At 71.9% G+C, this 54,846-nt stretch carries 57 protein-coding genes and 1 tRNA gene (1 of these 58 cut by a window edge); 21 read left to right on the top strand and 37 right to left on the bottom strand.

Annotation, left to right across the window (positions count from 1 at the left end; all coding sequences use genetic code 11):
- Positions 1-468 carry the 5' end (the start) of an alpha/beta fold hydrolase gene (locus ACFY7C_RS22360; RefSeq protein ID WP_389653377.1) on the bottom strand. It extends 519 nt beyond the left edge of the window, so 468 of the gene's 987 nt are visible here — the first part of the coding sequence; the start codon lies at positions 466-468; its stop codon lies beyond the left edge, outside the window.
- A gap of 144 nt (positions 469-612) precedes the next feature.
- Here ACFY7C_RS22360 and ACFY7C_RS22355 point away from each other — a divergent pair, with 144 nt between their 5' ends.
- From ACFY7C_RS22355 to ACFY7C_RS22340, 4 genes are all read left to right on the top strand, one after another.
- Positions 613-831, top strand: coding sequence for a hypothetical protein (locus ACFY7C_RS22355; protein ID WP_389653374.1), 219 nt, complete (start codon positions 613-615; stop codon positions 829-831).
- A gap of 319 nt (positions 832-1,150) precedes the next feature.
- Positions 1,151-1,810, top strand: a complete 660-nt coding sequence (locus ACFY7C_RS22350) for a TetR/AcrR family transcriptional regulator (protein ID WP_389653371.1) — start codon at positions 1,151-1,153, stop codon at positions 1,808-1,810.
- Positions 1,811-1,948: 138 nt separating this feature from the next.
- On the top strand, positions 1,949-2,176 hold the full coding sequence (locus ACFY7C_RS22345; RefSeq protein WP_389653369.1) for a DUF3107 domain-containing protein: 228 nt from the start codon (positions 1,949-1,951) through the stop codon (positions 2,174-2,176).
- 203 nt (positions 2,177-2,379) lie between these two features.
- Positions 2,380-2,649 carry a hypothetical protein gene (locus ACFY7C_RS22340; RefSeq protein ID WP_389653366.1) on the top strand — a complete coding sequence of 90 codons (270 nt, stop codon included), beginning with the start codon at positions 2,380-2,382 and terminating at the stop codon, positions 2,647-2,649.
- A 52-nt stretch (positions 2,650-2,701) separates the two neighbouring features.
- On the opposite strand, the gene ACFY7C_RS22335 is transcribed toward ACFY7C_RS22340, so the two are convergent.
- The gene (locus ACFY7C_RS22335) at positions 2,702-3,433 is read right to left on the bottom strand and encodes a ferritin-like fold-containing protein (protein ID WP_356691930.1); all 732 of its coding nucleotides are present in this window, start codon (positions 3,431-3,433) and stop codon (positions 2,702-2,704) included.
- Positions 3,434-3,914: 481 nt separating this feature from the next.
- Here ACFY7C_RS22335 and ACFY7C_RS22330 point away from each other — a divergent pair, with 481 nt between their 5' ends.
- Positions 3,915-6,722, top strand: a complete 2,808-nt coding sequence (locus ACFY7C_RS22330) for a DEAD/DEAH box helicase (protein ID WP_389653364.1) — start codon at positions 3,915-3,917, stop codon at positions 6,720-6,722.
- Between the two features lie 538 nt (positions 6,723-7,260).
- Positions 7,261-8,220, top strand: a complete 960-nt coding sequence (locus ACFY7C_RS22325; protein WP_389653361.1) for an alpha/beta fold hydrolase — start codon at positions 7,261-7,263, stop codon at positions 8,218-8,220.
- Here the strand turns inward: ACFY7C_RS22325 and ACFY7C_RS22320 are convergent.
- The gene (locus ACFY7C_RS22320) at positions 8,138-9,064 is read right to left on the bottom strand and encodes an NYN domain-containing protein (RefSeq protein ID WP_389653358.1); all 927 of its coding nucleotides are present in this window, start codon (positions 9,062-9,064) and stop codon (positions 8,138-8,140) included. The two genes, ACFY7C_RS22325 and ACFY7C_RS22320, sit on opposite strands and share 83 nt — an antisense overlap.
- A 108-nt stretch (positions 9,065-9,172) precedes the next feature.
- Here ACFY7C_RS22320 and ACFY7C_RS22315 point away from each other — a divergent pair, with 108 nt between their 5' ends.
- Positions 9,173-9,325 (top strand): hypothetical protein, encoded by a 153-nt coding sequence (locus ACFY7C_RS22315; protein WP_352078533.1) that lies wholly within the window; start codon positions 9,173-9,175, stop codon positions 9,323-9,325.
- Between the two features lie 82 nt (positions 9,326-9,407).
- On the opposite strand, the gene ACFY7C_RS22310 is transcribed toward ACFY7C_RS22315, so the two are convergent.
- The 4 genes from ACFY7C_RS22310 to ACFY7C_RS22295 all read right to left on the bottom strand — a co-directional run bounded on the left by ACFY7C_RS22310 (position 9,408) and on the right by ACFY7C_RS22295 (position 12,650).
- Positions 9,408-10,013 (bottom strand): MarC family protein, encoded by a 606-nt coding sequence (locus ACFY7C_RS22310; protein WP_345485798.1) that lies wholly within the window; start codon positions 10,011-10,013, stop codon positions 9,408-9,410.
- Between the two features lie 198 nt (positions 10,014-10,211).
- A complete protein-coding gene (locus ACFY7C_RS22305; RefSeq protein WP_389653354.1) occupies positions 10,212-11,072 on the bottom strand; it encodes a PHP domain-containing protein in 861 nt (286 codons plus the stop codon).
- 106 nt (positions 11,073-11,178) lie between these two features.
- Positions 11,179-11,817, bottom strand: a complete 639-nt coding sequence (locus ACFY7C_RS22300; RefSeq protein WP_389653351.1) for a DUF6758 family protein — start codon at positions 11,815-11,817, stop codon at positions 11,179-11,181.
- Positions 11,818-12,008: 191 nt separating this feature from the next.
- Entirely contained in the window at positions 12,009-12,650 is a 642-nt protein-coding gene (locus tag ACFY7C_RS22295; RefSeq protein WP_389653348.1) for a suppressor of fused domain protein, read from the bottom strand.
- Positions 12,651-13,078: 428 nt separating this feature from the next.
- Between ACFY7C_RS22295 and ACFY7C_RS22290 the strand changes: the two genes are divergently transcribed.
- Together ACFY7C_RS22290 and ACFY7C_RS22285 are read left to right on the top strand one after the other, a co-directional pair.
- Positions 13,079-14,221 carry a magnesium and cobalt transport protein CorA gene (locus ACFY7C_RS22290; protein WP_389653345.1) on the top strand — a complete coding sequence of 381 codons (1,143 nt, stop codon included), beginning with the start codon at positions 13,079-13,081 and terminating at the stop codon, positions 14,219-14,221.
- Positions 14,222-14,249: 28 nt separating this feature from the next.
- A complete protein-coding gene (locus tag ACFY7C_RS22285; protein ID WP_389653342.1) occupies positions 14,250-14,762 on the top strand; it encodes a hypothetical protein in 513 nt (170 codons plus the stop codon).
- A gap of 30 nt (positions 14,763-14,792) precedes the next feature.
- Here ACFY7C_RS22285 and ACFY7C_RS22280 read toward each other — a convergent pair whose 3' ends face one another.
- Positions 14,793-15,560, bottom strand: a complete 768-nt coding sequence (locus ACFY7C_RS22280) for a hypothetical protein (RefSeq protein ID WP_389653340.1) — start codon at positions 15,558-15,560, stop codon at positions 14,793-14,795.
- Positions 15,561-15,779: 219 nt separating this feature from the next.
- Here ACFY7C_RS22280 and ACFY7C_RS22275 point away from each other — a divergent pair, with 219 nt between their 5' ends.
- Genes ACFY7C_RS22275 through ACFY7C_RS22265 form a run of 3 tightly spaced genes read left to right on the top strand, consistent with a single transcriptional unit; the run spans position 15,780 to position 18,815 of the window.
- Complete coding sequence (locus tag ACFY7C_RS22275) at positions 15,780-17,060, top strand: magnesium transporter MgtE N-terminal domain-containing protein (RefSeq protein ID WP_389653337.1); 1,281 nt, start codon at positions 15,780-15,782, stop codon at positions 17,058-17,060.
- Positions 17,053-17,637 (top strand): DUF1003 domain-containing protein, encoded by a 585-nt coding sequence (locus ACFY7C_RS22270; protein ID WP_389653335.1) that lies wholly within the window; start codon positions 17,053-17,055, stop codon positions 17,635-17,637. Before ACFY7C_RS22275 ends, ACFY7C_RS22270 begins: the two co-directional genes overlap by 8 nt.
- Positions 17,638-17,681: 44 nt before the next feature.
- A complete protein-coding gene (locus ACFY7C_RS22265) occupies positions 17,682-18,815 on the top strand; it encodes an Mrp/NBP35 family ATP-binding protein (RefSeq protein ID WP_389653332.1) in 1,134 nt (377 codons plus the stop codon).
- An 85-nt stretch (positions 18,816-18,900) separates the two neighbouring features.
- Here the strand turns inward: ACFY7C_RS22265 and ACFY7C_RS22260 are convergent, their stop codons facing one another.
- The 5 genes from ACFY7C_RS22260 to sigE all read right to left on the bottom strand — a co-directional run bounded on the left by ACFY7C_RS22260 (position 18,901) and on the right by sigE (position 23,322).
- Positions 18,901-19,503: a hypothetical protein gene (locus ACFY7C_RS22260; protein ID WP_389653330.1), complete on the bottom strand. Its 603-nt coding sequence runs from the start codon at positions 19,501-19,503 to the stop codon at positions 18,901-18,903.
- 74 nt (positions 19,504-19,577) lie between these two features.
- Complete coding sequence (locus ACFY7C_RS22255; RefSeq protein WP_389653327.1) at positions 19,578-20,021, bottom strand: sec-independent translocase; 444 nt, start codon at positions 20,019-20,021, stop codon at positions 19,578-19,580.
- Positions 20,022-20,112: 91 nt separating this feature from the next.
- Positions 20,113-21,774 carry a S1C family serine protease gene (locus tag ACFY7C_RS22250; RefSeq protein WP_389653324.1) on the bottom strand — a complete coding sequence of 554 codons (1,662 nt, stop codon included), beginning with the start codon at positions 21,772-21,774 and terminating at the stop codon, positions 20,113-20,115.
- Between the two features lie 85 nt (positions 21,775-21,859).
- Positions 21,860-22,567, bottom strand: coding sequence for an anti-sigma factor family protein (locus ACFY7C_RS22245; RefSeq protein ID WP_389653321.1), 708 nt, complete (start codon positions 22,565-22,567; stop codon positions 21,860-21,862).
- A complete protein-coding gene (gene sigE, locus ACFY7C_RS22240) occupies positions 22,564-23,322 on the bottom strand; it encodes an RNA polymerase sigma factor SigE (protein ID WP_389653318.1) in 759 nt (252 codons plus the stop codon). The genes ACFY7C_RS22245 and sigE overlap by 4 nt, the downstream gene beginning before the upstream one ends.
- Positions 23,323-23,410: 88 nt before the next feature.
- Between sigE and ACFY7C_RS22235 the strand changes: the two genes are divergently transcribed.
- Positions 23,411-24,145, top strand: a complete 735-nt coding sequence (locus ACFY7C_RS22235; protein ID WP_389653315.1) for an O-methyltransferase — start codon at positions 23,411-23,413, stop codon at positions 24,143-24,145.
- A gap of 92 nt (positions 24,146-24,237) precedes the next feature.
- Here ACFY7C_RS22235 and ACFY7C_RS22230 read toward each other — a convergent pair whose 3' ends face one another.
- Together ACFY7C_RS22230 and ACFY7C_RS22225 are read right to left on the bottom strand one after the other, a co-directional pair.
- Positions 24,238-24,405, bottom strand: a complete 168-nt coding sequence (locus tag ACFY7C_RS22230; protein WP_006346801.1) for a DUF3117 domain-containing protein — start codon at positions 24,403-24,405, stop codon at positions 24,238-24,240.
- Positions 24,406-24,498: 93 nt separating this feature from the next.
- A complete protein-coding gene (locus tag ACFY7C_RS22225) occupies positions 24,499-24,642 on the bottom strand; it encodes a hypothetical protein (RefSeq protein WP_389653312.1) in 144 nt (47 codons plus the stop codon).
- Positions 24,643-24,685: 43 nt separating this feature from the next.
- Here ACFY7C_RS22225 and ACFY7C_RS22220 point away from each other — a divergent pair, with 43 nt between their 5' ends.
- Positions 24,686-25,489 carry an enoyl-CoA hydratase/isomerase family protein gene (locus ACFY7C_RS22220; protein ID WP_389653309.1) on the top strand — a complete coding sequence of 268 codons (804 nt, stop codon included), beginning with the start codon at positions 24,686-24,688 and terminating at the stop codon, positions 25,487-25,489.
- A 43-nt stretch (positions 25,490-25,532) separates the two neighbouring features.
- Here ACFY7C_RS22220 and ACFY7C_RS22215 read toward each other — a convergent pair whose 3' ends face one another.
- Positions 25,533-26,123 carry a DNA-3-methyladenine glycosylase I gene (locus ACFY7C_RS22215; RefSeq protein ID WP_389653307.1) on the bottom strand — a complete coding sequence of 197 codons (591 nt, stop codon included), beginning with the start codon at positions 26,121-26,123 and terminating at the stop codon, positions 25,533-25,535.
- Entirely contained in the window at positions 26,120-26,440 is a 321-nt protein-coding gene (locus ACFY7C_RS22210; RefSeq protein WP_389653304.1) for a hypothetical protein, read from the bottom strand. Before ACFY7C_RS22210 ends, ACFY7C_RS22215 begins: the two co-directional genes overlap by 4 nt.
- Before the next feature lie 113 nt (positions 26,441-26,553).
- Between ACFY7C_RS22210 and folP the strand changes: the two genes are divergently transcribed.
- On the top strand, positions 26,554-27,414 hold the full coding sequence (folP, locus tag ACFY7C_RS22205) for a dihydropteroate synthase (RefSeq protein WP_389653302.1): 861 nt from the start codon (positions 26,554-26,556) through the stop codon (positions 27,412-27,414).
- 80 nt (positions 27,415-27,494) lie between these two features.
- Here the strand turns inward: folP and ACFY7C_RS22200 are convergent, their stop codons facing one another.
- Entirely contained in the window at positions 27,495-28,244 is a 750-nt protein-coding gene (locus tag ACFY7C_RS22200) for a TIGR00730 family Rossman fold protein (protein WP_389653299.1), read from the bottom strand.
- An 84-nt stretch (positions 28,245-28,328) separates the two neighbouring features.
- Positions 28,329-29,435 (bottom strand): succinyl-diaminopimelate desuccinylase, encoded by a 1,107-nt coding sequence (gene dapE, locus ACFY7C_RS22195; RefSeq protein ID WP_389653296.1) that lies wholly within the window; start codon positions 29,433-29,435, stop codon positions 28,329-28,331.
- A gap of 38 nt (positions 29,436-29,473) precedes the next feature.
- On the opposite strand from dapE, the gene ACFY7C_RS22190 reads away from it, so the two are divergent.
- Positions 29,474-30,403, top strand: a complete 930-nt coding sequence (locus ACFY7C_RS22190; RefSeq protein WP_389653293.1) for a hypothetical protein — start codon at positions 29,474-29,476, stop codon at positions 30,401-30,403.
- A gap of 319 nt (positions 30,404-30,722) precedes the next feature.
- Positions 30,723-31,118 carry an ATP-binding protein gene (locus ACFY7C_RS22185; protein ID WP_389653290.1) on the top strand — a complete coding sequence of 132 codons (396 nt, stop codon included), beginning with the start codon at positions 30,723-30,725 and terminating at the stop codon, positions 31,116-31,118.
- A 122-nt stretch (positions 31,119-31,240) separates the two neighbouring features.
- Here the strand turns inward: ACFY7C_RS22185 and dapC are convergent, their stop codons facing one another.
- The gene (gene dapC, locus ACFY7C_RS22180) at positions 31,241-32,335 is read right to left on the bottom strand and encodes a succinyldiaminopimelate transaminase (RefSeq protein ID WP_389653287.1); all 1,095 of its coding nucleotides are present in this window, start codon (positions 32,333-32,335) and stop codon (positions 31,241-31,243) included.
- Positions 32,336-32,417: 82 nt separating this feature from the next.
- A complete protein-coding gene (gene fdxA / locus ACFY7C_RS22175; RefSeq protein ID WP_010474859.1) occupies positions 32,418-32,738 on the bottom strand; it encodes a ferredoxin in 321 nt (106 codons plus the stop codon).
- Between the two features lie 112 nt (positions 32,739-32,850).
- On the opposite strand from fdxA, the gene ACFY7C_RS22170 reads away from it, so the two are divergent.
- Positions 32,851-33,852, top strand: a complete 1,002-nt coding sequence (locus tag ACFY7C_RS22170; RefSeq protein ID WP_389653284.1) for a GNAT family N-acetyltransferase — start codon at positions 32,851-32,853, stop codon at positions 33,850-33,852.
- Positions 33,849-34,688 (top strand): tetratricopeptide repeat protein, encoded by an 840-nt coding sequence (locus ACFY7C_RS22165; RefSeq protein WP_389653281.1) that lies wholly within the window; start codon positions 33,849-33,851, stop codon positions 34,686-34,688. The genes ACFY7C_RS22170 and ACFY7C_RS22165 overlap by 4 nt, the downstream gene beginning before the upstream one ends.
- Positions 34,689-34,754: 66 nt before the next feature.
- Here the strand turns inward: ACFY7C_RS22165 and ACFY7C_RS22160 are convergent.
- A tRNA-Trp gene (locus tag ACFY7C_RS22160) sits at positions 34,755-34,830 on the bottom strand.
- Positions 34,831-34,944: 114 nt separating this feature from the next.
- Between ACFY7C_RS22160 and ACFY7C_RS22155 the strand changes: the two genes are divergently transcribed.
- Positions 34,945-35,169 carry a hypothetical protein gene (locus ACFY7C_RS22155; RefSeq protein ID WP_389653279.1) on the top strand — a complete coding sequence of 75 codons (225 nt, stop codon included), beginning with the start codon at positions 34,945-34,947 and terminating at the stop codon, positions 35,167-35,169.
- A gap of 117 nt (positions 35,170-35,286) precedes the next feature.
- Here the strand turns inward: ACFY7C_RS22155 and ACFY7C_RS22150 are convergent, their stop codons facing one another.
- The 4 genes from ACFY7C_RS22150 to ACFY7C_RS22135 form a co-directional block, all read right to left on the bottom strand.
- Positions 35,287-37,386 (bottom strand): hypothetical protein, encoded by a 2,100-nt coding sequence (locus ACFY7C_RS22150; protein WP_389653277.1) that lies wholly within the window; start codon positions 37,384-37,386, stop codon positions 35,287-35,289.
- A 174-nt stretch (positions 37,387-37,560) separates the two neighbouring features.
- Positions 37,561-37,914, bottom strand: a complete 354-nt coding sequence (locus tag ACFY7C_RS22145) for a DUF6113 family protein (protein WP_389654456.1) — start codon at positions 37,912-37,914, stop codon at positions 37,561-37,563.
- A gap of 23 nt (positions 37,915-37,937) precedes the next feature.
- Positions 37,938-38,858 (bottom strand): N-acetyl-1-D-myo-inositol-2-amino-2-deoxy-alpha-D-glucopyranoside deacetylase, encoded by a 921-nt coding sequence (mshB, locus tag ACFY7C_RS22140; RefSeq protein ID WP_389653274.1) that lies wholly within the window; start codon positions 38,856-38,858, stop codon positions 37,938-37,940.
- Positions 38,859-38,899: 41 nt separating this feature from the next.
- Positions 38,900-39,094, bottom strand: a complete 195-nt coding sequence (locus tag ACFY7C_RS22135; RefSeq protein WP_345485825.1) for a hypothetical protein — start codon at positions 39,092-39,094, stop codon at positions 38,900-38,902.
- Positions 39,095-39,263: 169 nt separating this feature from the next.
- Here ACFY7C_RS22135 and ACFY7C_RS22130 point away from each other — a divergent pair, with 169 nt between their 5' ends.
- The gene (locus ACFY7C_RS22130; protein WP_389653271.1) at positions 39,264-41,489 is read left to right on the top strand and encodes an alpha/beta fold hydrolase; all 2,226 of its coding nucleotides are present in this window, start codon (positions 39,264-39,266) and stop codon (positions 41,487-41,489) included.
- 14 nt (positions 41,490-41,503) lie between these two features.
- Here the strand turns inward: ACFY7C_RS22130 and ACFY7C_RS22125 are convergent, their stop codons facing one another.
- From ACFY7C_RS22125 to ACFY7C_RS22075, 11 genes are all read right to left on the bottom strand, one after another.
- Positions 41,504-42,478 (bottom strand): hypothetical protein, encoded by a 975-nt coding sequence (locus tag ACFY7C_RS22125; RefSeq protein ID WP_389653268.1) that lies wholly within the window; start codon positions 42,476-42,478, stop codon positions 41,504-41,506.
- A gap of 200 nt (positions 42,479-42,678) precedes the next feature.
- Positions 42,679-43,833, bottom strand: coding sequence for an ABC transporter ATP-binding protein (locus ACFY7C_RS22120; protein ID WP_389653265.1), 1,155 nt, complete (start codon positions 43,831-43,833; stop codon positions 42,679-42,681).
- The gene (locus tag ACFY7C_RS22115; RefSeq protein ID WP_389653262.1) at positions 43,826-44,809 is read right to left on the bottom strand and encodes an ABC transporter ATP-binding protein; all 984 of its coding nucleotides are present in this window, start codon (positions 44,807-44,809) and stop codon (positions 43,826-43,828) included. The genes ACFY7C_RS22120 and ACFY7C_RS22115 overlap by 8 nt, the downstream gene beginning before the upstream one ends.
- 4 nt (positions 44,810-44,813) lie before the next feature.
- The gene (locus ACFY7C_RS22110) at positions 44,814-45,806 is read right to left on the bottom strand and encodes an ABC transporter permease (protein WP_389653259.1); all 993 of its coding nucleotides are present in this window, start codon (positions 45,804-45,806) and stop codon (positions 44,814-44,816) included.
- Entirely contained in the window at positions 45,799-46,722 is a 924-nt protein-coding gene (locus ACFY7C_RS22105) for an ABC transporter permease (RefSeq protein ID WP_389653256.1), read from the bottom strand. The genes ACFY7C_RS22110 and ACFY7C_RS22105 overlap by 8 nt, the downstream gene beginning before the upstream one ends.
- Before the next feature lie 90 nt (positions 46,723-46,812).
- The gene (locus ACFY7C_RS22100; RefSeq protein ID WP_389653253.1) at positions 46,813-48,441 is read right to left on the bottom strand and encodes an ABC transporter substrate-binding protein; all 1,629 of its coding nucleotides are present in this window, start codon (positions 48,439-48,441) and stop codon (positions 46,813-46,815) included.
- Between the two features lie 143 nt (positions 48,442-48,584).
- A complete protein-coding gene (locus ACFY7C_RS22095) occupies positions 48,585-49,691 on the bottom strand; it encodes an ABC transporter ATP-binding protein (RefSeq protein WP_389653250.1) in 1,107 nt (368 codons plus the stop codon).
- Positions 49,684-50,742: an ABC transporter ATP-binding protein gene (locus tag ACFY7C_RS22090; RefSeq protein WP_389653247.1), complete on the bottom strand. Its 1,059-nt coding sequence runs from the start codon at positions 50,740-50,742 to the stop codon at positions 49,684-49,686. The genes ACFY7C_RS22095 and ACFY7C_RS22090 overlap by 8 nt, the downstream gene beginning before the upstream one ends.
- Before the next feature lie 14 nt (positions 50,743-50,756).
- Entirely contained in the window at positions 50,757-51,710 is a 954-nt protein-coding gene (locus ACFY7C_RS22085) for an ABC transporter permease (protein WP_389653244.1), read from the bottom strand.
- Positions 51,703-52,635: an ABC transporter permease gene (locus ACFY7C_RS22080; RefSeq protein ID WP_389654454.1), complete on the bottom strand. Its 933-nt coding sequence runs from the start codon at positions 52,633-52,635 to the stop codon at positions 51,703-51,705. The genes ACFY7C_RS22085 and ACFY7C_RS22080 overlap by 8 nt, the downstream gene beginning before the upstream one ends.
- A 172-nt stretch (positions 52,636-52,807) precedes the next feature.
- Positions 52,808-54,445, bottom strand: coding sequence for an ABC transporter substrate-binding protein (locus tag ACFY7C_RS22075; RefSeq protein ID WP_389653242.1), 1,638 nt, complete (start codon positions 54,443-54,445; stop codon positions 52,808-52,810).
- Between the last annotated feature and the right edge of the window lie 401 nt (positions 54,446-54,846).

Raw genomic sequence — 54,846 nt, 5'->3', positions numbered from 1 at the left:
CGGCAGGGCCGGGGAGACCAGGGTGAGGGTGCGGACCAGGTCGGGCCGCACGGCGGCGACCCGGGTCGCGACCGCGCCGCCCAGCGAGTTGCCGAACAGGTGCACCGGGCCGCGGCCGGCCGCGTCGAGCAGCCGGATGACCGCGCGGGCGTGTCCCGTGACGGAATAGTTGCCGTCGTCCGGCGGCGGCGAGTCGCCGAAGCCGGGCAGGTCGACCGCCTCGCCGTCGACGACATCGGCGAGCAGCGGCATCAGGCTCGACCAGTTCTGCGAGGAGCCGCCGAGCCCGTGCACGTACAGCGCGGGCGGGAGTCCCGGCCGGTCGCCGGGACGGCACCGCACGTTCAGGGTGAGCCCGGGCAGCGCGACGGAACGCAGCCGCTCGCCGTCGGCGACGCGCACGGTGCGGGACCGGGTCGCGGGCGGCGCGGTGGCGGTCCGGGTTTCCGGCAGCTCGGTCGAGGACATGGCAGCGATATTACGAGACGATCACGCCCGGGCGCGTGTGGGTGGCGTCACAGGATCGGGTGCGCCGCGGCGGGGGAACTCCTACGCTCGGAGGTGAGGGTCCTCGGACAGGACCCGCGGACCCCGCTCGCCGGAAGGAAACGCATGACCGCCGACCCGACCGAGCCGGACACATTCGCCGAGGAAGAGGACGACCAGGTGCTCGACGAGGAGATCCCCGAGGCCGACGCGGCCGAGCAGCACACCGAGGTGCAGCAGCGCGAGGACGAGCCGCTCAGCCGGCTCCCGCACGAGTCGGCGAACGACGCGGACGCGGTGGAACAGGCACGGGTGGTCGCACTCGACGAGGACGACTACCGCTGACGCGAGTGTGCCGCGAGGCCCACCCGGGTGCCGGGGCCCCTCGAGGGCCACCCGGAGGTTCGTTCGAAGGGCTGGGGGAGAAACCGGGAAAGAACCAGGGGAAGAGGCGAGGCAAGGCCACGGAAAGGGCTACCGCCGAGTAGGCCTCCCGGCCCTTGTCGTCCTGTCCGCTTGCATGACCATCTTGTTGCCCGTCGCCTCTCGCCCCGGGCGTCCGGTCCGTGAAATTCTGCGGTCGCACCGCGCACAGCCGGGTTACCCAAAAGTACGATGGCGGCGCGACGCCAATGCGCGCATGGATCGATCTTTGGGAGGCGGCGTGAGCGCCATCGAGCAGACAGAGGCAGCACGCCCTCGGGGCACGCGCCTGCCGCGCCGTGCCCGACGCAACCAGCTCCTCGGCGCCGCCCAGGAGGTGTTCGTCGCCCAGGGCTATCACTCGGCCGCCATGGATGACATCGCCGAGCGGGCCGGGGTCAGCAAGCCGGTTCTCTACCAGCACTTCCCGGGGAAGCTCGAGCTCTACCTCGCCCTGCTCGACCAGCACTGCGAGGCCCTGCTCCAGTCGGTGCGCACCGCCCTGGCGTCCACCACCGACAACAAGCTCCGGGTCGCGGCGACCATGGACGCCTACTTCGCGTACGTGGAGGACGAGGGCGGCGCCTTCCGCCTGGTCTTCGAGTCCGACCTGACCAACGAGCCGGCCGTGCGCGAGCGCGTGGACCGGGTCTCGCTGCAGTGCGCGGAGGCGATCTCCGACGTGATCGCCGAGGACACCGGCCTGTCGAAGGACGAGTCGATGCTCCTCGCGGTGGCGCTCGGCGGCGTCTCCCAGGTCGTCGCCCGCTACTGGCTGTCCAGCGAGTCCCCGGTGCCCCGCGACAAGGCGGTGGCCCTGCTGACCTCGCTCGCCTGGCGCGGCATCGCCGGCTTCCCGCTGCACCCGACGGACGGGCAGCTCAGCGCCGAGGGCCACTGACCCGCCGCTCTTGACTCGCCCCCGCTGTTCGCTCTTGGCGTTCCGTGAGCGCGCCGTGTCCGTCCCCTCACCGGGCTAATGTGTGCCAGTAAGGCGCGGGACCCACGCGCACAGCTGACCGTTCGGAGGGACATAGCCGTGGAGGTCAAGATCGGCGTGCAGCACGCACCCCGGGAGATCGTGCTGGAGAGCGGGCAGTCCGCCGAGGAGGTGGAGCGCGCCGTGTCCGACGCGCTGGCCGGCAAGGCGCAGCTGCTCAGCCTGTCGGACGAGAAGGGCCGCAAGGTCCTCGTGCCGGCCGACAAGATCGCGTACATCGAGATCGGTGAGCCGGCGGTGCGCCGGGTGGGCTTCGGCGCGCTCTGAGCGGCATCCGCAGACGGTGAAGGCCCGGTGGACTCGGTCCACCGGGCCTTCGCCGTGTCTCGCCGCCCGTGACGGCGTTCCCCTCGTCCGTCCAGGTCGTCTGCGCACGTCAGGGGGTATGGGGAGGATTGTCATCACGAGTGACCGGGTAGGACGGGTGTGACCGAACTGCCCGCCCCGCACCGCACGCGAGGTGATCGCCCGTGTTCCTGGAAGCCCTCGGTTCCGCTCTGCTCGGTTTCGCCCTGGCCTGGGCAGCCGTGCACCGGCTCTCCGGCCGCCTCCCCGCACGAGGGCGGGTCCTGGTCACGGGCTCGCTCGGCGCGGTCTTCGGCGCCCTCGTGACCCATGGAGCCCTGGGACCCGGGCACTTCCTCGCCACCCTGACCGGCGCGGTGGCGGTGGCGGCCGTGCTGCTGTCGCTGCTGCTCCGTCCGGCCTCGCGCCGACTGCGCCGATCAGCGGCGGTGTGACACCGCCCGGTCCAGCCAGGTCTGCCCGGACCGCCCGGACCGCGCGGAGTCGTTACGCGGCGAGGCCGAGCGCGGCCATCCGCTTGGTGTGCGCCTCGGTGATACGGGAGAACATCCGGCCGACCTCGGCGAGGTCGAAGCCCGCGGCCATCCCGTCCACGCCGCCGACCAGCATCGTCGACAGCGCGTCGCGCTCGGCGACCACGCGCTGCGCCTGCGACAGCGCCTCACCCATCAGCCGGCGGGCCCACAGCGCGAGGCGACCGCCCACCCGCGGGTCGGCGTCGATCGCCGCGCGGACCTTCTCGACGGCGAAGTTGCCGTGGCCGGTGTCGTCGAGGACGGAGAGCACCAGCGCGCGGGTGTCGGCGTCGAGCCGGACCGCGACCTCGCGGTAGAAGTCACTGGCGATCGAGTCGCCCACGTACGCCTTGACCAGGCCCTCCAGCCAGTCGGACGGCGCGGTCTGGCGGTGGAAGTCGTCCAGCGCCCTGGCGAACGGCTCCATCGCGGTCGTCGGCTCGGCGTCCACGGCCGCGAGCCGGTCGCGCAGCCGCTCGAAGTGGTGGAACTCGGCGGAGGCCATCTTCGCCAGCTCCGCCTTGTCCGCGAGAGTCGGCGCCAGCTTGGCGTCCTCAGCGAGCCGCTCGAAGGCCGCGAGCTCGCCGTAGGCCAGCGCGCCGAGCAGGTCGATCACGGCGGCGCGGTACTGCGGCACGGCGGAGGCCGTGGCCCAGTCCTGGGCGGCGATACCGGTGGGTGTGGCGTTGTCAGGCGTCTCCATGAAGCGCACAATAGCCCGCTCGGCGGACCGCCCCGGGTGCCGGTCGGCCACTGTGACGGTGGCCTCGTCGCGAATTCTCCCGACACACATGCACGATTCCGGGGTACAGTGGTAATGCGCCTGCTGAGTATGCGGACATGCTTTCGCACGTTCGGACGTACTCCGTGGGCCGACTCATGAATGAGGATGCCCGGTCGGTGGCCCGATCGGCTCCGGCCCGACAGCCCTTACGGCGGCCCGCCGAAGGGTCCCTCAGCGGCACGACGCTCGAGCGGCGGCAGTGGTCCCGCGCCACCCGGTGGAGATCTTTCCCGATCCCGTCGGAGGTTCCCGGCACGGTGAGACCCCCTTCGTTCGCCTCGCGGCCGCGTCTCACAGAAGAGGCAGCACCCTGACTACGTTCCGAGACCTCGGGATTCTTCCCGAGACGGCCGAGGCCCTGGAAGCCGTCGGCATCGTTTCCCCCTTTCCCATCCAGGAGATGACGCTTCCGGTCGCCCTTTCCGGCACCGACATCATCGGCCAGGCGAAGACCGGCACGGGCAAGACCCTCGGTTTCGGCCTCCCCCTCCTGGAGCGCGTCACCGTCCCGGCGGACGTCGAGGCCGGCCGGGCGCAGCCCGAGAAGCTGACCGACGCCCCGCAGGCGCTCGTCGTCGTCCCCACCCGCGAGCTGTGCCAGCAGGTCACCAACGACCTCCTGACCGCCGGCAAGGTGCGCAACGTGCGCGTCCTCGCCATCTACGGCGGCCGCGCCTACGAGCCGCAGGTCGAGGCCCTGAAGAAGGGCGTCGACATCGTCGTCGGCACCCCCGGCCGCCTGCTCGACCTGGCCGGCCAGCGCAAGCTCGACCTCTCCCACGTCAAGGCCCTGGTCCTGGACGAGGCGGACGAGATGCTCGACCTCGGCTTCCTGCCCGACGTCGAGAAGATCATGGGCATGCTCCCGGCGAAGCGCCAGAGCATGCTGTTCTCGGCGACCATGCCGGGCGCCGTCATCGGCCTGGCCCGTCGCTACATGTCGCAGCCGACGCACATCCGCGCCACCTCGCCGGACGGCGAGGGCGCGACCGTCGCGAACATCACGCAGCGCGTCTACCGCGCGCACTCCATGGACAAGCCGGAGATGGTCTCCCGCATCCTGCAGGCCCGTGGCCGCGGTCTCGCGATGATCTTCTGCCGTACGAAGCGCACGGCGGCCGACATCGCCGAGCAGCTGGAGCGCCGCGGCTTCGCCTCCGGCGCGGTCCACGGCGACCTCGGCCAGGGCGCCCGCGAGCAGGCGCTGCGCGCCTTCCGCAACGGCAAGGTCGACGTGCTCGTCTGCACCGACGTCGCCGCGCGCGGCATCGACGTCGAGGGCGTCACCCACGTCATCAACTACCAGTCCCCCGAGGACGAGAAGACCTATCTGCACCGCATCGGCCGCACCGGCCGCGCGGGCGCGAGCGGTACGGCGATCACGCTGGTCGACTGGGACGACATCCCGCGCTGGCAGCTGATCAACAAGGCGCTCGACCTGGACTTCAACGACCCGGTCGAGACGTACTCCAGCTCGCCGCACCTCTACAGCGAGCTCGACATCCCCGAGGGCACCAAGGGCATCCTGCCGCGCGCCGAGCGGACCCGTGCGGGTCTGGGCGCGGAGGAGCTCGAGGACCTGGGCGAGCCGGGCGGCCGCCGCGGCCGTGGCCCGCGACAGGAGAAGCAGGAGAAGACCGAGGAGCGCCCGGCGCGCACCCGCGCCCCGCGCCAGCGTCGCCGCACCCGTGGCGGCGAGACCCTCACGGACGCCGTCGAGCAGACCACCGCGCCGGCCCCGGCCGCCGGCCCGGACTCCGACGAGGGTTCCGCGTCCCCGCGCCGCCCGCGCCGCCGCCGTACCCGCGGCAGCGGTACGGGTCAGGGCATCCCGGTGGCGGGCGCGCAGCCGACCGCCGTCGAGCCCGCGGCCGACGCGCCGGCCCCCGAGCAGGAGACCGAGACCGGCACGCGGCGCACCCGCACGCGTACCCGTACCGGTTCCGGTTCCGGTTCCGGCGAAGCCCGCGCGGCCGAGACCCCGGCGGTCGAGGCTTCGGCCGTCGAGACCCCGGCCGTCGAGACCCCGGCCGTCGAGGCTCCGGCCGCCGAGGTCGCCCCCTCGGACGAGCCGCGTGCCCGGCGTACGCGGAAGCGGACCACCGCCGTCGCCGAGTCCCCGGCCCAGCCGGCCGAGGCTCCGGCCCCGGCCCCGGCCGCCGAGACGTCCGCCCGGCCGACCGAGGCTCCGGCCCCGGCCGCCGCGGAGGGCGCACCGCGCCGTCGCCGTGGCCGCGGACCGCGCTCGGAGGCGGCCGAGGCCGTGGTGTCGGGCTCCGGCTCCGGCTCCGTCGCCGTCGCCGCGCCGGTCGAGACGCCGGCCCCGCGCCGCCGTCGGGTGCGTACGCGTCCGGTCGAGGACACCGTGACCTTCCAGACGGTCGAGACGGCCGCCGCCGCGCTGGCCGCCACCAAGCTGCCGGTCCAGGCCGTCGAGGAGCCGAAGGCGGTCCCCGCGGCGACCGTCGCCGCCGTGCCCGCACAGGCCGCCGAGGCGGTCGTGCCGGCCGCCGCGGCATCCCGTCAGCGTCGCCGCGTCACGCGTCCGGCCACCACGGCGACCGCTCCCGCGCCCGCCGAGGCTCCGCAGGAGCCGGAGGCCCCGGCCGCGCCGGCCGCCCCGGTCGAGGAGCCGAAGCCGGTCCGTCGCCGGGCCACCCGTCGGGCGTCGAGCCCGGTCACGTCGACCCCGGCCGCCGAGGCCGTGGTGATCGTCGAGGCCGCGACGCCGGCCGCCGCGCCCGTCGAGGCCGAGGAGCCGAAGAAGGCCGCCCCGCGCAAGCGGGTCGCCAAGAAGGCCGTCGCCGAACCGGTCGCCGAGGCGACCACCGAGGCCGCGCCCAAGGCGCCGCGCAAGCGGACCGTCAAGAAGGCCGTCGCCGAGCCTGCCGCCGACACGGCGCAGGTGCCGGTCGAGGCCGAGGAGCCGAAGAAGGCGGCCCCGCGCAAGCGGACCGTCAAGAAGGCCGTCGCCGAACCGGTCGCCGAGGCGACCACCGAGGCCGCGCCCAAGGCGCCGCGCAAGCGCGCCGCCAAGAAGGCGGTCGTGGCCGAGGCACCGGACGCGTCGGAGCCGAAGACGACGACCCGTCGCCGTACGACGAAGAAGGCCGTCGCGGAGACGGCCCCCGAGGCCGCCCCGAAGGCGCCGCGCAAGCGGGCCGCCAAGAAGGCCGTCGCCCAGCCGGAGGCCCCGGCCGAGGCGTAAGCCTCGAACGTCACCGCGGCCCGGCCCCTCTCCTGAGGGGCCGGGCCGCGGCGCGTACGCCTCCGATGCCGGCGCCACCAGAGGCAGCCGTACGCGCGCACTCGACGCAGTGCCGCACCGCCGTCGGACCGCACCGGCTCACACGCCAGGCCCCGGCCCGGCCCACCACACCCGCGCGCCGTACCTCGCGCACCCGACGCAGTGCCGCGCCACCGTCGGACCACACCGGCTCACACGCCGAGCCCCGCACCCGGCCCACCACACCCGCGCGCCGCACCCCGCCGCACCGACGCAGAGCCGCGCCGCCGTCGGACCACACGCCGAGCCCCGCACCCGGCCCACCACACCCCCCGCGCCGCGCCGACGGAATGTCATGCCGAGCGCGCCGCCTGCCCCCCGAGGAATCCGGAGCCCCGGGCAGGCAGTCCGGCAGCGCGCCCACCCCGGCGACCGTCCCGCCACACCCGCGCCCGCCTCCGCCCGGCGTGCGCTTCCAGGCGCCCCGCCCGGTGGGGGTGGATCCGGTTACAGTCCCTGTATGAGCAAGCCCCGGTCCCTGGCGTTGCCGCCGCGTACCCGTGCCTATCGGCTCGTGACCGCGCGGGGCGGGTTCGCCGTGCTCGACGCGGACGCGGTGGGGGCGGCGCGCGGGACCGTGCTGTTGTTGCCGGGGTACACGGGCAGCAAGGAGGACTTCCTCGCGCTGCTCGGGCCGCTCGGCGAGGCGGGGTACCGGGCGGTCGCGGTCGACGGGCGGGGGCAGCACGAGACGCCGGGGCCGCGCGGCCGGGCCGCGTACCGGCGCAGGGCGCTCGCGCTCGACGTGGTGGCGCAGGCGGCGGCGCTCGGTGACGGGCCGGTGCACCTGCTGGGCCACTCGTTCGGCGGTCTGGTCGCCCGGGCGGCGGCGGAGCTCGCGCCGGGCGCCTTCGCCTCGCTGACGCTGCTGTCCTCCGGCCCGGGGCGGGTCGCCCGCCCGCAGCGGGTGCGGGTGCGGGCGCTGCGGGGCGCCCTGGCGCTGCTGCCGAAGGAGCGGGTGTGGCGGGCGACCCGCTGGCTGGACAGCCGCGGCGAGGAGCCGGGGGTGACGGACCCGCCGGAGATCGTGACGTTCCTGCGCCGCCGGTGGATGACCACCCGGATCGCCCAGCTGTCGGGTGCGGGACGGCTGTTGCTGGGCGATCCGGACGGCACGGCGGCGCTCGCGTCGCTCCGGCTGCCGCTGCACATCGCGTACGGCGACGAGGAGATGGTCTGGCCGACGGCGGCCCTCGCGGCGGCGGCCGCCCTCACCGGCGCGCACCACACGGTGGTGGCGGGCGCCGGTCACTCCCCCAACGTGTCCCACCCGGAGGAGCTGGCCGCCCGGCTCACCGCGTTCTGGGACCTGGCGGCCCAGGTCACTCCGTCCCAGGTCAGTACTGCGTCTTCAGGTGCTGCCAGAAGCCGTCCCGCAGCGCCCGGCGCAGCGGGGCGTGGCCTCGCAGGGACCGGCTGAGGAGCCGTTCCGCCTCGACGAGCAGGTCCTGGTCGACGGACCCCGGCAGATAGGGCGCGCCGGGCAGGAGGTCGGCGAGCCGGTCGCGCCCGCGTTCGGCGAGCCAGGTGGCGGCGATCTGCGCGCCGATGAAGCGGACCTCGTCGCGCGAGGGCGGCGGCTCGCCCTCGTTCTCGTACAGCGTGACGGGTTTGCGCGTCACGTACGGGCGGCAGAAGTCGAGGTCGAAGACGCGCCGGCTGTCGACCTCCCAGAGCAGGGGCTCGGCCTGGTTGCTGCCCTCGGCGGCCTCGATGCCCCACAGGTGGACGCGGGCGCCGTAGCCCTGGGCGGCCTCGACGGCCGAGACGAGGTCCTCGTCGCCGCCGACGAGGGCGGCGTCGCTGATGGCGCGGTGCCGGGCGAGGGACTCCAGGTCGGTGCGGATGAGGGAGTCGACGCCCTTCTGCTGGTTGTTGGCGTTGAGGTTGCCGAGGCGGACCTTGACGTCGGGCAGGTCGGCCACGGCCTGCTGTTCGGCGGTGTGGATACGGCGCCGGGCTCCGTCGTACCAGTAGACGCGCAGCAGCCTGCTGTCGGCGAAGATCGTGCGGGCGGTGTCGATGAAGGCGTCGATGAGGCCCTCGGCGTCGAGGTCGAAGTTGCGCCGGTCCTCGGTGCCCGCGACCAGCAATCCGGCGGAAGCATAGACGTAACCGGCGTCGACGAAGATGGCGTGGGTAGAAGGGGTCTTGGCCACCTCGGCCAGCATCCGCTGCAGGAGCTCGTTGGTGCGCTCCAGACGAGCCAGGATCTCCCCCTGCCCGTCGTTCCCTACCGGCTCTACCGGCGAGTAGTTAGTCATCCAAAAAATTTCCTTAGCGTAGGGAATGTTTGCAGGATGCATCTCGTTGGACCCATACGTAACGCAGTTCTCCACCAGGAGGATCAACTCAGACGAAGGGAGAAGCCCATGCGCTTCGAAATCCTGCGACTCGACGACATCGACGGTACGCCCGTCGACCGGACCGTCGTGGACGCCGCCTCCGTCAACGGGATCGTGCAGCAGGCCGCATCGATCGGTCAGCGCATCTGGATCCGTCCGGCCGACACCACGGCCTCGTAACGCTCAGACGCACCGCGCCCCCGCATGGACTCCGCTCAGCGGAATCCGTACGGGGGCGCAGTGGTGCCTCCGGGCCCGGCCCTCAGGAGCCCTGGATCACCTGGGTCACGCCGTTGATGATCTGCTGCACGGCGATCGCGGAGAGCATCATGCCGGCCAGGCGCGTCACCAGGACGACACCGCCGTCCTTGATGACCCGGATGATCACCAGCGAGTAGCGCATGGTCAGCCACAGCACCACGTGCATCGCGGCGATGGCGGTCCACACGGACACCTGCGAGGCGACGCTGTCGGCGTGCTGCACGGCGAGGATGACGGACACGATGGCGCCGGGGCCGGCGAGCAGCGGCATGCCCAGCGGGACGAGGGCGACGTTGACGTCCTTGGTCTGCTTCGGCTCGTCGGTCTTGCCGGTGAGCAGGTCGAGCGCGATGAGCAGCAGGAGCAGACCGCCCGCGATCATCAGGGCGGGCACCGAGACGTGCAGATACGCGAGGATCTGCTGGCCCAGGATGCCGAAGACGGTGATCACGCCGAAGGCGACGGCGACGGCCTGCCAGGCCATGCGGCGCTGCACCTTGGCGGCACGGCCGGACGTGAGGGCCAGGAAGATCGGGGTGATCCCGGGGGGATCCATGATCACGAAGAGGGTCAGGAACAGCGAGCCGAAGACGGCGACGTCGAACACGGTGAAGGGCCTTGCGGGAAAGGGGCGTACAAGAACATCCGGAACTGGGGATTCCGGGAGGAGGGCAGGGCGGGGCCCGGCACAGGGAGAAGGTGCGCCGATCACGCGCGGGCCGGTCACCCGAGGGCGGGCGACCGGACGGACGGAGCGGCGGTGAGCCGGCGGAACCGGCGGCGAACCGGACGGACCGGCGCCTGGCTAGGCGCGTCCGCCGGCGCCCGGCACCGGGAAGGCGCCCGTGGCACGGCGGGTGATCTCGCCGTAGATCTCGGGGTCGGTGGTGAAGTCGCCGAGCTCGCAGGTCTTGCGGCTGCCGTGGTAGTCGCTGGAGCCGGTGGTCAGCAGCCCCAGCTCCTTCGCCAGGCCGCGCAGCCGCGCCCGGGTCGGCTCGTCGTGGTCCATGTGGTCCACCTCGATGCCGTCGAGACCGGCCTCGGCCAGCTCGGCTATCGCGGACTCCGGCACGCACTCGCCGCGCTTGACGGCCAGCGGGTGGGCGAAGACGGTGACCCCGCCGGCGGCCTTGACCAGGCGGATCGCGTCCACCGGGTCCAGCTCGTGCTTCTCCACGTAGGCGCGACCGCCGTCGGCGAGCCACTCGGCCGTGAAGGCGCCGGAGACGTCCGGCACGACGCCGAGCTCGACGAGGGCCTCCGCGACGTGCGGGCGGCCCACGGAGCCGTCGCCGGCGATCCGGGCGACCTGCTCCCAGGTGACGGGCACGCCCAGCTCCTGGAGCTTGCCGACCATCGCGCGCGCCCGGGGCACCCGGTCGTCCCTGACCAGCTCGCGCTCGGCGATCAGGGCGGGCTCCTCGGGGTCGAAGAGGTACGCCAGCATGTGCAGGCTCACGCCGTCCAGGCGGCAGGACAGCTCGGCCCCGGTGACCAGGGTGAGGCCCTCGGGCAGGGCGGCGACCGCCTCCGCGTGCCCGCGCGTGGTGTCGTGGTCGGTCAGCGCGACCACGTCGAGCCCGGCGGCGGCAGCCTTGCGCACCAGCTCGGCCGGGGTGTCCGTACCGTCGGAGGCCGTGGAGTGGGTGTGCAGATCGATGCGCACGACGCGGACTCCAGGGTTCGGGGCGGACGGTGGGGACGCTCCAGCATAACGGGCGAATCGAACACGCTCGTACGGTCTCGGCGAACCGGTCGCCCCTTACCATCCCTTATGTCAGGAGCCTCGGCGTCAGCGCCCCGCAGGGCAGCAGTTCGACCTCCGCGCCCGCGTCCCGCAGGTCGGTCAGGACCAGCTCGTCGTACATCAGCAGACCGGACTGCTCGGGCCAGACGATCGCCCACAGCCACAGCCCGCGGGCCTCGCCCGCGAAGACCGCGCGGTCCTGCGGGGCGCCGTTGACGTGCCAGAGCGGGGTCGGCCGGCCGGCGGCGAGCACCTTGACCTGCGGCGGCTTGTCGATCGACATGCCGGGTCCGGGATCGGGTCCGTCGATGCCCGCGTACCGGGCGCCGAGGCCGACGCCGAGCTCCTCGGCGACGAGCAGCAGTTCTCCGATGCCGCCGAGCGGACCGGGTCCCGAGCAGGCGACGGCGGTCGCGCGACCGCCGCTGCGGTCGTCACCGGCGTACGCAACCCCGGTGAAGAGCCATCCGACGGGTAGGGGCCACGGCATCCACACCGGCACGTGGGCCCGGTGCACCACGACACCGAGGGCCTCGACGCTGGGCGGGATCACGGGCTGCAGCGGGTGCACCGAGCCATGCACGTCGCACTGCCACGAGTCGGCAAAGAGACCGGGCGCCCTGACCCGGCCACCGCACTTCGGGCAACTGGGTTCGCCCCTCATAGGGCTCAACGGTCCTACCACCGGAGCCCCGCGTCAAGGACGATCACCGATGATCACCCGTCCGGCCGGAGCCGTTCACCCTCGGTCCGCCGCCGGTCTCGAACAGCGAGGCGCCCGGGTCCGGCCCCGGGGCGGGCGGGGCCCCGACGCCCGGCTCGGCCCGATGGGCCCGGTCCCGGGGCCGGACCCGGTCAGTCCAGCGTCACGGACCGGCGCAGCGGGTCGCGCAGGTCGGTCCCGTTCGCCAGCCAGCGCTCCTCCAGGGCCTGCGCGCCGTGCACCCGCTTCCACGCGGCCTCGTTCGACGTCATCGGCAGCAGCGGCAGGAAGCGCACCGGGTCCATCGTCCCGCCCGCCGCCCGACCACCACCCCTCACGGAGTCGCTTCGCGACATCGCCTCATTCAGATCCAGGTCCTCGACCAGGCCGCCGGACTCGGCGACGAGCACCGAGCTGAACGGGGCGCCGGGCCACAGCGGCTCACCCACGTCGAGCGAGGCGCCGGGAGCCACGACCACGCCCTCCACCTGAGGGGTGGCGGCGAGCACCGCGAGCGGCCGCAGCACCTTGTCGGTGTCGGCGAGCCCGGCCCGTACGGAGAGCACCAGCTCGGCGCGCGGTCCCTTCACCGGGTCGGCGAGCACGGCGGTGGGGTCGGCCATCGGCTGCGCGGACATGCCGAGGGTCGCGTAGCGCACGAGACCGGCGTCGGTGTCGACGAAGCGGAGCACCTCGATGCGGTCGGTGCCGAGGAAGGTGACCGCGGCCCGTGCGTCCGGCTCGCCGAAGGCCGTACGGAGCCGGGCCTCGACCAGCGCAAGAATTTCTCCCATGCGGCGAGCATAAAGCGCGTATGGAACGGGCAAAGGAAGGGATTGACCCTCAGTCGGCTGATAGTCTTGGCCACTGGTCGGGATTCCCGACTGCTCGTCACACGTCATCCCTCACGAGGGACCGGCCGGAGGAGGTGGGACTGCGATGGATCGAAGTCGATCGGGCAGTACCAGCCGCTCTTCCGCCGCACCGCACCCGAGCCCGGTGCGTTCCTCCCTCCGGTGATCCAGGACCTGGCAGCTTTTTAAGCCCTCTCCTCTCCGGCATCGCGCACGACGGAAGAGCACACCTCTTTTTGCCTGTCTGTAGCGAACGCCGTCACCGCGATCCTCCGGTGCCGCCCGCTTTGTGGACGTCGTGGCCCCACGTCCCCATTCCGGGCTGTGCCACGCTCGCCGACGGCCTCTCCGTGAAGGAGCAGCACGCCATGTCGATGATCCGCGACCTCCGCGCCGCCGTCCGCCCCTCCCTGCGGCACCCCCTGCGCAAGACCGGAGTCGGCGCCGGCTCCTCGCCGTACGCCAACTACGACGCCACCCGCGACCCCACGGCCGCCACCGCGGTCGTGGACTGCGCCGTCTACCGCGACGGGCGCCGCGTCGACGACCGGGCGTGCCTCACGCCGCGCGGCGCGATGCGCCAGGTGCGCGAGAGCGGGGGCTTCGCGTGGATCGGCCTGCACGAGCCGACCGAGGCCGAATTCGCCGGTATCGCGGCGGAGTTCGGGCTGCACCCGCTCGCCGTCGAGGACGCCGTCCACGCCCACCAGCGGCCGAAGCTGGAGCGGTACGACGACACCCTCTTCACCGTCTTCAAGACGATCCACTACGTCGAGCACACCGAACTCACCGCCACCAGCGAGGTCGTGGAGACCGGCGAGGTGATGGTCTTCACCGGCCCCGACTTCGTCATCACCGTCCGGCACGGCGGCCAGGGCTCGTTGCGCAACCTCCGCCACCGCCTCCAGGGCGAGCCGGAGCTCCTCGCCAAAGGCCCCTCCGCGGTCCTGCACGCCATCGCCGACCATGTCGTCGACGGCTACATCGCGGTCGCCGACGCCGTCGAACTCGACATCGACCAGATCGAGATCGACGTCTTCTCGCCGCCCGCGAAGGGCTCCACGCGCGGCGCCGACACCGGCCGGATCTACCAGCTCAAGCGCGAGGTCCTGGAGTTCAAGCGGGCGGTCACCCCGCTGCTGCGCCCGATGCAGCTGCTGAGCGAGCGGCCGATGCGGCTGGTCGACCCCGACATCCAGAAGTACTTCCGTGACGTCGCTGACCACCTCGCCCGCGTCCAGGAGCAGGTCGTCGGCTTCGACGAGCTGCTCAACTCGATCCTCCAGGCCAATCTGGCGCAGGCGACCGTCGCGCAGAACGAGGACATGCGCAAGATCACCTCGTGGGCGGCGATCGTCGCCGTCCCGACGGCGGTCTGCGGTGTGTACGGCATGAACTTCGACCACATGCCGGAGCTGCACTGGAAGTACGGCTATCCGATGGTGCTCGGCGGCATCGCCGTCATCTGCTTCGCCATCCACCGCACCCTCAAGCGCAACGGCTGGCTGTAGCGCCGACGGCTGTCGATAGGCTTCGGCCATGACCGATCAGTCGCTCGGGCCCGCCCTCGTCGAGGAGGCCACCAAGAAGTCCGGCCTCATCTGGGTACGGGGCCAGGCTCCGGCCGCCCGGGCGCTGTGGCACGTCTGGCACGACGGCGCCGCGCATGTCGTCGGCGACGGCCCGGGCGAGCAACCGCTGCCGGGCCTGGTGGACGGCGGTACCGCCGAGATCACCGTCCGCAGCAAGGACAAGGGCGGCCGGATCGTCGCCTGGACGGCCGCCGTGCGCGAGGTGCCACCCGGCACCGAGGAGTGGGACGCGGCGGTCGCCGAGCTGAAGGGCAAGCGGCTCAACGCCTCCGACGGCGAGGCGATGCCCGGGCGCTGGGCCCGCGAGTGCCGGGTGGTGCGCCTGGACCCGCGCTCGTCGACCACCGACCTGCCGGACGGTTCGCTGGCCGCGGCACCGCTGCCCTCCCCGGGCATCACCCGCCGCCCGATGCCGGCCGGCCTGCCGAAGCTGCTCCTGAAGAAGCGCCGCAAGCGCTAGGGAGCGTCCCGCTGCCTTCGTACGGGCTGCCTACGTACGGGGCAGCTGCTTGCCGTAGTCCAGGGTCTGGCCCTTCGACGGCTCGGCCAGCGGGAAGTCCTTGTCCCACTCGGACAGGATCACCACACCGGCGCCGCCGCCGCGGGCGAAGCGCAGCGGGAACGGGGTGCCCTGGAGGGAGACGTCGAGGGAGCCGCCCTCGCCGTCCTCGCCGCCCTTGACGTTGACCGTGCGGATCCCGCCGATCTTGTCGTAGTCGCCCTTCACGACGTCACCGTGCAGCCCGATCAGCCCGTCGAGCAGCAGGTCCATGTCGGTGAAGCCGCGCAGCTGCTTGTACGCGGGGTCGTCCTGAGGCACCTTCACGTACTTGTCGTCGAGCTTGTCGGCGGCCTCGGAGCCGGCGTCCCCCGACTCGGCGGGCGTGTTCGTCGACGTGTCCTCGTGCTCCCAGAAGGCCGCGTCGGCCTTCAGATAGAGCGCTTCGCCGACCCGCAGCAGCTCGAAGGTGCTGTTCTTCGTGGTCACCGAGCCCAGGGCGCCGTCCTGCTTGAGCCGCATGTTCAGCTTGTACGTGCCGCCCTTGCTGACCAGCGTGCCGGAAAGCCGTACCGCCTTCGCCGCGTCCGCCGCCGACTGGGCCTTCTGCTCGATGGCCGTCGCGTCGAGCCGCCCGACGCCGTTGGTCCCCTCGTCCGGGTCGGCCGCGCAGGCGGTCAGCGCCGACAGGAGACCGGCGCTCAGGGCCAGCGGCAGGACGGCCCCGCGCATGCGCGAGGACGGACGGAGAACGGTCACCTGGGCGCCTCTCGGGTCGATGGGGGGACGGGCCGGTGAAAGCCGGGTGCCGGTGGGGACGGCAGACCGCAGCGTACCCGGGCCGGAAGACGGCCTGGCAGGCAGCCGGACGGGCGCTCTGCCGAAGCGCCGGGCACCGGCACGGGCTAGCCTGAACCCGCAAGCGGGACGACGGCCCGACATCGACCCGAATCGTGCGGCACCGAGGAGGCGCGTGGCATGGCGGCAGGCGCCCCCCGGATCTTCGTGTCCCACCTCGCCGGCGTCCCCGTCTTCGACCCCGTCGGCGACCAGGTCGGCCGCGTCCGGGACCTGGTGGCCATGCTGCGGGTGGGCCGCCGGCCGCCGCGGCTGCTCGGCATGGTCGTCGAGGTGCTGTCGCGCCGCCGTGTCTTCGTCCCGATGACCCGGATCACCGGCGTCGAGTCCGGGCAGGTCATCACCACCGGCGTGGTCAACATGCGCCGCTTCGAGCAGCGGCCGACCGAGCGGCTGGTGCTGGGCGAGCTGCTCGACCGGCGGGTGCGGCTGGTGGAGCCCGACGGGCGGGAGGGCGAGGAGGTCACCGTCCTCGACGTGGCCATCCAGCAGCTGCCCGCCCGCCGCGACTGGGAGATCGACAAGGTCTTCGTGCGGCGCGGCAAGGGCGGCGCGCTGCGCCGCAAGGGCGAGACGCTGACCGTGGAGTGGTCGGCCGTCACCGGCTTCTCCCTGGAGGAGCACGGGCAGGGCGCCGAGAACCTGGTCGCCACCTTCGAGAAGCTGCGCCCCGCCGACCTGGCCAATGTGCTGCACCACCTCTCCCCCAAGCGGCGGGCCGAGGTCGCCGCCGCCCTTGACGACGACCGGCTCGCCGACGTCCTGGAGGAGCTGCCGGAGGACGACCAGATCGAGATCCTGGGCAAGCTGAAGGAGGAGCGGGCCGCCGACGTCCTGGAGGCGATGGACCCGGACGACGCGGCCGACCTGCTCTCCGAGCTGCCGGAGGAGGACAAGGAGCGGCTGCTGACGCTGATGCAGCCGGAGGAGGCGGCCGACGTGCGCCGGCTCATGGCGTACGAGGAGCGGACCGCGGGCGGTCTGATGACGACGGAGCCGATCGTGCTGCGCCCGGACGCCACGGTCGCCGACGCGCTCGCCCGGGTGCGCCAGCGGGACCTCTCCCCCGCGCTCGCCGCGCAGGTGTACGTGTGCCGGCCGCCGGACGAGACGCCGACGGGCAAGTACCTGGGCACGGTGCACTTCCAGCGGCTGCTGCGGGACCCGCCGTTCACGCTGGTCGGCGCGCTCGTGGACAGCGATCTGCCGCCGCTGGGCCCCGACACCCCGCTGCCGGCCGTCACCAGCTACTTCGCCGCGTACAACCTGGTGGCGGCGCCGGTGGTGGACGAGAGCGGTTCGCTGCTGGGGGTGGTGACGGTGGACGACGTGCTCGACCACCTGCTGCCGGACGACTGGCGCGAGACGGAGTTCCACGAGGAGGGGGTGGCCGGTGGCTGAGCGCACGCAGGAACGGGACCGCGAGCGGGACCGGGAGCGGGACCGGACGCTGCCGCGGATCCGGCTCGACCAGCCCCGGATCCGGCGTCCCCGGCTGCTTCCGGAGTACGACCCCGAGGCCTTCGGGCGGCTGTCGGAGCGGATCGCCCGCTTCCTGGGGACGGGGCGCTTCCTGGTCTGGATGACCCTGACGATCGTCGTCTGGGTGCTGTGGAACGTCTTCGCCCCGCCGTCGCTGAAGTTCGACGAGTACCCGTTCATCTTCCTGACGCTCGCGCTGTCCCTCCAGGCCTCGTACGCGGCGCCGCTGATCCTGCTGGCGCAGAACCGGCAGGACGACCGGGACCGGGTGAACCTGGAGCAGGACCGCAAGCAGAACGAGCGGTCGATCGCCGACACCGAGTACCTGACCCGGGAGATCGCGGCGCTGCGGATGGGCCTGGGCGAGGTGGCGACGCGCGACTGGATGCGGTCGGAGCTCCAGGACATGTTGAAGGAGCTGGAATCCCGGGACGGCGGGCGCCGCGATCTATTCCCGCCGGACGGCGATCGGCACAGTGACGTACCCGACCGTTGACAGGGCTTTCCGGCGCCGGTGGTCGGCGCCGTACCATCGTCCGTATGGCTACGGAAGACGCGGTGCTCGAAGCACTGGCGACGGTGAACGACCCCGAGATCAACAGACCGATCACCGAGCTCGGCATGGTGAAGTCGGTGGAGATCGGTGACGACGGCAAGGTCGCCGTCACGGTCTACCTCACCGTCTCCGGCTGTCCGATGCGCGACACGATCACCCAGCGCGTGACGGAGGCGGTCTCGCGCGTCGAGGGCGTCACCGGCGTCGACGTCACGCTCGACGTGATGAGCGACGAGCAGCGCAAGGAGCTGGCGGCGGCGCTGCGCGGCACCACGGCCGAGCGGGAGGTGCCCTTCGCCAAGCCGGGCTCGCTGACCCGTGTCTACGCGGTCGCCTCCGGCAAGGGCGGTGTCGGCAAGTCCTCGGTGACGGTGAACCTGGCGGCGGCGATGGCCGCGGACGGTCTGAAGGTCGGTGTCGTGGACGCCGACATCTACGGCCACAGCGTGCCGCGCATGCTGGGCGTGGACGGCCGTCCGACCCAGGTCGAGAACATGATCATGCCGCCGTCGGCGAACGGCGTGAAGGTCATCTCGATCGGCATGTTCACCCCGGGCAACGCGCCGGTGGTGTGGCGCGGCCCGATGCTGCACCGCGCGCTCCAGCAGTTCCTCGCCGATGTGTACTGGGGCGACCTGGACGTCCTCCTGCTCGACCTGCCGCCGGGCACCGGTGACATCGCGATCTCGGTCGCGCAGCTGGTGCCGAACGCGGAGATCCTGGTCGTCACCACCCCGCAGCAGGCGGCGGCCGAGGTCGCCGAGCGGGCCGGTTCGATCGCCGTGCAGACCCACCAGAAGATCGTCGGCGTCGTGGAGAACATGTCGGGCATGCCGTGCCCGCACTGCGACGAGATCGTCGACGTGTTCGGCACGGGCGGCGGCCAGCGGGTCGCCGACGGTCTGACGAAGACGACCGGCGCGAGCGTCCCGGTGCTCGGCGCCATCCCGATCGACGTCCGTCTGCGCGAGGGCGGCGACGAGGGCAAGCCCGTCGTCCTGACCGACCCCGACTCCCCGGCCGGTGCGGCCCTGCGGGCCATCGCCGGCAAGCTGGGCGGCCGCCAGCGCGGCCTGTCGGGCATGAGCCTGGGCATCACGCCGCGGAACAAGTTCTGAGCAGGGTCTGAGCAGGTCCGAGCGGGTCTGAGCGGGTCCGACAGAAGGGGCACCCCGTCCGGGGTGCCCCTTCCCCGTGCCGCCGTCAGGCGTAGACGCTGAGGTCCTTCACCTGGGCGAAGCCGAGCCCGTACGCGCTCATCCCCCGCCCGTACGCGCCGATGTGCACGCCCGGCGCCGACCCGGCCAGCACCCAGCCGAACTCGGACTCGCGGTAGTGGAACGGCATCGGCGCGCCGTCCACCGGCAGGGAGAGCGTGGACCAGGCGGGGCCTTCGAGGTCGTCGGCCAGTTCGAAGGCCGTCTCCGTCTGCTGGTCCAGCCAGTTGTCGCGCAGGGTGTGGTCGAGCTGCGCGGGCCAGGTGTGGGCGAGCAGCCCGGAGCCGGCCAGCCAGGCCGCGGAGGAGACCGTGGTGGCCTCCAGGACGCCCGTGCCGTCGCCGGTGCGGCGTACGGGGTTGGCGGCGACGGTCACCACGACGGCGAAGCGCTCCTTCTCCGCGCCGCCGGCCTCGGACTTTATCGACGGCTCGTCCCCGTGGCCCATCGAGCCGTACTGGACGGTGCCGTCCGCCGCCGTGCCGATCTGCATCAGCCGGCGCGGCCCGGTGAACGCCTCGTCGAGCCCGTACCAGGCGAAGGGTGCGCGTAGAAAGCCGTCGGCTTCCACCCGACTCGTCGTCTTCATCTCGGCCGCCTCCTCGTTGCGTCAACAGAGGGAGGATAGCCACCGATACGCGATGGAGCGGTGACAGGCCGTCGTCAGGTGGCGTCGGAGTCGTACGGCGGGCGCTCGGGAGTGTCCGGCTTGTCCTGCTTCTTCAGCAGGTCGGGGCTGCCGTTGACGGCCGTCGGAACGGACGGCGCCGGGGAGGACTCGCGTCCGTGGACGGAGTCGGCGACGTCGTTCATCTCCTTCTTGAGGTCGAAGGAGGAGCGGAGCTCCTTCAGTTCCCTCAGGTCCTCGTTCTCCGCGAGCTGCTTGCGGAGGAAGGTCTTGGGGTTGAGGTCCTCGAACTCGAAGTCCTTGAACTCGGGGCCGAGCTCGCTGCGGATGTCCTGCTTGGCGCTGTCCGAGAACTCGCGGACCTTGCGGACGAAGCGGGAGACGTCCTGGATCACCTTCGGCAGCTTCTCGGGACCGAAGATGAGCACGGCGAGGACCACGAGCGTCACCAGCTCGAGCGCGCCTATGTCGCTGAACACCCTGTAGCTCCTTCACGCCGTTCCCGGGCCCGGTCCACGGTACCCGCCGAAACTGTCCGGCGGGTACCACGCGGTGTCCTCCACATGGCGGCTAGGTACCCGAGGAGGAACCGAGGGTCAACGTCTTGGTCTGCTCCTTGCCGCCGCGGGTCAGGGTCAGTTCGAGGCGGTCGCCGGGGCGGTGGGCGCGGATCTTGACGATCAGTTCCTCGCCGCTGTGGACGCGCTGGCCGTCGACCTTGGTGATGATGTCGCCGGGCCGGACGCCGGCCTTGTCGGCGGGGCCGCCGGGCGTGACGGACGCGGCGCCGCCCTTGCCCTTGTCGCCGACCCTGGCGCCGTCGCCGGTGTACTGCATGTCGAGGCTCACCCCGATGACGGGGTGGGTGGCCTTGCCGGTGTTGATGAGCTCCTCGGCGACGCGCTTGCCCTGGTTGATGGGTATGGCGAAGCCGAGGCCGATGGAGCCGGACTGGGCTCCGCTCTCGCCGCCGGAGCCGTTTCCGGCGGCCCGGATGGCGCTGTTGATGCCGATGACGTGGCCCTGGGCGTCGACCAGCGGGCCGCCGGAGTTGCCGGGGTTGATCGGGGCGTCGGTCTGCAGGGCGTCGACGTAGCTGATGTCGCTGCCGTCGCCCTTCTCGCCGCCGGCGGTGATCGGCCGTTCCTTGGCGCTGATGATGCCGGAGGTGACGGTGTTGGACAGGTCGAAGGGGGCGCCGATGGCGACGACGGGGTCGCCGACGCGGACGCCGTCGGAGTCGCCGAGCGGCAGCGGCTTGAGGCCGGAGACGCCCGAGACCTGGATCACGGCCAGGTCGTAGCCGGTGTCGCGGCCTATGAGCTTGGCGCGGACCGAGTCGCCGTTGCTGAAGGTGACGGAGATCTCGCCGGAGGAGGCGGCGGCGTCCACCACGTGGTTGTTGGTGAGGATGTGGCCCCGGGTGTCGAGCACGAAGCCGGTGCCGGTGCCGGAGGAGCCGCTGCCGCTGACGTGGATGGTGACGACGGACGGCAGGGCGCGGGCGGCGATCCCGGCGACGCTGTCGGGGGCGCGGCCGGAGTTCGCGGGGCCGGCCTGGGGCAGCTCGACGGTGGTGATGCCGCCGTGCCGTTCGACGTACGCGCCGACGCCTCCGCCGATCACGCCGGTGACGAGGGCGAACGCGAGCGCCCCGACGAGCGCGAGGCCGCGCCGCGGCTTCTTGGGCGCCGGGCCCTCGGTCGGTGAGTGGTGGACGCCCCACGGGTCGTAGACCGGCGCCCCGGGCGGCGGGGCCGCCGCCTGGGCGGCGACGGGGGCCGGGACGGGCGGGACGGGGGGTCCCGGCGGCACGGGCCGCTGGACCGGGGGCGCGGGCGCCCACGGCCCCGGCTCGCCGTAGGGCGGCGTCCGGTACGGGTCGGGCGTGTGCAGGGGCTGCGGTGCCGCCTGCGGGGGTACGGGCGCGGCCGCCGCCTGGTCCTGCTCGGGGCCCGCTTCCGGCACCGGCTGGGGCTGCGGCTGCGGCACCGACTGCGGCTGGGGTTCCGGCGCGGGCACCTCGGCGGGCGCCGGCACGTCACCCTCGGCCGACACCCCGGTCGGCGCCTCGGCGGGCTCCGGAGCGGGCGAAGGAGCCGCCGGTGCCGAGGCCGGGGCCGGGGCGGCGAGCGTGAAGTCGCTGTCCCCGGCCTGGTCGGCGGGTGCGCCGGGCGGCGTGGTGGGTGTGGACGACGGCCGGCTCCACCAGGTCGGCTTCCCGTTCTTCATGCTCTCCCCGCAACAGATGACCCTGTCCGCGCCGCTCGCATCGTCGACGGCGCGCCCCTCACCCTGGATTCAACCAGGTCGCCGCTCAGCGAGGGGAGGGGCTGGGGGCCGGGGCGGGGGTCGGGGACGGGCCCGGTTGGTAGGAGAGCCGGAGGGCCGGGCTCATCGGGCGTACGAACGGGGACAGTTCGAGCCGGGCCGGAACGACCGTCGGGGGCGCGGCCTCCGGCGCCGGCTCGCGGCGCGAGCCGGACGCGAAGGTGGCCGGGGCCCGCAGCGGCGTGACGTTGCTTCCGGTGCCCTGACCGCTTCGCGAGGTGTCGAGGGAGAGGGTGCCGCTCAGTGCGATCGCGGCGAAGGAGACCGCGCTGGCCGCCGCGAAGGCGAAGCGCCGCCCTCGCCAGGGCGAGCGGTCGCCGACCTCGTGGATGCGGAATCCGGCGTCCGGGGTGACGGGCGACGCCGTGGCGAAGCCGTCGGCGGACACTCCGCCCCGGCGCAGGAGGTCGTCGAAGGGTCCCCCCTGGTCATGCGGTCCCCCCGGCAGCCCCTGGAGGCGTGCCAACAGCCCCTCCGACGGCGGAGGGGGCGCGCTGGACGCGAAGACGCTCTTCAGGGTGCGCTGGGCGTCCGCCTCGGCCTTGCAGCGGGAGCAGGTGGCGAGGTGGGCGAGGACCCGTTCACGGGCGTCATGACCGAGCTCGCCGTCGACGAGCGCGGCCAACCGGTCCCCAAGGTGCTGTTCCGCGAGGCCCTGCTCCCCGGGGTGCGCTGACGGACTGGTGCCACTCACGCCGTTCCGCCCTCCCAGCCGACGGCGGCCAGCGCTCGCTCCGCGCGCGCCTCGGGCGAGCGGTGCTTGAGCGCCTTGCGCAGGTGGGAGCGGCCGCGGTGGATGCGGCTGCGGACGGTGCCGAGCTTCACGCCCAGGGTCGCGGCGATCTCCTCGTAGGAGAGGCCCTCGATGTCGCAGAGGACGACCGCGGCGCGGAACTCGGGCGCGAGGGTGTCCAGGGCCTGCTGCACGTCGGCGTCGAAGTGCGTGTCGTTGAAGGCCTGCTGCGGGGACGGCTCGCGGCTGGGCAGCCGCTCGGCGGCGTCGTCGGCGAGCGCGTCGAAGCGGATGCGCTGCTTGCGGCGGACCATGTCCAGGAACAGGTTCGTGGTGATGCGGTGCAGCCAGCCCTCGAACGTGCCCGGTGTGTAGGACGACAGCGAGCGGAAGACGCGGACGAAGACCTCCTGGGTGAGGTCCTCGGCGTCGTGCTGGTTGCCGGTGAGGCGGTAGGCGAGGCGGTAGACCCGGCCGCTGTGGGTGCTGACGATCTCCTCCCAGCTGGGCGGAGTCCACGCCTGCGATTCCGCATCCGATGCGAAGGTCGCGGTGGTGGGTGCGGAGTCGGCGGTGCGGGAACGGTCAGCGGTGTCGGTCACGGATTTCGGCTCACCTGCCGACCGGAGAAGGCGCCGCAGCGCTCCTCGCCTAGCCACAGGCGCAGCCGCACCTCCCCTGTCGGCTCTGGTGGTGTCCAGTGGAGCCCCTACCATAGCCACCTCGCCCGTTAGCTCCGGATAAGAATCTTTACGCGAATTTGGGGCCGGCTCGGACCGGCGCTCCGCCTCGCTTCCTGTCCCTATGAACGCGCGGTCCCATCTGCGGGTTCCCGTGCGCAGCGGATACAGTCGACGCCTGCGTCAACTACGGCGTCCACGACGGGAACAGGAGAGGGCCATTACCGCCAACCGGCAGACGAGCTTGGCGTTCGCCGACGCCTTTGTCGCCGAGGACGAAGCGCTGCGCTGGGCCCGTGACCGGGCGCGCGAGGCGGGAGTGCCCTCGGTGTCACCGGGCACCGGCGCGGCCCTGCGTCTGCTGGCCGCGACGGCGGACGCCAAGGCGGTGGCCGAGATCGGTACGGGCACGGGCGTGTCGGGGATCTATCTGCTGCTCGGGATGCGTCCGGACGGGGTGCTGACCACCGTGGACATGGAGCCGGAGCGGCAGGCGCACGCCAAGGCGGCCTTCCGCGCGGCGGGTTTCGCGGGCAACCGGGCGCGGTTCATCCCGGGTCGGGCACTCGACGTGCTGCCCCGGCTGGCGGACGGCGGCTACGACCTCGTCCTCTGCGACGGCGACCGGCTGGAGCTCCTGGACTACCTCGCTGAATCGTTGCGCCTGCTGCGACCGGGCGGTCTGGTCTGCTTCGAGGGCGTCTTCGCGGACGGTCGCACGGTGGACTCGTCGGCCCAGCCGGCCGAGGTGCAGCGGATACGCGAGCTGCTGCGGACGGTGCGGGAGAGCCGGGAGCTGCTCCCGACGCTGCTGCCGGTGGGCGACGGCCTGCTGTGCGCGGTGCGCAGGGGCGCCTGAACCGCGACCGAGAACGCCCCCCTGGTACGCCGCTGCCCCGGTGCGGTGGCTACCGTACCGGGGCAGAAGCGGAAAAACGCGACTAGGAAGTGTCAGCCGACGACCTGCTTCAGGGCGTCACCGAGCGCCTCGGCCTCGTCCGGGGTCAGCTCGACGACGAGCCGGCCGCCGCCTTCGAGCGGAACGCGCATGACGATGCCCCGCCCCTCCTTGGTCACCTCGAGCGGGCCGTCACCCGTCCGCGGCTTCATGGCCGCCATGCTCGTTCCCCTTCCTGAAACCAGCTCATCGTCAGCATCGAACACGATTGCTTCACGGTCATTATCCCGCATCACAGGACCCGATGACCAACATCAGGTGGCATCGCTTCCGCAACGCGCTTTCACAAAGCCACACATTTCGCCGATCCGCCTGCGATACTTCGCCGCCGCTCCCCCGTCGACGGGTGATGATTCTTTGACGCAGCTCACATGTGCGGGACCGGTGATCTCCGCCATGCTGAGCAGCGTCAGACGACCGAAGACGCGAAGGGACCACGCGATGGCCGACACGGTGCTGTACGAGGTGAGCGACGGACTCGCCACCATCACGCTCAACCGCCCGGAGGCCATGAACGCGATGAACGTGGCGGCGAAGGTCGCCCTGCGCGACGCCGCCGAGGCGGCCGCCGCCGACCCCGCCGTACGGGCGGTGCTGCTCACCGCGGCCGGCGACCGCGCCTTCTGTGTGGGCCAGGACCTGAAGGAGCACGTCGGGCTGCTGCTCCAGGACCAGGAGTCCGGCACGAACAGCACCATGAACACGGTCCGCGACCACTACAACCCGATCGTCCGCGCGCTGGCCGGGATGGCCAAGCCGGTCGTCGCGGCGGTGAACGGGGTCGCCGCCGGGGCCGGCTTCGGCTTCGCGCTCGCGGCCGACTACCGGGTGGTGGCGGACACCGCCTCCTTCAACACCTCCTTCGCCGGCGTGGCCCTCACCGCCGACTCCGGCATGTCCTGGACCCTGCCCCGCCTGATCGGCCGGAGCCGGGCCGCCGACCTGCTGCTCTTCCCCCGCTCGATCAGCGCCCAGGAGGCGTACGAGCTGGGCATCGTGAACCGGCTGGTCCCGGCGGACGCGCTCGCCGAGGAGGCCGCGAAGGTGGCCCGCAAGCTGGCCGGGGGCCCGACCGTCGCCTACGCGGCCCTGAAGGAGTCCCTCGCGTACGGCGCGGACCACTCGCTCGCCGAGGCCCTGGAGAAGGAGGACGAGCTCCAGACGAAGGCCGGCGCGTCGGAGGACCACACGATCGCCGTGCGGGCCTTCATCGCCAAGGAGAAGCCGCAGTACCTCGGCCGTTAGCGGCTCACGGGCCCGAGGCGGGCGGCGGGGCCGGGGGCGGGGGTCAGCGCCCGGCGCCCCGGGCGACGCAGCCGGCCACGTGGTCGTCGACCAGACCGCAGGCCTGCATCAGCGCGTACGCCGTCGTCGGGCCGATGAAGCGCAGGCCGCGCTTCTTGAGGGCCTTGGACAGGGCCGTCGACTCGTCCGTGACGGCCGGGACCTCGCCGGTCGCGGCCGGGGCCGGGCGGGTCGCCGGATCCGGCGCGTACGACCAGATCAGCGCGTCGAGCTCGCCCGGGGCCCACTCGGCGAGCACCTTGGCGTTGGCGAGAGTGGCGTCGATCTTGGCCCGGTTGCGGATGATCCCCTCGTCGGCGAGGAGCCGCTCGCGGTCGGCGTCGGTGAACCGGGCCACCTCGGCGATCCGGAAGCCCGCGAACGCCTTGCGGAAGCCCTCGCGGCGGCGCAGGATCGTGATCCACGACAGGCCGGACTGGAAGGCCTCCAGGCACAGCCGCTCGAACAGCGCGTCGTCGCCGTGGACCGGGCGGCCCCACTCCTCGTCGTGGTACGCCACGTAGTCCTCGGTGGACAGGCCCCACGGGCAGCGCGGCAGGCCGTCCGGCCCCGCGATCGCCGTGCCGTCGCTCATGCGCCGTCCTCCTCGTCACGCGGCCTGCCGCCCGCGAGGGCCGCCTCCAGGTCCGCGATACGGGCGTCCCGCTCGGCGAGCTCGGCGCCCAGCCGGCCGAGGACGTCGTCCACGTCCGCCATCCGGTAGCCCCGGGCGGCGACCGGGAGCCGCAGCGCCTCGACATCGGCCTGGCCGACCGGGCGGGTCGCGGGCAGCGGGTCCACCAGTTGCTCGGGCGCCACCTCGGGCAGCACCTCGCTGTCGCCGCCGCCGACCACCGCCAGGGTGACCGCCGCGACGACCACGACCATCGTGATCAGCAGAAACCAGAACACGTGCGTGCCTCTCCCGGTCCTCGGAAAACGTCCCGTGCCGATCGTGCCATGCGCCACCGACAGTTAGGGTCGCAGACGAGGCAGGCGACCGGCCGCCAGGGAGGACATAAGGGATGCTGCGCTTGGGACGGCGTGAATTCGGGCCCCACGAGCCGGTGATCATGGCGATCGTGAACCGGACCCCGGACTCCTTCTACGACCAGGGGGCGACCTTCCGCGACGAGCCGGCGCTCGCCCGGGTCGAGCAGGCCGTCGCCGAGGGCGCGGCGATCATCGACATCGGCGGGGTGAAGGCCGGTCCCGGCGAGGAGGTCACCGCCGAGGAGGAGGCGCGCCGCACGGTCGGCTTCGTGGCCGAGGTCCGTCGCCGCCACCCGGACGTGGTGATCAGCGTGGACACCTGGCGGGCGGACGTCGGCGAGGCGGTGTGCGAGGCGGGCGCGGACCTCCTCAACGACGCGTGGGGCGGGGTCGACCCGCGGCTCGCGGAGGTCGCCGCGAAGTACGGCGCGGGGCTCGTGTGCACCCACGCGGGCGGTGTGGAGCCGCGGACCCGGCCGCACCGGACCGTGTACGAGGACGTGATGGCCGACATCCTGCGGGTGACGGTGGGTCTCGCGGAGCGGGCGGTCGCGCTCGGCGTCCGGCGTGACGGGATCATGATCGACCCGGGGCACGACTTCGGGAAGAACACCCGGCACAGCCTGGAGGCGACCCGCCGGCTCGGCGAGATGACGGAGACCGGCTGGCCGGTGCTGGTGTCGCTGTCCAACAAGGACTTCGTCGGCGAGACGCTGGACCGGCCGGTGAAGGAGCGGGTCCTCGGGACGCTGGCGACGACGGCGGTCTCCGCGTGGCTCGGCGCCCAGGTGTACCGAGTCCACGAGGTGGCCGAGACGAGGCAGGTGCTCGACATGGTGGCCTCCATCGCGGGCCACCGCCCGCCCGCCGTGGCACGGCGCGGACTCGCGTAGGCCCGGAGCGGGCCAGGAGAAACCCGGGAGCGGACCGGGAGCGGGGGCGCCGAGCGGCGGCGCCCCCGCCCGCCTGCGGCCTAGCGGCCGACCTCCTTGGTCACCAGGGTGACCGCCTCGTCCACGTCGTCCGTCACGTGGAAGAGCAGCAGGTCGTGCTCGGACGCCTTGCCGCCCCCGACGACCGAGTCGCGCAGCCAGTCGACGAGGCCCTTCCAGTACTCCGTACCGAACAGGACGATCGGGAAGCGGGTGACCTTGCGGGTCTGGACCAGGGTCAGCGCCTCGAAGAGCTCGTCAAGGGTGCCGAGGCCGCCCGGCAGGACGACGAAGCCCTGCGCGTACTTCACGAACATCGTCTTGCGGACGAAGAAGTAGCGGAAGTTCACGCCGATGTCGACGTGCGGGTTGAGGCCCTGCTCGAAGGGCAGCTCGATGCCGAGCCCCACCGAGATGCCCTTGGCCTCCCTGGCGCCCTTGTTGGCCGCCTCCATGGCGCCCGGGCCGCCGCCCGTGATCACCGCGAAGCCGGCCTCCACCAGCGCGCGGCCGATGCGGACGCCCGCCTCGTACTCGGGCGAGTCCGGCTTGGTGCGCGCCGAGCCGAAGACGCTGATCGCGCTCGGCAGTTCGGCGAGGGCGCCGAAGCCCTCGACGAACTCGGACTGGATGCGCATGACCCGCCAGGGGTCGGTGTGCACCCACTCCGAGTCGCCCTCGGTGTCGAGCAGACGCTGGTCCGTGGTGCCGGGCTGGATCTGTTCACGGCGCCTGAGCACCGGTCCCAGTCGCTGCTCCTCCGGCTTCCTCGGCTCCTCGGGTACACCCATGGCCCGCTCCTTTCACCGTTCCACTGATCTTCCGGTCCGGTCAGGGTAGGTCTACAGAGGTGACGAAAAGCGAAATTACGGGAATCAGGCGGTCAGCCAGTCGCGGAGGCGTGCCTCGCAGTGGTGGATGCGCTCGACGTGCACGTGCTCGTCCCGCTTGTGCGCGTAGAGCGGGTCGCCCGGGCCGTAGTTGACGGCCGGGACGCCGAGCGCGCTGAAGCGGGCGACGTCGGTCCAGCCGAACTTGGGGTGGGCGCTGCCGCCGACCGCCTTCATGAAGGCCGCGGCGGCGGGGTGGGAGAGGCCGGGCAGCGCGCCGCCGCTCTCGTCGTCGATCACGAACTCGGCGACGCCGCAGTCCGCGAACACCTCCCGCACATGGGCGACGGCCTGCTCCGGGGAGAGGTCGGGGGCGTAGCGGTAGTTGACCGTGACCACGCACTCGTCGGGGATGACGTTGGTGGCGACGCCGCCCTCGATGCCGACCGCGTTGAGACCCTCGTGGTACTCCAGGCCGTCGATGACGGGCTTGCGCGGCTCGTAGGCGGCGAGGCGGGCGAGGATCGGGGCGGCGGAGTGGATGGCGTTGGAGCCCATCCAGGAGCGCGCGGAGTGGGCCCGCTCGCCCTCGGTGCGCAGCTTGACCCGCAGGGTGCCCTGGCAGCCGCCCTCGACCTGGCCGTCGGAGGGTTCGAGGAGGACGGCGAAGTCGCCCGCGAGCCAGTCCGGGTGCGCTTCGGCGATCTTGCCGAGGCCGTTGAGGTGGGCGGCGACCTCCTCGTTGTCGTAGAAGACGAAGGTGAGGTCGCGGTTGGGCTCGGGCACGGTGGCCGCGATCCGCAGCTGGACGGCGACGCCCGACTTCATGTCGGAGGTGCCGCAGCCCCACAGGATGCCGTCCTCGTCGAGCCGGGAGGGCACGTTGTCGGCGATGGGGACGGTGTCGATGTGTCCGGCGAGGACGACCCGCTCGTCGCGGCCGAGGTGCGTGCGGGCGACGACGTTGTTGCCGTGGCGGTCGACGGTGAGGTGCGGCAGGGCCCGCAGGGCCCGCTCGATCGCGTCGGCGAGCGGCTTCTCGGTTCCGCTGACGGAGGGGATGTCGATCAGGGCGGCGGTCAGCGCGGCGCCGTCGAGCGAGAGGTCCAGGGAGGCGTTCAGCGGGGCACTGAGAGGAGCGGTGTCAGCCATGTGCCGACCCTAACGCGGCCTCCAGTACGGTGGGGCGCGTGTCCGAGCCCAGCCGTCTTCCCCGTCCCGCCCGCCGTGGCCGCCCCGCCCGGCTCGTGGCGGCGTTCGCCGTGCTCCTCGGTCTGGTCGCCTATGTGGCGGTGCACTACGTCACGGGCAGCAAGGGTGCGCCCCGGTGCAGCGTCGGAAGCGGGGCGAACCGGTACGAGTTCACCCCCGAGCAGGCGTCGAACGCGGCCACCATCGCGGCCGTCGGCACCAGCCGGGGCCTGCCGGAGCGCGCGGTGACCATCGCGCTCGCCACGGCGCTCCAGGAGTCGGCGCTGCGCAACATCGGGCACGGCGACCGGGACTCGCTCGGCCTGTTCCAGCAGCGGCCCTCGCAGGGCTGGGGGACGCCCGAGCAGATCCTCGACCCCGTGTACTCCTCGGAGAAGTTCTACGAGGGCCTGGAGAAGGTTCCGGGGTATTCGCGGCTGCCGCTGACGGTGGCGGCGCAGAAGGTGCAGCGCAGCGGTTTCCCGCAGGCGTACGCGAAGCACGAGCCGGACGCGACGCTGCTCTCGGCGGCACTGACCGGCCGGTCGGCGGCCTCCCTGATCTGCACGGCGGACGTCCAGGAGGGCCGGCCGGGCGATCCGGCGCGGGTGCGCGGGGAGCTGGTGCGGGCCTTCGGCGAGGAGACGACACCGAAGCAGGCCCCGAAGGGCGCCGGCGCGGCCGGCGCGAACGCGGCCCCGGCAGCGGCGGTGGAGCTCTCCGTACCGGTGCGCGACGCCCGCGGCTCACGGGAGCGGCGCGGCTGGGAGCTTGCCCAGTGGGCGGTGGCGCGGGCGGACGAACTGCGCATCGCCGAGGTGGCGTACGGAGACCGGGTGTGGGTCGCGGACGACGCCTCGGGCGAATGGGAGCCGGCGGGCGCGCGGGGCACGGACGGCACGGCGGTACGGATCCGGCTGGCGCGCTAGGGGATACCCCCGGCCTGCCCAGGTGTGTCCGAACGGCGGGTGCGCAGCCGTACGGGCTGTCACCCGGACGTGTCATGCGGCCGGTGTGGCGCGAAGCTCTCCGGTGACCTTCCCAGCGGACTGACATGTCACGGCAATGCCCTTGCGTCGCAAGGGAAGTGACGGTTCGGCAACCACCGCCGCATTGACGCGTTCGTCCGCTTTCCTCCCCGCCCGACAATACGACGCATTACCCAGTCTTTACCTTCGGCGTCCGCAACCTCCCCCGCCCCGGGGCCGGTTGTCACGGCGTAATCGTCCTCTCCGTCGAAGGAGCACCATGTCCCTCCCCCTGACCCGTCGGATCGCCCGTGCCGCCCTGCTCGTCGCGGCCGGAGCAGCCCCCGTGGTCGGTGCGGCCGGCTCCGCGAGCGCGCTGGACCACTCCCTCGCCCCGACCGGCGGCCTGCCCGGTCTGAGCGCCCTGGACACCACCGCGGCGGACTCGACCCTCGAGACCGCGACCGGCGTCGTGGGCGAGACCGGTGGCAAGGCCGCCCCGGCCGCCCAGCAGCTCGCGAGCGACCCCGCCGGCGCGGCCGACACGCTCGGCAAGACCGCGGGCGCGGCCACCGAGTCCGCCGAGGCCCCGGCCGCGGACGCCCTGGGTGGCCTCCCCAACACCGGCGCCCTGCCCGGCGCCGGCCTGATGGGCGGCCTGCCGATCGGCGGCTGACCCGCCGCCGCGAACAGCCGAGGGCCCGGGGAGCACCGCCCCCCGGGCCCTCGGCCTGTCCGTGTATCCAGGATGCTGGATCCAGGATGCTGGATCCAGGATGTTGGATCCAACATCCAACATCAGCCCAGGCGCTTGACGGCCGCCTCGACCCGCTCGTCGGTCGCCGTGAACGCCACCCTCACGAACCGCTCGCCGGCCTCGCCGTAGAAGTCGCCGGGCGCCACCAGGACGCCCTTCTCCGCCAGGTAGGCCACGGTGTCCCAGCACGGCTCGTCCCGGGTGGCCCACAGGTAGAGGCTGGCCTCGCTGTGCTCGATCCGGAAGCCGTGCGCCTCCAGGGCCCCGCGCAGGGCGGCCCGGCGGGCCGCGTAGCGGGCCCGCTGCTCGGCCACGTGCGTGTCGTCGCCGAGCGCCGCGACCGTGGCGGCCTGCACCGGGGCGGCCGTCATCATGCCGCCGTGCTTGCGGATCTGCAGCAGCTCGCCCAGGACGGACGCGTCGCCCGCGATGAACGCCGCCCGGTAGCCCGCCAGGTTGGAGCGCTTGGACAGGGAGTGGACGGCGACGATCCCCTCGTACGAGCGGCCGCAGACGTCCGGGTGCAGCACGGAGACCGGGTCGGCCTCCCAGCCCAGCTCCAGGTAGCACTCGTCCGAGAACACCAGGACGCCGTGCTCGCGCGCCCAGGCCACGATCCGCCGCAGCTCGTCCTTGCCGAGGACCCGGCCGGTCGGGTTGGACGGCGAGTTCAGCCACAGCAGCTTCAGCCCCGCCGGGTCGAGCCGGGTCGGGTCGTCGTAGACGACGGGCTCCGCGCCGCACAGCCGCGCGCCGACCTCGTAGGTCGGGTAGGCGAGCCGCGGGTAGGCGACCTTGTCGCCGGGCCCCAGGCCGAGCTGCGTCGGCAGCCAGGCGACCAGCTCCTTGGAGCCGACCACCGGCAGCACGTTCTCGTGGGCGAAGCCGGTGGCGCCGAGGCGCCGCTCGCACCAGCCGGTGAGCGCGTCCCGCAGCTCCTTCGTGCCCCACACCGTCGGATACCCCGGCGAGTTCGCCGCCGCGACCAGGGCGTCCTGGATCAGCACCGGGACCGGGTCCACGGGCGTGCCCACGGACAGGTCGACGATCCCGTCCGGATGGGCCGTCGCCGTCTTCTTGTACGGCTCCAGCTTGTCCCAGGGGAAGACGGGCAGGCGCGAAGAGACTGCGCTCACGGGTTGGCTCACTTCCTCGTACGTACGGAAAACGCGTCGGTCCCGTACAGCGGCGAGGCCGTACGGGACCGAGGGCGAATGATCAGCCGTTCTGCGGCGGCAGGGCGGCGATGAAGGGGTGGTCGCGCTCGATCAGGCCGAGCTTGGAGGCACCACCGGGCGAGCCGAGCTCGTCGAAGAACTCGACGTTCGCCTTGTAGTAGTCCTTCCACTCCTCCGGAGTGTCGTCCTCGTAGAAGATCGCCTCGACCGGGCAGACCGGCTCACAGGCCCCACAGTCGACGCATTCGTCCGGGTGGATGTACAAGGACCGCTGGCCCTCGTAGATGCAGTCGACGGGGCACTCCTCGATGCACGCCTTGTCCTTGACGTCGACACAAGGCTGCGCGATGACGTAGGTCACGCTGTCGTTCCTCCTCGGTAGGGCTGGTCTGCGCGGGAGCGCGGTGTCGTCGATGCCCGCCCCTAGTATCTCCGTTCTTGGGGACGATCCGAACAGGAGGGGCTCAGAAGCTGTGGAATTCACCGGTGGAGGACGCCTCGAGGTCCGTATCAGCGCTGTTGACGTGGGAAAACGTGTCTCAGTTCGGTACGTGACGGACTCGGGGGCGGCGGGCGGGAGATTCACCGACGCGGTCGGGGTTCTCACATCATGGGACGCGGGTGTGCTGCTGATCACACGCAGGACCGGTGAGGTCGTCCGCATCGCGGAATCGGCGCTCGCGGCCGGCAAGGTCGTCCCCGCCGCACCGGCCCGCCGGCGCGGTCCCGCCGCCACTTTTCCCGAGCTCGCCCGGGTCGCCGCGCGCGCCTGGCAGCCGCTGGAGAGCGAGGCGCTCGGGGAGTGGACGCTCCGGGCGGCCGCCGGATTCACCCGGCGGGCCAACTCGGTGCTGCCGCTCGGTGATCCCGGCCTCCCGCTGGACGCCGCCCTGGCGCGCGTACGGGACTGGTACGCGGCCCGTGAGCTGCCCGCGTACGTCCAGGCGGCGACGGGCGCCGAGGGCGCCCAGGAGCTGCTGTGCGCCGATCTGGAGCGGCGCGGCTGGGTCCGGGAGCTCTCGGCCGAGCTGCGGATCGCGTCGCTCGCGCCGATCGGGGACACGGACGCCGATGTCGACGCCGTCCGGCTCGCCCGCTCCGTCGACGAGAACTGGCTGCGCCGCTACCAGCGCTTCGGCGAACCCGGACCGCACGTCACGAAGGTCCTCGGCAGCGGCCCGAGTGTGTGGTTCGCTTCCGTACCGGGCACGGAAGACATACCGGCGGCGATCGGACGCTGTGTGGTCGACGGCCGCTGGGCCGGCTTCATGGCCGTGGAGGTCGACCCGGGGCGGCGGCGCGGCGGCCTGGCGACGGCCGTCATGACCGCGCTCGCCCGCCGGGCCCTGGACGAGGGCGCCTCGGCCGCCTGGCTCCAGGTGGAGTCGGACAACGACGGCGCCCGGGCGCTGTACGACGGGATGGGCTTCACCGTGCACCACCACTACCACCACTACCGCTGGACGGACGCGTGACCGACGGAGGCGACGTGACCGACTGGCGGCGGGAGTTCGCGGAGGAGGCCAGGTCCGAGCGGCCCGACCTCGCGCGGCTCTGCCTGCTCGTCGGCGCGGTGGCCGATCCGTCGGTGACCCAGGCGGACCTGGACGCCGCCGAGATCGAACTGGACCGGCTCGCCGGGCTGCTTCCCTACCGGACGGGGCGCGGCGCCGACGCGTGGGTCGAGGCGCTCTCCGAGCTCCTCGGCCGGCGCGAGGGCTTCCTGGGCGTGCCCGCCGACTACCAGCGTCTGGAGTCCTCGCTGCTGCACGAGGTGCTGCGGCGCCGGCGCGGCCTGCCGATCCTGCTGTCCGTGGTGTGGATGGAGGTCGCCCGCCGGGCCGGTGCCCCGGTCTACGGCCTCGGCCTGCCGGGCCATTTCGTCGTCGGCTTCGGCGACCCCGAGGACCTCCGGCTGACCGACCCCTTCGCCGGGGGCCGGGCGATGACGGCCGCCGACGCGGAGCTGCTCGTCGCGGGCGCCACCGGCGAGGCCCTCGACCCCTCGATGCTGCGTCCCGCCACACCGGCGGCGATCGTGCTGCGGATCCTCAACAACATCCGCGCCTGGGCGTCCGCCCGCCCCGAGCGCTCCGACGTCGCCCTGTGGGCCGTGGAGCTCTCCCTGCTGCTGCCCTCCCACCCGGCCCGCCTCCGCTACGAACGCGCGGAGCTGCTCGTCCAGCGCGGCGACTTCCTCACGGGGGCGGCGGAGATGGAGGCGTACGCGACGGTGATGGACGCGGTGGAGCCGAGCGCGGCGGAGACCATCCGCCGGAAGGCGAAGGCGGCCCGGGCGCTGCTGAACTGAGGCCGCCCGCTGTCCGACGAGCCGAGCCGAGGCGAGAAGGGGGCGAGGGCGGGGGGCGGGGCGAGGACGGGGCGGCCGGATACGAACCGGCGTCCTCGCGGTTTTGGAGACCGCGCGCGTCGACCTCTGCGCTACGACCCCGCCCTCAGGGGGAAGCGTAGGAGGTGTCCTGCCGATCAGGCGTGTACACCTTCCGGGGCGGACGTGATCCACGCCACTGTGTGAACCGAACGGCACACACAGCGAAAGGCGCACGATGAACACCCCTCACGGCCCCGGCAGCTTCGTCGCCCACACCGGCACCGACGTCTACGGTCCGGGCAAGGTCATCGGCGTGGACGGCGTCCACCGCCGGGTGCGGTTCGTGCGCTTCGTGGCCACGGTGCGCGCGCGGGACCTGCGGGCCGCGTCGCCGGCCGAGACCCGTGAGGTCCAGGAGTGGCTGCGCGCGAAGAAGCGGCGGTACGGCGGCGAGTGGTGACATGACGCGGATGCGCGAGGAGCCCCGCCCGGTCGTCCCGGGCGGGGCTCCTCGTTCGCTCGGCGCGCGGCGTCGTTGCAGGCCGTGCACGGCCGTTGGCGGGCCGCGGAGGGGCCGTCAGCCCTCGCCGCTCAGGTCGATCGTCCTGGTGCGCTCGGCCTTCGTCTTTCCGCGCAGGGCGTCGCGCATCACGAAGGCCACGTCGTCGGCGGAGACCTCGTGCTTGCTGCCGTCACCCTTGGTGATCATGACGCCGTCGAAGACGCCGTCGAGGAGCTCCTCGATCGCCTTCTTGTCGTAGACCTCGACCAGTCGGCCGTCGACGGCCTTCATGGAGAGGATCTTCGGCAGGGAGCGCGCGGGGCCGAAGTCGATCTTCTTCGAGCCGGCCTTGATGGTGATGATGCCGGACATGGCGGGCTTGGCGAACTCCTCCATCGCCCGGTCGAGCTCGGCCTTGGTGATGGTCGGCTCGCGGGTGACGACCGGGAGTTCCACCGTCTTCGACCGGCCGGTCTCGACCTGGGCGCGGTAGGCGTCCTTGACCGAGATCATCGAGCGCTGGACGTCCAGGCCCTTGCCCGGCTTGCCCTCGACCGCGGTGACCTTGCCCGGGGAGAAGACGATGGTGCCCTCGGTGACCGAACCGGAGGTGCCGGCCAGGTCGGTGAGGGCGACGGCCAGCTTCTCCTCGTCGACCGGGAAGACCGGCTGGGCGACGCGCTCGCCGCCGAAGAGGGAGCCGATGACGGAGACGGGGTTGTAGTCGCTTCCGGCGGCGGCGCGCACGGTCTCCTGGGCGTCCAGGGCGAGGCCCGCCTTGTCGGGGGCCAGTTCGGTCTTCTTCCCGCCGACGCTGAGCTGGAGCGGGGCGACGGCGCGCTTGCCCAGGGCCGACTCCAACCTGGTGACGGCCTCCTCCTTCGTACCGCCGCCGATGTCGACGCCGAGGACCGTGGTGCCCTTGGGGACGTCGGAGTGGTTGAGGAGGAGTCCGGCGCCGTAGGCCACACCGGCGATGCCGATCACGCCGACACAGGCGAGGACCAGCTTGGAACGCTTCTTCGCGGGCCTGGCCGTGGACGCCGGAGCGGGCCTCGGGGCGGGGGCCGGAGTCGCGGCCGCGGCCGGGCCGGCGTCCTGGTCACGGTCGGGGATACGGGGGGTCGGGTCCGGGCCGGAGGGCGGGACGACGGGCATCCCGCTGGTGAGCGTGGAGCCCGAGACGTGACCGCCGCCGATCGGGCCCGGCACCGGGGCCGGGGGCTGCGGGGTGAGGATCGCGGTGTCGTCGGACATGCGGGGCGGCACCGAGCCCCGGGGCGCGGCGCCCCGCGGGTGGTCGGGGCCGACGACCGGGCTGGTGCCGGTCATGGGGCCGGTGGTCGGCCCGGCGGGGGCTCCGGCGATGTCGACGACGGGCGTGCCGGCGGCCGGGGTGTGGCCCGGACCGGCGTCGTAGAGCGGGTTCGCGGGGCCGGCGGGGCCGTCGTAGCGGGGGACGCCGCCGGCGGGCGTGTGGCCGGAGCCGGTGGTCAGCGGGGTGACGACCGGCATGCTCTGGGTGGTGGAGGCCGAGGGGACGCCGTCGGCGGCGGAGCCCGCGAAGCCGGTGGCCGGAGCCGGGGCCGACGGGACGGGTCCCGTTCCCGGGACGGGCGCGGCCGGGGTCGGGGCCGGGCCTCCGGTGGGCGCGGGCGCCGGGGCGGGGGTGGGCTTCGCCGGCGCGGACGGCTTGCGCGGGGCGAACCAGTCGCTGGTCGGCTTGTCGTCCGCCTGGGCCGGCTCGGCGGGGGCCGGGGGCTCGGGCTCGGGCGCGGGGGCGGGCGCCGGGGCGGGCCGCGTCGGAGCGACGGCGGCCTGCGGCGCGACGGCCGGTCCCTGGCCCTGCCTCTGACCCTGCGCCTGGCCCTGCTGCCGGCCCTGGCCCTGCGCCTGGCTCTGTGCCTCGGCTCCGGCCTGGGTGTCGCCGACCGGCTTGCGGACGACCACGGGCGGGATCGGCCGCGAACCCGGGATGTTGATCCGGATACGGGTGGTCAGCGTGGTCTCGGTCTTGGGCTCCTCCGGCGGTGCGGAGGCGGCCGCCGCCTCGGGGGCGGTCTCCTGGCCTCCGCGGAGGCCGTACGGCGGAGTGCCCGAGGGGTACGCCGCCCCGCCGCGCGGCTGGGCGCCGGAGGACGAACTGTCAGTCTCTCGACCAGTTTCACGACTCAAAGCAGGATCTCCCGGTTGGCTCCGCCGCCCGCTCTTGCTGATGCTTGTGGTGATCCGGGCGGTCGGCGGCGCGCACCACCATACTGGCCGCCGCCGATCCGCACCCGACCCGGCGTGGATCCGCCAGGGGCATTCCGGCCGAAGTCAAGACAGGACGGCGTCAAGTCGCCCTGTTCACGGGGTCGGTCGGGGCAGCCGGGTCATCGTGGCGCACATCACAGCGACGGCCATGCCGCCGAGGAGGTAGACCATCTCGCCGAGGCCGCCGCCGAACAGGCCGTCGCCTTCGGGGCGTCCGAGACTGAGCAGCACGATCGCGGCGAGCCAGCCGCCGCCCGCCGCCCCGACGCCGAGCTGGGTGCCGGTGGCGCGCAGCCCGCCGTAGAAGAGGCCGGCGGAGGCGAGCAGGGCCAGGAACAAGCCCGCGGGCAGCCAGGCGGCTTGGACCAGCGAGCCGGCGGCGCCGACGACGGCCCCGAGGACGAGGAGCACGCCGTACCAGACGTAGCGGACGGCGGGGGCGGGCAGCGCGTCGGCGTGCTTGTGCGCGGTCACTCGGCGACTCCGGCGAAGAGGTCGGTCTCGCGTTCGCCCGCGGGTGCGCCGGGCGTGCCCTGGACGAGCTCGTAGTACTCGGTGGTGAAGAGGGGCTGGCCCAGGTTGTTGGACAGGGCGAAGAAGGGGCCGTCGACGGCGACCTGGGTGACGTGGGCGCGCATGGCGGCGGCCTTGCGGGCCGCGTACGAGGACCGATCGCCCTCCACGCCGGTGGCGCCGCCCTCGCCGGTGATCTCGGCGGTGATGAGCGAGTCGTCGACGACACCGGGGACGTCGTCGATCCGCGCGTCCGCGGGGAAGACCGAGCCCTCGGCGCGCAGCCGGGCGAAGCCGGCCTCGGCGACGGAGCGCGGGACCCGGTTCCAGTAGATCTTGGCGATGGTGTGGGCGGGGCCGAGGTCGGGCCGGTGGGCGGGGTCGGCGGCGAGCTCGGCGGCGCGCATGGCGACCCGGTGGGCCTGGATGTGGTCGGGGTGGCCGTAGCCGCCGTCGGGGTCGTAGGTGACGAGCACCTGGGGACGGGTCTCGCGGATCACGGCGACGAGGTGGGACGCGGCGGTGTCGACGTCGGTGTTCCAGAAGGCGCCTTCGCGCCGGTTCTGTTCGACGCCCATCATCCCGGAGTCGCGGAAGCGGCCGGGGCCGCCGAGGAAGCGGTGGTCGGTGACGCCCAGTTCCTTCATCGCGGCGGCGAGTTCGCCGACGCGGTGGTCGCCGAGCCGGTCCTCGCGATCCGGTGCGAGGTGGGCGAGCTCGGGCGGGATGACCTCGCCCTCCTCGCCCAGGGTGCAGGTCACCAGGGTCACGAGGGCGCCCTCGGCCGCGTACCGGGCCATGGTGACGCCGTTGTTGATCGACTCGTCGTCCGGGTGCGCGTGCACGAGGAGCAGACGACGGGCTGGGAGATCCGTCATGGCCCCACCCTACGAGGCGGGGCCGCCGACGGACGGGCAGGTCAGAACTTGAGGCCACCGATCATGCTCGCCACGTTGGTGGTGAGCGTGCTGATGGACGGGGCGATGGACGAGCTCGCCAGGTAGAACCCCAGGAGCGCGCAGACCGCCGCGTGCCCGGCCTTGAGTCCGGATTTCCGGATCAACAGGAAGACGACGATCGCCAGCAGCACAACCACCGAAATCGAGAGTGCCACGGCGGTTCACCTCCACACTTTTCGGTCGGACTTCTTCGGTCGGACGTTCGGTTGGCATGTGCCTGGTGGATGCCTACCCACCTAGCGCTACGGATCATAACTATCCGTGCCATCGCATCGATCGGTGTACGGGGGCATGAGGGGGCGCACGGACGCTAGTTTCGGTCACATGACTTCGCCAGGAGACGAATCGGTGTCCTTCCCCCGCCAGTACGCGCGGACGCAGCGCTTCACGCTCGGCGCGCCCCGCGGGTTCGCGGTCTCGCCGGACGGCGGTCGCGTGGTGTTCCTCCGCTCCGGATCGGGGCCCGGTGCCGGAACCGACCGTTCCCACCGGCTCTGGGTGCTCGACCTCGACACGGGGGCGGAACGGCTCGCGGCCGATCCGGAGGTGCTCCTCGCGGGCGCGGCCGAGGAGTTGTCGGCCGAGGAGAAGGCGCGTCGGGAGCGGGCGCGGGAGGGCTCGGGCGGGATCGTGGGCTACGCGGTGGACGGGGCCGTGGAGTTGGCGGCGTTCGCGCTGTCCGGGCGGCTCTTCACGGCGGAACTGCGGGCGGGTACGGCGCGCGAGCTGCCGGTGCCGGGCCCCGTGGTGGACCCGCGTCCGTCGCCGGACGGGCGGCTCGTCGCGTACGTGGCGGGCGGGGCGCTGCGAGTGACCGGGGCGGACGGCACGGGCGACCGGGCGCTGGCCGGGCCGGGCGCGGACGTGGCTCCGGGGGCGGCGGAAGAAGCGGAAGCGGAGGGACCGGAAGCGGCGGGGGTCACGTACGGGCTCGCGGAGTTCATCGCCTCGGAGGAGATGAACCGGGGGCGCGGCTTCTGGTGGAGTCCCGACTCGGACCGGCTGCTCGTCGCGCGGGTGGACGAGCAGCCGGTGCGGCGCTGGTGGATCGCGGATCCGGCGCATCCGGACCGGGAGCCGCAGGCGGTGGCGTACCCGGCCGCGGGGACGGCCAACGCGGACGTGCGCCTCTTCGTCGTGGATCTGGCCGGAAACCGCACCGAGGTGGTGTGGGATCGGGAGGCCTTCCCCTATCTGGCCCGGGTGCACTGGTCGGCCGACGGGCCGCCGCTGCTCCTCGTCCAGGCGCGCGACCAGCGGTCGCAGGCGTATCTGACGGTCGATCCGGACTCGGGGGCGACGCGGACGGTGCGCCGGGAGGAGGATCCGGTGTGGCTGGAACTCTTCACGGGCGTGCCGGCGTGGACGGCGGACGGGCGGCTCGTGCGCGTCGAGGACCAGCCGGGCGAGGGCGGCGCGCGGGTCCTCGCGGTCGGGGACCGGGTGTTGACGGACGCCCGGCTGCATGTGCGGGCGGTGCTGGACGTCGGCGCGGAAGATGTCCTGATCTCGGCGTCGGCCGGTGAGACGGCCGAGGCGCGTGAGACCGGCGAGATCCATGTGTACCGGGTGCGCCTGGACGGCGACGGGCGGAGCGCGGAGCGGATCTCGGAGGGCGCCGGGGTGCACGGGGCGGTGCGCTCCGGTGCGGTGACGGTCCTGTCCTCGGCCCGGCCGGACGTGCCGGGGAGCGTGACGCGGGTGCTGCGCGACGGGAAGCGGGTCGCCGAGGTCGCCTCGTACGCGCGGACTCCCGGACTCTCCGCCGGGGCGCACCTCACCGAGGCGGGCGAGCGCCGGATCCCGTGCGCGGTGCTGCTTCCGTCGGGCTGGACGGAGGCGGACGGGCCGCTGCCGGTGCTGATGGATCCGTACGGCGGTCCGCACGGCCAGCGGGTGACCGCCGCGCACAACCCGCATCTGACGTCACGGTGGTTCGCCGAGCAGGGTTTCGCGGTGATCGTCGCCGACGGGCGGGGCATGCCCGGCCGCTCCCCCGCCTGGGAGAAGGCGATCGACCGTGACCTCACCCTGTCCCTCGACGACCAGGTCGACGCGCTGCGGGCGCTGGCCGGGCGTTTCCCGCTGGACCTCGGGCGGGTGGCGATCCGGGGCTGGTCGTTCGGCGGCTATCTCGCCGCGCTGGCGGCGCTGCGCCGGCCCGACGTCTTCCACGCCGCCGTGGTGGGCGCCCCGGTGACGGACTGGCGGCTGTACGACACCCACTACACCGAGCGCTATCTGGGCCGCCCGGACGAGGAGCCGGAGGTCTACGCGGCGAACTCGCTGCTGACCGACGACGGCCTGACCGATCCCCGGCTGCCGGCCCGGCCGATGATGATCGTGCACGGCCTGGCCGACGACAACGTGGTGATGGCGCACACCCTGCGGCTGTCCTCCGCGCTGCTCGCGGCGGGCCGCCCGCACGAGGTCCTGCCGCTGTCCGGCGTCACCCACATGACCCCACAGGAGCAGGTGGCGGAGAACCTGCTGCTGCTCCAGGTCGACTTCCTGCGGCGGTCGCTGGGCCTGGCGCGGCCGGCCGACTAGCGGGCACCCCCAGGTCACCAGCCGGGCGGTGGCTGGGTCGGCGGGGCCGGGGGGAGCGCGGCAGGGGGGCGGTAGGGGACGCGGCGCGGGTGGCCGGAGCGGGCGAGCAGGACGAGGACGGCGAGGCCGGCGAGGAGGGAGAAGAAGCAGCCGAGGTCGTACGCCACGGAGTAGAGCCCCTGCTCGGCGGTGTAGGTGTGCCGGTTCGGACGCAGCACGGCCGCGGCTCCGCCCGCTCCGACGCCCGCCAGCAGCAGCCCGGCGACCAGGCCGAGGGGGCGGGTGGGGCGGGCGCGGGCGAAGGCGCTCACGGCGGCGGCGAGGAGCAGCAGGACGAGGACGGTGTTCAGCCACGCCGGGGGGACGGCGAGGGCGGGGAGCATCAGGCCGCGGCCGCCGGTGAAGCGGCTGACGGTGTAGTCGGCCGGGAGCAGTGTGGCCCAGCGGAGCTCCCAGCCGGCCCACAGCAGGGCGGCGGTCGCGCACAGGACTCCGGCGGCGACGGCCGGGCCGGTGCGGGGGCGTCCGGGTGCTTCCGCGATGCCGGCCCCGGTGCCGGTGCCCGGGGCGGCCCCGACGCGGGTGTCGGGGCCGTCGTCGCGGCGGCCCGCGGCGGCGGTGACGACGAGTCCGGCGGCGAGGGCGAGGGTGAGGAGGGTGGTGAGGAGCACCTCGACGCCGGAGGTCCACAGTCCGTGCAGGCGCAGCGCGAGGGTGGTGAGGCCGGTGACGGCGAACGCCGAGGCGGCGAGCGGGGAGCGCACGGCGGCGACCGCGGTGGCGGCGTAGACGAGGATCAGGAGCGCGTCGACCAGGGTGGTCGCGGTGCTCCGGGCGCTCCGGAAGCGGTGGTCGCCGGCCCAGTACCAGAGCAGTTCGGTGGTCGGACCGAAGGCGGCGAGGTCGCGCAGCAGCCAGACGACGATGACGAGGGCGAGCGCGGCGCACAGGGCGGCGCCGGTGAGACGTGCCGTTCGTGTCACAGTCACGGGGCCGATACTCACGGTCGCCTTCGGCCGAAACAAGCGGTTCCGCATATGCGCGGTGCTTGTGCGTCAAGTCGGGGCGGGGGGCGGCCGGCCGGGGCGGCATGGTGCGCTCCGGCCGGCCTACGGCACCCGCACGGCCGTACGCTGCCGAGCGTCCCGTTCTCGTATATCGGATCCAATTCGGTGAAGTTGCCTGGGCGTTAAGGGATATTGGATCCTGGATCCGATCCGCCCGCCGGCCCGCTCCCGGGCCCGTCCGCCGGTCCGCCCACCGGCCCGCCCCCCGGCATCGGCCCCGGCGCAGGCCCGGGCGGCTCCCCGGGCCGTTCCTCCGGTGGCACCACCTGCTTCTCCTCCGCGAAGTGGCACGCGGAGTCGTGCTTCGCCGGGGAGTCGGTGAGCCGGAAGACGGCCGGGACGGCGAGCAGCGGGACCTCAAGGGCGCAGCGTTCCCGCGCCTTCCAGCAGCGGGTGCGGAAGCGGCACCCGGAGGGGATGTTCGCCGGTGAGGGCACGTCGCCGGTCAGGATGATCCGCTCGCGGTGCTCGCGCGCCTCGGGATCCGGCACCGGGACGGCGGACAGCAGCGCCTGGGTGTAGGGGTGGGTCGGGTGGTCGTAGATCTCGGCGTCGGTGCCGATCTCCACGATCCGGCCGAGGTACATGACGCCGACCCGGTCGGAGATGTGCCGGACGATCGACAGGTCGTGCGCGATGAAGACGTACGACAGGCTGAACTCGTCCTGGAGCCGTTCGAGCAGGTTCACCACCTGTGCCTGCACGGAGACGTCGAGGGCGGAGACCGGCTCGTCCGCGACGATGATCTCGGGCCGCAGCGCCAGCCCTCGCGCGATGCCGATCCGCTGCCGCTGACCGCCGGAGAACTGGTGCGGATAGCGGTTGATGTACTCCGGGTTGAGGCCGACGACGTCGAGCAGCTCCTGCACCTTGCGCCGCCGGTCGCCCTTCGGGGCCACCTCGGGATGGATCTCGTACGGCTCGCCGATGATGTCGCCGACGGTCATGCGCGGGTTCAGCGAGGTGTACGGGTCCTGGAACACCATCTGGATGTTGCGGCGCACGGCCTTCAGCGCGCGGGGCGACAGCCTGGTGAGGTCCTCGCCCTTGTACAGGATGGCGCCGGCGGTCGGCTTCTCCAGGTTGACCAGCATCTTCGCCACGGTCGACTTGCCGCAGCCGGACTCGCCCACGATGCCGAGGGTCTCGCCGGCGGCCAGGTCGAAGTCGACGCCGTCGACCGCCTTGACCGCACCGACCTGCTTCTTGAAGAGGACGCCCTGGGTCAGCGGATAGTGCTTGACCAGGTCGCGGACCTGGAGAATCGCCTCAGCCATGGAGGCACTCCTTCCAGAAGTGGCAGGCGCTGGAACGCGGTACGGGCGATTCGGTGACGTCGTACAGCGGCGGCACGTCGGTGCGGCACACGTCCTGGGCGAGCGGGCAGCGCGGGTTGAAGGCGCAGCCGGGCGGGATGTTCAGCAGGTTGGGCGGCAGGCCCTTGATCGCGTAGAGCTCGTGGCCCTTCTGGTCCAGGCGGGGGATCGAGTCCAGCAGGCCGCGGGTGTACGGGTGGGCGGGGGCCTTGTAGATCTCGTGGACGGGGGCGTGCTCGACGATCCGGCCGGCGTACATGACGGCGATCTTGTCGGCGACGTCGGCCACCACGCCGAGGTCGTGGGTGATGAGGATGAGGCCCATGTTGAGCTCGCGCTGGAGCTCGGCGAGCAGTTCCATGACCTGGGCCTGGACGGTGACGTCGAGGGCGGTGGTGGGCTCGTCGGCGATGATCAGCTCGGGTTCGAGGGCGAGCGCCATCGCGATCATGATGCGCTGGCGCATGCCGCCGGAGAACTGGTGCGGGTACTGCCCGACGCGCTCCTTGGCGGCGGGGATGCGGACCCGGTCCATCAGCTCGACGGCCTTGGTCCTGGCGTCCTTGCGGGACATTCCGCGGTGGACCTGGAACATCTCGCCGAGCTGGTCGCCGACGCTGAGGACGGGGTTGAGGGAGGACAGCGCGTCCTGGAAGATCATCGCCATCTTGGCGCCGCGGATCTTGCGCCGCTCCTCCTCCTTCAGGGTCAGCAGGTCCTGCCCCTGGAAGCGGATCTCGCCGCCGGTGATCTTTCCCGGGGGCATGTCGAGGATGCCCATGACGGCCTGGGCGGTGACGGACTTGCCGGAGCCGGACTCGCCGAGCACGGCGAGGGTCTCCCCCGCGTCGACGGAGTAGTTGACGCCGTTGACCGCCTTGGCCACCCCGTCGCGGGTGTGGAACTCCACGTGCAGGTCGCGGACTTCGAGCAGCATGGCCCTACCTCAGCTTGGGGTCGAGGGCGTCGCGCACCGCGTCGCCGAGCATGATGAAGGCGAGCACCGTGACGGCGAGCGCGCCGGCCGGCCAGAGCAGCATGTGCGGGGCGTTGCGGATGTACTGCGAGGCCGAGGAGATGTCGATGCCCCAGGAGACGGTCGGCGGCTTCAGGCCGACGCCGAGGTACGACAGGGTCGCCTCCAGGGCGATGTAGGTGCCGAGCGCGATGGTCGCGACGACGATCACGGGGGCGATCGCGTTGGGGGTGATGTGGCGCAGCAGCATCCGGGAGTTGGAGGCGCCGAGGGCGCGGGCCGCCTGGACGTAGTCGTTCTGTTTGGCGGTGATGACGGAGCCGCGGGCGATGCGGGAGATCTGCGGCCAGCCGAGCAGCACCATGAAGCCGATGACGGGCCAGACGGTGGAGCTGGTCACCACGGACAGCAGCACCAGGCCGCCGAGGACGACGGGGATGGCGAAGAAGATGTCGGTGACGCGGGAGAGGAAGCCGTCCCAGGCGCCGCCGAAGAAGCCGGCGAGGCCGCCGAGCACGCTGCCGAGGACCGCGACGCCGAGGGTGGCGCAGACGCCGACGGTGACGGACGTGCGGGCGCCGTAGACGGTGCGGGTGTAGACGTCGCAGCCCTGGCCGTTGAAGCCGAAGGGGTGGCCGGGCTGGGAGCCTTCCTGGGCCTTGGACAGGTCACAGTCGAGCGGGTCCCCGGAGGCGATCAGGGAGGGCCAGATCGAGATGACGACCAGGAAGAGGATGACGAGGGCGGAGACGATGAAGACCGGGTTGCGGCGCAGGTCGTGCCAGGCGTCGGACCACAGGGAGCGGGGCTTCTTGTCGGCGCCGGTTCCCTCGGGGCCGCCCGGCGTCTTCTCCAGGGTTTCCCCCTCGTCCATGGCGAGGTCCACGGCCCCGCCCGCGCCGGTGGCGGCGATGGCGGCCCCCTTCTCGTGGTAGGGGTCGTGCTGCTGCTCAGGCATAGCGAATCCTCGGGTCGAGTACGGCGTACAGGAGGTCGACCAGCAGGTTGGCCACGAGGAACACCAGGACGAGGACGGTCACGAAGCCGACGACGGTCTGGGTGTTCTGGCGGACGATGCCCTGGTAGAGCTGGTAGCCCACGCCGTGGATGTTGAAGATCCGTTCGGTGACGATGGCGCCGCCCATCAGCGCGCCGACGTCGGCGCCGATGAAGGTCACCACGGGGATGAGGCTGTTGCGCAGCAGGTGCCGGGTGATCACCCGGCGGCGCGGCAGGCCCTTGGCGACGGCGGTGCGGACGTAGTCGGCGCGCTTGTTCTCGGCGATCGAGGTCCGGGTGAGCCGGGTGACGTACGCGAGGGAGACCGAGGCGAGGACGAGGCCGGGGACGATGAGCTCGTCGAACGCGGCCTCGGGCGACACGGCGGGTTTGATCCAGCCCCACTTCACGCCGAGGAGCAGCTGGATGAGCAGACCGGTGACGAAGGTGGGGACGGAGAGGACGACCAGGGTCAGCAGGAGGACCGAGGTGTCGACGGGGCGGCCGCGGCGCAGACCGGTGATGACGCCGAGGGTGATGCCGATGACGATCTCGAAGAGGATGGCGACCACGGTGAGCCGGATGGTGACCGGGAAGGCGGTGCCCATCAGTTCGGTGACGGGCTGGCCGTTGAAGGCGGTGCCGAAGTCCCCGGTGAACAGGTTGCCCATGTAGGTCAGGTATTGCTGCCAGACGGGCTTGTCGAGGCCGAACTCCTTCCGCAGCTGTTCGGCGGTGGCCGGGTCGCAGGCCCGGTCGCCGCACAGGCCGGCGATGGGGTCGCCCATCACGTTCACCATCAGGAAGATCAGCAGCGTGGCGCCGATGAACACCGGGATCATCTGCAGCAGACGCCGGATCACATAACGACCCATGGGGTGCTCCGGGGGTGGGGTGCGGGGATGGCGTACGGCCCGGCGCGGGAGGGTCGCCGGGCCGTACGCAGCTGACCTGCGGTCAACCGGTCAGCTGACCTTGATCTGGTCGTAGACGGGCACGCTGAACGGGTTCAGCGTGACGTTGGAGACGCGCTCCGAGTAGCCCGCGCTGCCGTTCTGGTACCAGAGCGGGATGGCGCCCATGTCGTCGCGGAGGACCTCCTCCGCCTTCCGGAAGAGGTCGACGGCCTTCGTCGTGTCGGTCTCGGCGTTGGCCTGGTCGATCAGCTTGTCGAACTCCGGGTCGGTGTACTTGCCGTCGTTGGACGAGGCGTTGGTGTAGTACAGCGGCTGGAGGAAGTTCTGGATGAGCGGGTAGTCCATCTGCCAGCCGGCGCGGAACGGGCCCGTCATCTTCGACTGGGTGATCTGGTTGCGGAAGTCGGCGAAGGTGCCGATGGGGTTGCCGACGCAGGCCCTGTTGTTGCCCAGCGCGTTGTTGATGGAGTTGCAGACGGCGTCCACCCACTCCTTGTGGGAGCCGGTGTCGGCGTTGTACGAGATCCTCACCGTGCCGCCGGGGATGCCGCCGCCCTCGGCGACGAGCCGCTTGGCCTCGGCCGCGTTGTAGGTGCAGGCGTCGCCGCAGAGGGTCTTGCTGTAGCCGCCCTCCTCGCCGAGCACGGGCGAGGTCCAGTCGGTGGCGGGGGTGCGGGTGTTCTGGAAGATCGTCTCGGTGATCTGCTTCCGGTTGATCGCCATGGACAGGCCCTTGCGGAGCTTCTCCTGGCCCGGCTTGTTCCAGGCCGGGTCGTAGAAGGGGAAGGCCAGGGTCTGGATGATGCCCGCGGGCTGGTTGATGTACCGGTCGCCGAGGTCCGCCTGGACGTTCTTGAGCTGGGAGGCCGGCACGTCGTCGACGAGGTCGAGGTTGCCGGCGGTCAGGTCGGTGTAGGCGGTGTTGTTGTCGGTGTAGACCTTGAGGGTGACGCCGCCGTTCTGCGCCTTGTCGGTGCCGGGGTAGGCGTCCCAGCGCCGGAGGACCATCTGGGAGCCCTTGGCGTACGAGTCGATGGTGTACGGACCGTTGCCGATCGGCTTGGCGAGCCAGGCCTCGCGGTCGTCGAAGAAGGCCTTGGGCAGGGGCGCGAACGCCGCGTAACCGAGGGTTTCCGGCCAGGTGGAGAACTTCTGCGTGAGCTTGACCGTGAAGGTCCGCGCGTCGACGACCTTGAGGCCGGACATGGTGGCGGCCTTGGCCTCGCCCTTCTCGGGGTGGACCTGGTCGTAGCCCTCGATCTGCCCGAAGAAGGGGGCGTTGCGCTGGTTGTTCCTGATGTGGGCGCCGTAGTTCCAGGCGTCGACGAAGGACTTCGCGGTGACCTTCTCGCCGTTGGAGAAGGTCCAGCCGTCCTTGACGGTGATGCGGAAGTTCGTCGAGTCGGTGGTCTCGATCTTCTCGGCGAGCACGTCCTTGGCCTCGCCGGTCTTCGGGTCGTACTGCTTCAGCCCGCGGAAGATCATGGACAGCACCTTGCCGCCCTGCACCTCGTTGGTGTTCGCCGGTTCCAGCGGGTTCTGCGGATCGCCCCACGAGGAGGTCACGACGCCGTCCGCGCCCCCGCCGCCGCTGTCGCCGCCCCCGCCGCAGGCGGTCGCCGCGAGGGCGACGGCGGTGGCCAGAGCGGCCCACTTGGCGTGCGTGGCTCCGCGCATGGAATGCCTCCCGAAGGTCCTGATCGTGACTTAGGGCCCAATATCACCCGTCATGGAGGGGAGTGCACTTTTACGGCGTCCGGATGAACGCGCAGGGCCCCGGCACCCACACGGGGTGCCGGGGCCCTGCGAGGCCGGGCGGGTCAGACGGGGAGCACCGTCTTCTCCTCGGCGAAGTGGCACGCGGAGTCGTGCGCGGCCGGGGTGTCCTTGCCCTTGAAGCGCTCCGGGACGGCGAGCACCGGGACCTCGGTGGCGCACTTGTCCTGCGCCTTCCAGCAGCGGGTGCGGAAGCGGCAGCCCGACGGCGGGTTGGCCGGCGAGGGCACGTCACCGGTGAGGATGATCCGCTCGCGGTGCGCGCGGGCCTCCGGGTCCGGCACCGGCACCGCGGAGAGCAGCGCCTGGGTGTACGGGTGGGTCGGGTGCTCGTAGATCTGGGTGTCCGTGCCGATCTCGGCCATCTTGCCCAGGTACATGACGCCCACGCGGTCCGAGATGTGCCGGACGATCGACAGGTCGTGCGCGATGAAGATGTAGGAGAGGTTGAACTCGTCCTGGAGCTTCTCCATCAGGTTGATGACCTGGGCCTGGACGGAGACGTCCAGGGCCGAGACCGGCTCGTCGCAGATGATGATCTCCGGGTTGAGCGCGAGGCCGCGGGCGATGCCGATGCGCTGGCGCTGACCGCCGGAGAACTGGTGCGGGTAGCGGTTGATGTACTCGGGGTTCAGACCGACGACGTCGAGCAGCTCCTGCACCTTGCGGCGCCGGTCGCCCTTCGGGGCCACCTCGGGGTGGATGTCGAAGGGCTCGCCGATGATGTCGCCAACCGTCATGCGCGGGTTCAGCGACGTGTACGGGTCCTGGAACACCATCTGGATGTTGCGGCGCACGGCCTTCAGCGCGCGGCCGGACAGCCGGGTGATGTCCTGGCCCTTGTAGAAGACCTCGCCCGCGGTGGCCTTCTCCAGGTTCATCAGGAGCTTGGCGACGGTGGACTTGCCACAGCCGGACTCGCCCACGATGCCGAGGGTCTCGCCCTGGAAGAGGTCGAAGGAGACCCCGTCCACGGCCTTGACCGCGCCGACGTTCTTCTTGAACAGGATGCCCTGGGTGAGCGGGAAGTGCTTCTGCAGGTTGCGGACCTGCAGGATCGGCTCACCGCGCTCGACCGGAGCCTCGATGGCGGCTACGGCCTCCGCCTCGGACACGCCCCCGGCCTCGTTCGTCTTGCTCAGCTCAGCCATGGATCGTCTCCTTCCAGAAGTGGCAGGCGCTCTTGCGGCCCGGCAGCTCGGCCCCGTCCTGCTCGGTGACCGGCGCGAGCGCCGGGATCTCCGTACGGCAGAGGTCGGTCGCCTTGGGGCAGCGCGGGTTGAAGGCGCAGCCGGTGGGCACGCGAAGCAGGTTGGGCGGCAGGCCCTTGATCGCGTAGAGCTCCTGGCCCTTCTGGTCCAGGCGCGGGATCGAGTCCAGCAGACCGCGGGTGTACGGGTGGGCCGGGCGCTTGTACAGCTCGTGCACCGGCGCCTGCTCCACGATGCGGCCGGCGTACATGACCGCGATCTTGTCCGCGACGTCGGCGACGACGCCGAGGTCGTGGGTGATCAGGATCAGACCCATGTTGTACTCGCGCTGGAGCTCCGCGAGGAGGTCCATGACCTGGGCCTGGACGGTCACGTCGAGCGCCGTGGTGGGCTCGTCCGCGATGATCAGGTCCGGCTCCAGGGCGAGCGCCATGGCGATCATGATGCGCTGGCGCATACCGCCGGAGAACTGGTGCGGGTAGTCGGAGACCCGGGCCTTGGCGGCGGGGATCTTCACCCGGTCCATCAGCTCGATGGCCTTGGCCTTGGCGTCCTTCTTGGACATGCCGTGGTGCACCCGGAACATCTCGCCGAGCTGGTAGCCGACGGTGAGGACCGGGTTGAGGGAGGACAGCGCGTCCTGGAAGATCATCGCGATCTTGCGGCCGCGGATCTGCCGGCGCTCCTCGTTGGACATCTTCAGCATGTCCTGGCCGCGGAAGAAGATCTCGCCCTGCGGGATCTTGCCCGGCGGCATGTCGAGGATGCCCATGATGGCCTGGGCGGTGACGGACTTGCCGGAGCCGGACTCGCCGAGGACGGCGAGGGTCTCACCGGCGTCGACCGAGTAGTTGACGCCGTTGACCGCCTTGGCCACACCGTCGCGGGTGTGGAACTCGACGTGCAGGTCGCGCACTTCGAGCAGCGGACCGGTGTGGTCGTCGCCGTCGCGCGGCGCGGGGACGGCCGCGGTCTTGTCAAGGATGCTCATCTTTTACGCCCTCCTCAGCGCAGCTTCGGGTCGAGGGCGTTACGGACTGCTTCGCCGAGCATGATGAACGCCAGAACGGTGATGCTCAGCATGATCGAGGGCCAGAGCAGGACGTGCGGGGCCACTCGGATCTGGTCGACGGCGGTGGAGACGTCGACGCCCCAGGAGACGGTCGGGGCGGCGAGGCCCAGACCCAGGTAGGACAGCGTGGCCTCGGCGGAGATGTAGCCGCCGAGCGCGATGGTCGCGACCACGATCACGGGGGCCATGGCGTTCGGCAGGATGTGCCGGAAGAGGATCCGGGTGGTGCCGGCGCCGAGCGCCTTCGCCGCGTGCACGTAGTCCGCCTGCTTGACGGTGATCACGGCACCGCGCATGACGCGGGCCATCTGCGTCCAGCCGAGGAAGGCGAGGGCGAAGACGACGACCCAGACGGTGCGCTCGGTGAAGGACTGCAGGACCACCATGGCGCCGAGCAGGAACGGGATGCCGAAGAAGATGTCGGTGATCCGGGAGAGGATCGTGTCCCAGAGGCCGCCGAAGTAACCGGCGAGCATGCCCATCAGACCGCCGACGACGGTGACGATGGCGGTGACGCAGATGCCGACGATGATCGAGGCACGCGTGCCGTAGATCAGTCGGGCGTACACCGAGCGGCCCTGCTGGTCGTAGCCGAACCAGCCCTCGGAACCGATGCTGGCCAGCTCCGGCTTGCCGAGGAAGTGGTTCGTCAGGTCGCCCACCGTGGGCGAGGCGCTGGTGAACAGGCTCGGGAAGGCGGAGATCAGCAGCAGGAAGGCGATCAGCACCGACGAGACGAGGAAGTACGGGTTGCGGCGCAGGTCCGCCCAGGCGTCACCCCAGAGGCTGCGCGCCTTGTCCGGCTTCCCCGTCGCGGCGGAGGCGTCCACCGAGGGGGTGGTGACGGCCTCGTCGACGGGGGTGGCGGTCTTGGTCACGTCAGGCATACCGGATCCTCGGGTCCAGGACCGCGTACAGCAGGTCGATGAGCAGGCTGGTGACGAGGTAGACGAGCACCAGAACGGTCACGAGGCCGACGAGGGTGGTGCCCTCGCGTCGCGTGATCGACTCGGCGATGAGGCCGCCGACGCCCTTCACGTTGAAGATGCGCTCGGTGACGATGGCGCCGCCCATGAGGGCGCCGATGTCGGTGCCGAGGAAGGTGACGACCGGGATCATCGAGTTCCGCATGAGGTGGACGCCGATGACGCGGCGCTTCGGCAGACCCTTGGCGATGGCCGTGCGCATGTAGTCGGCGCGCAGGTTCTCCGCCATGGACGTACGGGTCAGTCGGGCCACGTACGCGAGGGAGAGGCCACCGAGCACGATCGCCGGGGCGATCATCTCCGACCACAGCTGCTCGTTGCTGACGTTCGGCTGGATCCAGCCCAGGTTGAACGCGAAGACCATCTTGATGAGGAAGCCGAGCACGAAGACCGGGATCGAGATGATCAGCAGGGTGAAGATCAGGATGGCGTTGTCGGCCAGGCGACCGGCGCGGAGGCCGGCGATGACGCCGAGACCGATGCCGAAGATGAGCTCGAACGCGAAGGCCAGGGTGGCCAGCTGGAGCGTCACCGGGAACGCCTCGCCGAGCACCTCGGTGACCGGGCGGTCGTTGCGGATCTGGGTACCGAAGTCGAAATGAAGGATGATGCCCTTCATGTAGTTCCAGTACTGCTCGTAGAGCGGCAGGTCCAGACCGAGCTTGTGTCTGATGGCCTCGATGGTCGCCGGGCTCGCGCCCTTGTCGCCGAACAGACCCGCCACGGGGTCGCCGGGCAGGCTGTAGACCATGAGGAAGATCAGCAGGGTTGTCCCGAAGAACACCGGGATCATCTGGAGCAGTCGTCGTGCGACATAGCGCCCCATCATGCCTCCGTTGAGATGTGACGGCCGCAGCCGACGGGCCCTCCCCCGACAGCGTGCCCAGGTGCGGGCACGCTGATGTCGTGGAAGGGCCCCCCAGCCACTGCGTAAGGCGCCGAGACGGGGCTGACGATCCGTCAGCCCCGCGATCGGCGAGCGGACTACGCTTGGGTGATTACTTCTTGACCTCGACGCCGGTCAGGATCGGGTCGCCGTCCTGGCCGTACGCCACGCCGGAGACCTTCTCCGAGTAGCCCGCGTTGACCTTGTAGTACCAGAGCGGGATCGACGGCATGTAGTTGACCAGGTCCTTCTCGATGGCCTGGTACGCCTTGACCGACTCGTCGAGCGTCTTGGCCGAGTCGGCGGCCGCGATCTTGGCGTCCAGCTCCTTGTTGGAGAAGTCGCCCTGGTTGCCGCCCGCACCCGTACGGAACAGGTCCGAGATGAAGTTGGCGTTCACCGGGTAGTCGAGCACCCAGCCGGAGCGGTACAGGGACTTGACCTGCTTCGTCTTACGAGCGGTCAGGTCGGCCTGGAAGTCCGGCTTGCCGTCACCGACACACTGGACGCCGGTGGACTGCTGGATGGAGTTGCAGACAGCCTCCACCCACTCCTTGTGGCCACCGTCGGCGTTGTACTGGATGGAGATCTTGCCGCCGGGGACGCCGCCGCCGGCCTTGATGAGCTCCTTGGCCTTGGCCGGGTCGAACTTGGTGACCTCGACCGCGTTCGGCTGGTAGCCGAGAACGCCCTTGGCGACCCAGCCGGTCGCGGGCTCACGCGTGCCGTTCAGCACCGTCTTGGTGATGGTGGCGCGGTCGATGCCCATGGACAGACCCTGGATGACGCGCGGGTCGATCTGCTTCGGCTTCTTCCACTGGTCGGCGTAGAAGGCGACGGCGACGGTCTGGATCGCGGAGTACGCCTGGTCCACGGCGCGGTCGCCGAGGTCCTGACGGTAGACCGGGAGGTCCTTCGGCGCGATCTGACGCAGCACGTCGACGTTGCCCGACTTCAGGTCCTCGTACGCGGCCTCGAGGGTGGTGTAGTTCTTGAAGACCACACCGCCGTTCTTCGCCTTGTTCGGGCCCTTGTACGCGTCGTAACGCGTGATCTCGATCTTCTTCTTGTGGTCCCAGCTCTTGAACTTGTAGGGACCGTTGCCGACCGGCTTCTGGCCCGCGGCGACCGGGTCCTTGAAGAAGGACTCGGGGAGCGGGGCGAAGACGATGTAGGCCAGCTTGTGCGCGAAGTACGGCACGGCGGAGTTGAGCTCGATCGTGAACGTGTTGTCGTCGACGATCTTCAGGCCCTCGAGCTTGTCGGAGGTCGGCTTGGCGCCCTCCGCCTCGGGGTGCACCTTGTCGAAGCCCTTGACGTCCGCGAACCAGGACGCGAGGCCCTGCGCGTTCTTGACGTTGGCGTTCCAGTTCCACGCATCCACGAAGGACTTGGACGTCACCGGGGTGCCGTCGTGGAAGGTCCAGCCCGGCTTGAGCTTGACGGTCCACGTCTTCGAGTCGGTCGTGGTGACCGACTCGGCGTTGATCATCTCCAGCGAGCCGTCGGCCTTGTAGTCGACCAGGGTCGAGAACAGACCGGCCATGACCGCGGAGCCGTTCGACTCCATCGTGTCACCGGTGAGCAGGGGCTTCTCAGGCTCGCCCAGCTCGACGGAGAAGATTCCGTTCGGGTCGACGGCGCCGGCGCCAGCCTTGCCCTCGTCGCTCTTACCCCCGCCACAGGCGGTCGCTGCCAGGGCGACGACGATCGCGCCCGCTACCCACTTGGCGCTCTTGGCACCGCGCATGGGTTCCTCCTCATGAGTCCACTTGTCACTACAAGAAGGGCACTCCGAGTTCTGCCGACACCCCTGACGGCGCTGCACTCAAGTGCCCCGAGTGTGCTCGTGAGTCGGCACTCCCCACAGTGCGTGACCCATTGACCCGAGCTCAATGGAGCCAACTATTAAGTACGTCCGGGCTGTAAACCACACTTAAGCGGTCTCGTTTTGACAACATCGCCAAGGGCGGGAAGACCGAAATCCGGACAAAGCGAGCAGAGACAGACACCGACGAAACGGACCGTTAACACACGTTCCGGAGAGCGACGACCGATATCCGGACGCCTGGCCGGGTAAATATGGTTGACGCGAGTTGACGAATCGTTGAAGAAGGGTCCGGCCCCCCGCACGGTGTGCGGGGGGCCGGA

Origin of the sequence: Streptomyces sp. NPDC012769 (assembly GCF_042901205.1) — a bacterium.
Lineage (GTDB): Bacteria > Actinomycetota > Actinomycetes > Streptomycetales > Streptomycetaceae > Streptomyces.
The sequence above is the reverse complement of the archived record's forward strand: the minus strand, read 5'-3'. Positions and strand labels throughout refer to the sequence as shown.

Coding starts and splice junctions, on each gene's coding strand:
- ACFY7C_RS22355 (WP_389653374.1), top strand. CDS start 613: ATGACCGCCGACCCGACCGAGCCGGACACATTCGCCGAGGAAGAGGAC.
- ACFY7C_RS22335 (WP_356691930.1), bottom strand. CDS start 3,433: ATGGAGACGCCTGACAACGCCACACCCACCGGTATCGCCGCCCAGGAC.
- ACFY7C_RS22330 (WP_389653364.1), top strand. CDS start 3,915: ATGACGCTTCCGGTCGCCCTTTCCGGCACCGACATCATCGGCCAGGCG.
- ACFY7C_RS22325 (WP_389653361.1), top strand. CDS start 7,261: ATGAGCAAGCCCCGGTCCCTGGCGTTGCCGCCGCGTACCCGTGCCTAT.
- ACFY7C_RS22320 (WP_389653358.1), bottom strand. CDS start 9,064: ATGACTAACTACTCGCCGGTAGAGCCGGTAGGGAACGACGGGCAGGGG.
- ACFY7C_RS22315 (WP_352078533.1), top strand. CDS start 9,173: ATGCGCTTCGAAATCCTGCGACTCGACGACATCGACGGTACGCCCGTC.
- ACFY7C_RS22300 (WP_389653351.1), bottom strand. CDS start 11,817: ATGAGGGGCGAACCCAGTTGCCCGAAGTGCGGTGGCCGGGTCAGGGCG.
- ACFY7C_RS22295 (WP_389653348.1), bottom strand. CDS start 12,650: ATGGGAGAAATTCTTGCGCTGGTCGAGGCCCGGCTCCGTACGGCCTTC.
- ACFY7C_RS22290 (WP_389653345.1), top strand. CDS start 13,079: ATGTCGATGATCCGCGACCTCCGCGCCGCCGTCCGCCCCTCCCTGCGG.
- ACFY7C_RS22285 (WP_389653342.1), top strand. CDS start 14,250: ATGACCGATCAGTCGCTCGGGCCCGCCCTCGTCGAGGAGGCCACCAAG.
- ACFY7C_RS22275 (WP_389653337.1), top strand. CDS start 15,780: ATGGCGGCAGGCGCCCCCCGGATCTTCGTGTCCCACCTCGCCGGCGTC.
- ACFY7C_RS22265 (WP_389653332.1), top strand. CDS start 17,682: ATGGCTACGGAAGACGCGGTGCTCGAAGCACTGGCGACGGTGAACGAC.
- ACFY7C_RS22260 (WP_389653330.1), bottom strand. CDS start 19,503: ATGAAGACGACGAGTCGGGTGGAAGCCGACGGCTTTCTACGCGCACCC.
- ACFY7C_RS22250 (WP_389653324.1), bottom strand. CDS start 21,774: ATGAAGAACGGGAAGCCGACCTGGTGGAGCCGGCCGTCGTCCACACCC.
- sigE (WP_389653318.1), bottom strand. CDS start 23,322: ATGGTAGGGGCTCCACTGGACACCACCAGAGCCGACAGGGGAGGTGCG.
- ACFY7C_RS22235 (WP_389653315.1), top strand. CDS start 23,411: ATGAACGCGCGGTCCCATCTGCGGGTTCCCGTGCGCAGCGGATACAGT.
- ACFY7C_RS22230 (WP_006346801.1), bottom strand. CDS start 24,405: ATGGCGGCCATGAAGCCGCGGACGGGTGACGGCCCGCTCGAGGTGACC.
- ACFY7C_RS22225 (WP_389653312.1), bottom strand. CDS start 24,642: ATGGCGGAGATCACCGGTCCCGCACATGTGAGCTGCGTCAAAGAATCA.
- ACFY7C_RS22220 (WP_389653309.1), top strand. CDS start 24,686: ATGGCCGACACGGTGCTGTACGAGGTGAGCGACGGACTCGCCACCATC.
- ACFY7C_RS22215 (WP_389653307.1), bottom strand. CDS start 26,123: ATGAGCGACGGCACGGCGATCGCGGGGCCGGACGGCCTGCCGCGCTGC.
- folP (WP_389653302.1), top strand. CDS start 26,554: ATGCTGCGCTTGGGACGGCGTGAATTCGGGCCCCACGAGCCGGTGATC.
- ACFY7C_RS22200 (WP_389653299.1), bottom strand. CDS start 28,244: ATGGGTGTACCCGAGGAGCCGAGGAAGCCGGAGGAGCAGCGACTGGGA.
- dapE (WP_389653296.1), bottom strand. CDS start 29,435: ATGGCTGACACCGCTCCTCTCAGTGCCCCGCTGAACGCCTCCCTGGAC.
- ACFY7C_RS22185 (WP_389653290.1), top strand. CDS start 30,723: ATGTCCCTCCCCCTGACCCGTCGGATCGCCCGTGCCGCCCTGCTCGTC.
- ACFY7C_RS22155 (WP_389653279.1), top strand. CDS start 34,945: ATGAACACCCCTCACGGCCCCGGCAGCTTCGTCGCCCACACCGGCACC.
- mshB (WP_389653274.1), bottom strand. CDS start 38,858: ATGACGGATCTCCCAGCCCGTCGTCTGCTCCTCGTGCACGCGCACCCG.
- ACFY7C_RS22130 (WP_389653271.1), top strand. CDS start 39,264: ATGACTTCGCCAGGAGACGAATCGGTGTCCTTCCCCCGCCAGTACGCG.
- ACFY7C_RS22120 (WP_389653265.1), bottom strand. CDS start 43,833: ATGGCTGAGGCGATTCTCCAGGTCCGCGACCTGGTCAAGCACTATCCG.
- ACFY7C_RS22115 (WP_389653262.1), bottom strand. CDS start 44,809: ATGCTGCTCGAAGTCCGCGACCTGCACGTGGAGTTCCACACCCGCGAC.
- ACFY7C_RS22110 (WP_389653259.1), bottom strand. CDS start 45,806: ATGCCTGAGCAGCAGCACGACCCCTACCACGAGAAGGGGGCCGCCATC.
- ACFY7C_RS22105 (WP_389653256.1), bottom strand. CDS start 46,722: ATGGGTCGTTATGTGATCCGGCGTCTGCTGCAGATGATCCCGGTGTTC.
- ACFY7C_RS22100 (WP_389653253.1), bottom strand. CDS start 48,441: ATGCGCGGAGCCACGCACGCCAAGTGGGCCGCTCTGGCCACCGCCGTC.
- ACFY7C_RS22095 (WP_389653250.1), bottom strand. CDS start 49,691: ATGGCTGAGCTGAGCAAGACGAACGAGGCCGGGGGCGTGTCCGAGGCG.
- ACFY7C_RS22090 (WP_389653247.1), bottom strand. CDS start 50,742: ATGAGCATCCTTGACAAGACCGCGGCCGTCCCCGCGCCGCGCGACGGC.
- ACFY7C_RS22085 (WP_389653244.1), bottom strand. CDS start 51,710: ATGCCTGACGTGACCAAGACCGCCACCCCCGTCGACGAGGCCGTCACC.
- ACFY7C_RS22080 (WP_389654454.1), bottom strand. CDS start 52,635: ATGGGGCGCTATGTCGCACGACGACTGCTCCAGATGATCCCGGTGTTC.
- ACFY7C_RS22075 (WP_389653242.1), bottom strand. CDS start 54,445: ATGCGCGGTGCCAAGAGCGCCAAGTGGGTAGCGGGCGCGATCGTCGTC.